Origin of the sequence: Bifidobacterium criceti (assembly GCF_002286935.1) — a bacterium.
In the GTDB taxonomy this organism is placed as follows: domain Bacteria; phylum Actinomycetota; class Actinomycetes; order Actinomycetales; family Bifidobacteriaceae; genus Bifidobacterium; species Bifidobacterium criceti.
In genome coordinates this window covers 1-57,671 of record NZ_MVOH01000005.1, presented here as the reverse complement: position 1 = coordinate 57,671, position 57,671 = coordinate 1, and the positions used below count along the sequence as shown (strand labels likewise).

Here is a 57,671-nt window from a genome sequence, read left to right as displayed (position 1 = left end):
CAGACGTGTGACGCCCCACAGGCGGTAGTTCTCGCGCGCGTCGCCCTGCGTGAACACGAGGAGGCGTTCCGACTGCTGGTCCTCGGTCGTCGTCGTGATCGAGAACACGGCGCGCGGCCATCCGTTGTCGGTCGGGATGACGGTCTGCGTCAGGTCGTCCGGGATCGTCGTCTTCGGGTCGAGGTTGCCGTTCTTCTGCGCGACCTTGAGTTCGCTTGTGCGAATCTCGAGTTCCGGTCCGCTCATCGCCTGCGCAAGGTTCGTGGGATCCTTCGTGTCGTTGCACTCCTTGATCGTCGCGAGCAGGTCCGTTCGGATCTGCCGCTCCTGCGCTTCGGTGAGGTCGGGCGTCGCCGATGCGGCCGATGTCGGCGCTTTGACGGTCGGTACCGTGCCCTCGCATGCGCCGAGCGCGCACGTCATGCCGAGCGCGAGCACGGCCGCGGTCGCTGCGGTCAGTGAACGTCGTTTCATCACTCGTTCTCCTTGGTTGTCGCGTCGTCCGCCGTGTCGACCGTCACCGTGGCCTGCGCCACGTCCGTGTCGGCGTCCGCGGCCGTGTCCTCTGACGTGTCCGTATCTTCCGCACGATCGGTATTCTCGACGACTTCCTCGACGGTGTTCTCGGCAGTGCCGCCGACAGTGTCTGCGTCTTCTGCGGCGCCGTCATCATCGGAGGTTCCCCCGTTGTCCCCGGTGTCCGGCGTCTCGTCCGTATCCGTCCTGACGACGGGGATCGGTCCGGTCTCCTCGACGAGGCGTGCGAAATACGCCTGGAGTTCTTCAGGGGTGATGACCGATGTCGCCTCGTCCGACGACGCATCCGACGACGACGTGCGCGCGGGGCCGTCGTCGGCGTGGCGCGCCTGTTCGGCTACGAGGTTGCGCGACATCGGGTCGACGATCTGCGGACCGTCCTCGCTCTCGGGCGCGGCCGCGCCGGCATGGCGCCCATGTCGGCCGCGCGGCTTGCCATCCGCGGACTTCGGACGTTTGCGCGGTTTGAGACTTGCGAACGTGCCTGCGACAGCGGCCGTGATCGTCGTCGTCTCCTCCTCACGCTCCTTTTTCTCGCGCGGTTTGACGAACTTCGCGAAACGGTTGCGCCGGCTCTCGGGATCCATCGCGAAGACCGACGCGGACAGGACCGCGAGGATCGCGCACAGGCCGCCGCCGAAGTACCACGGCATCGCGAAGTCCGGTACGCTCTGGCGCGTCCAATGCATGCTGATCGTCGCGTCCGACGCGTCGCCGCCGAAATCGATGATCGCGACCTGCGTCGCCTTCGCATCCGAAAGACGCAACGACGCGCTCCCATCCCCGCACGACGTGTCGGCCCACATGTCCGAATCGGCGAACGCGACCTGCTGTGTGGACGCCGACGCGGTGCCCTGTGCCTTCTCCTTGACCGTCGACAGCGTACTCCATGTGTCAAGCCCGGTCACGCGCGTATACGGCTCCCCCGCAAGCCATCCGGACGCGTCCTTCGGGCTCGTGATCGCGATGCACGTCTGCGGCTCCTTCGCCGCGTCCCCCGCGTTCGCATCATCGGTCGCCGTATCGTCCACGGTCGATGCACCGTTCGCTGCGGGCGTGACCGATGCCGCTTCGGCGCGCATGTCGACGAGTGTATCGACAAGGTCGAGGACACCGGGATCGACGATGACATACCGAGTGTCGCCGACGTGCGCGACCGCGGTGATCTCACGGCTCGGTTTCCATATCGTCTGGTTGAGGATGCCGAACACGATGCAGGTCACGGCAAGCAAACCGAAAATCGGCGTCACGATGCCGCGCATGATCTTCGCGTGCCGCGAAGGCACCGGATGTCTGCGCGGCGCACGCGTTTCTTCTTGTTGACCGTCGTTCATCACGTATCCATTCTACAAGCCGTGCCCCTTCACGACTCCTTTACCGTTTCCGCGGATAAATCAGGGAGAGGCGTTACTGTGGTGGCTATGCAACATACTTCTCTAGTAACTACTATCACACGCGCCGCATCGGCCGTCGGCGCGCTCGCTCTATGCGTAAGCATCGCGGCGTGTGGATCGGGGTCGCCGGACGCGTCGTCAAGCGGTTCCGCAACGGCGTCAGCGAACGCGACGGTGCCGAAGCTCGAAGGCGTCAAGGCGAGCGGCACACCTGGCGAGAAGCCGAAGATCGAGTTCAAGAAGGGCCTCAAGATCGAGAACAATAGCGCCGCTGTGCTTCAGGAAGGCAACGGCGAGGCGCTCAAGGGCGGCGACCGCATTTGCGCGCAGCTGACGCAGTACAGCGCGAAATCGGGCGAGGAGGTCGCGACGACGTGGAAGGACAACGTCCCCGACTGCTCGCTCGTCTACAACCCGGACAACGGGGTGACGAACATCGAAAGCGCGACGCTCGAGCAGATCGCGAACACAACGCTCAAAGGCAAGAAACTCAATACGACGATCGGCATCGGCGTCAACGACGGTTCGGGTGACGACAACACATACATGCTCATCATGACGCCCGTCTCGCAGTCGAAGGACTATACGAAGGCCGAAGGCGAGAAGGTCAAGGACGTCCCCGCCGACCTGCCGAAGGTCACGCTTGACGCGAGCGGCAAGCCGTCGATCGACATGAACGGGTACAAGGGGTCGGACAAGCTCGTCGCGCAGACGCTCATCAAGGGCGACGGCCCGAAGATCGACGAGAACACGTACGCGGCCGTCGTCAACTACACCGGTTGGCTGCTCAACGGCAAGCAGTTCGACTCGTCGTGGGACCGCGGCCAGGTCTTCGACGCCGTGCTGGGCAACATGATCAAGGGCTGGCAGGAAGGCCTCGTCGGGCAGACGGTCGGCTCGCAGGTGCTCCTCGTCGTGCCGCCGGACCTCGGATACGGTGACAAGGACAATGGTGAGATCCCGGCGAACTCGACGCTCGTGTTCGTCGTCGACATCCTCGCGAAGTACTGAGTCGACGATCCCCACGAATCACGACGAAAACGGCTGCGGCCACGTCAATCGATGACGTGGCCGCAGCCGTTTTCGTCGTTGGTGACGTCTAGAAGAGACGCAACGCGCCGTCGTCGGCGCCGCGCATGTCGTCGTAGTCGAGGATGAGGCATTCGAACCCACGGTCGGTCGCGAGCGCGCGCGCCTGTGGCGCGATCGTCTGCGCCGCGAATATGCCGCGCACAGGTGCGATGAGCGGATCGCGGTTGAGTAGTTCGCAGTACCGCGTGAGTTGTTCGACGCCGTCGATGCCGCCGTGTCGTTTGATTTCGATCGCGACGTGCGTGCCTTCGGCGTCGACGGCCATGATGTCGACGGGGCCTATCGCCGTCGGGTATTCGCGGCGCACGAGTTTCGCGCCTGCGCCGATGCGTTCGATCTGTTCGGCGAGGCAGCGTTGCAGATGGTCTTCGACGCCGTCCTTCGTCAATCCCGGATCCTCGCCGAGGTCGTACGTGTCGTCGGCGTGGATGTGTTGGAGGGTCACTTCGAGTACATCGTCCGATTTCGTCGAACACGCGCGGATGACTTTCTCAGGTGTCCCCGTCGTCACGTCGTCGTCGGCGTGTTCGGGTGTGATGTCCTTGATCGTGCACGGCGCCGCCATCCAGTTGAGCGGTTTGTATGAGCCGAGTTCGGAGAAGATGAGCAGACTGTTGTCCGCTTTGATGAGCAGGACGCGGCGCGCAAGCGGCAGCGTCGCCTGCAGACGTCCCGTGTACCGCGCGCTGCAGTCGGCAACAATGATTCGCATGGGGCACCACGATACCGCGTGGCGCGCGTTCGCACAACGTGCGCGTGCGCGGCGACGCATATGGCTGCGCCCTCCACGTGTGTGCGTGGAGGGCGCAGCCATATGTCATGTCGACGTGAGCGTCACTGGATGCCGGTTTCGTCGATCGGTTGGTTCGCCATCGTGCGGCCGTGTTCGACGACGACGGTCAGCTTGTTCGAATCGAACGAGATGAATCCGTCGGTCACTTCGAACGAATGCTTCGTGCCGTCGGGTTCGGTGATGACGAGCGGACCTTCCTGGATGACGGAGAGGACGGGCTCATGCCCGGGCAGGATGCCCATGCCGCCCGCATAGGCGGGGACGAGCACGGACTTCGCCGTTCCGCTCCAAACCGGATGGTCAGCGGAGACGATATTCACGTCCATCGTCGCGCCGGCCATGATCACTCACCGTATTCCTTCTGCATCTTGTGCCACTTCTTCTCGAGGTCGTCGATGCCGCCGATGCCCGAGAACGCCTGTTCCGGCACGTTGTCGTAGACGCCGTCGCAGATGCGCGTGAACGCCTCGATCGTCTCCTCCGCGGGCACATAGGAGCCCGGGACGCCGGTGAACTTCTCGGCGACGTAGAAGTTCTGGCCGAGGAACTGCTCGATCTTGCGCGCGCGGTTGACGATCATCTTGTCCTCTTCGCCGAGCTCGTCGATGCCGATGAGGGCGATGATGTCCTGCAGTTCCTTGTTGCGCTGCAGAATCGCCTTGACGCGGTTCGCGCAGTCGTAGTGAGCCTGGCCGACGTAGCGCGGGTCGAGGATGCGGGAGGTCGAGGACAGCGGGTCGACGGCCGGGTAGATGCCCTTCGACGCGATGTCGCGCGAGAGCTCGGTCGTCGCGTCGAGGTGGGCGAACGTCGTCGCCGGCGCCGGGTCGGTGTAGTCGTCGGCGGGGACGTAGATCGCCTGCAGCGACGTGATCGAATGGCCGCGCGTCGACGTGATGCGCTCCTGGAGGGAGCCCATCTCGTCGGCGAGGTTCGGCTGGTAACCGACCGCGGACGGCATGCGGCCGAGCAGCGTCGAGACCTCGGAGCCCGCCTGCGTGAAACGGAAGATGTTGTCGATGAACAGCAGCACGTCCTGATTCTCGACGTCGCGGAAATACTCCGCCATCGTCAGCGCCGTCAGCGGGACGCGCAGACGCGTGCCCGGCTGCTCGTCCATCTGGCCGAAGACGAGCGCGGTCTTCTCGAGCACGCCGGCCTCGTCCATCTCGCCGATGAGGTCGTTGCCCTCACGGGTGCGTTCGCCGACGCCGGCGAACACGGAGACGCCGCCGTGGTTCTGCGCCACGCGCTGGATCATCTCCTGGATGAGGACGGTCTTGCCGACGCCCGCGCCGCCGAACAGGCCGATCTTGCCGCCCTGCACGTACGGGGTGAGCAGATCGATGACCTTGATGCCCGTCTCGAACATCTGCGTCTTCGATTCGAGCTGGTCGAAGGCCGGCGGGTTGCGGTGGATCGGCCAACGCTCCTTGATGACGATCTTCTCGCCCGGCTTCTTGTTGAGGATGTTGCCGGCGACGTCGAAGACATGGCCCTTCGTCACATCGCCGACCGGCACCTCGATCGGGCCGCCGGTGTCACGCACCTCGGCGCCGCGCACGAGGCCGTCGGTCGACTTGAGCGCGACGCAACGGGCCGTCGAATCGCCGAGATGCTGTTCGACCTCAAGGGTGATGACGACGTCGTTGACCTCGCCCTCCTCCTGCTGACCCATCTGCTTGATCTCGACCGTAAGCGCGTTGTAGATGTCCGGCATGTGGCCGACAGGGAACTCAACGTCGATGACCGATCCCTGAATACGCGTCACATGACCGACGATTGGCTCCGCGGCTTGCGCGGCGGCCGCTGTGGTCTGTTTCTCAGCCATTTCGCGTTCCTACTCTTCCTTCTTGTTCAATGCATCGGCGCTGCCGATGATTTCGGTAAGTTCCTGGGTGATCGATGCCTGGCGCGATGCGTTGAGCTTGCGGGTCAGGTCGTTAATCAGTTCGCGTGCGTTCTCCGTCGCCGTGTGCATCGCGTTCTGCCGGCACGCGACCTCGGATGCGGCCGCTTCGAGCAGGCATTCGTGGATGCGCGAACGCACGTACTTCGGCAGCACCGCGTCGAGGACCTCGTCGAGGCTCGGTTCGAACGAGTACAGCGGCATCGCCGTCGTCGCCGTCGGATCGGGGTGCTTCGCGCCCTCGTCCTTGATGATCTCGACCGGCAGCATGCGCAGCACGCGCACCTTCTGCACGACCATGTTGATGAACTCGGTGTAGACGATGTACAGCTCGGAGACGCCACCTTGGTCGGCGGGACGCATATACGCGTCGAGCAGCGCACGGGAGATCGCGTCGGCGACTTCGACGCCAGGCCTCTCGGTATCGCCTTCCCACGTCTGTGCGAGCGGACGGTTGCGGTACTTGTAGTACGAAACACCGCGGCGACCATAGACGAACAGCTCCGGCTCCTTGCCGTCCGCGTCGAGACGCGACAGCAGATCCTCGGTTTCGCGGATGATCGATGAAGTGTACGCTCCGGCCATGCCACGGTCCGCCGTCAGCGAGAGGACGGCGACGCGCGGGTTGTCGTCCTCCTTGCTGACGATCGGATGTGAGATATGGGAGTGGGATACCAGTGTCTGGACGGCATCGAAAATCGCATCAGTGTATGGCTTCGCGTTGAGCGCGACCTCACGGGCCTGCGCGATATGCGAAGCCGCGATCATCTCCTGGGCGTTGAAGATCTTCTCCAACGAACCCGTGGAGGCGATCCTGCCCTTCAATGCGAGTTGCGATCCCATAGGTTACTTCTTTTCCTGCTTCGTGGCGTCCTTGGCCTTGCGGCTCTGTGCCTTGATCTGCTCCTGGTCGACCGGGGTCACGTCCTTCGGCGCCGGCTTGTGATCGACGAGCGGCTTGCCGGCCTTCGTCACATACGTCTCGCGGTAGGCGTCCACGGCCTTGTCAAGCGCCGCTTCGGTCTCCGGCGTGAAATCGCCGGTGTCGCGAATCGTCTTGAGGATGTCGGTGTTGCTGTCGAGGTATTCGAGCATGCCCTTTTCGAACGGCAGCACGTCGACGACCTCAAGGTCGTCGAGCTTGCCGTGCGTGCCCGCCCACACCGAGACGACTTCCTGCTCCATCGAGAACGGCGAGAACTGCGGCTGCTTGAGCAGCTCGGTCAGGCGCGCGCCACGGTTGAGCTGGGACTTCGAGGCGGCGTCCAGATCGGACGCGAACATCGCGAAGGATTCGAGCGAACGGTAGCGTGCGAGCGAGATCTTCAGCGTGCCGGAGACCTTCTTGAGCGCCTTCGTCTGCGCGGCGCCGCCGACGCGGGACACCGAGATGCCGACATCGACCGCCGGGCGCTGGCCTGCGTTGAAGAGGTCGGACTGCAGGAAGATCTGTCCGTCGGTGATCGAAATCACGTTCGTCGGAATGTACGCGGAGACGTCGTTCGCCTTCGTCTCGACGATCGGCAGGCCAGTCATCGAACCGCCGCCCAGATCGTCGGAGACGCGTGCGCAACGTTCGAGCAGACGGGAATGGAGGTAGAAGACGTCGCCAGGGTACGCCTCACGCCCCGGCGGGCGGCGCAGCAGCAGCGAGATCGAACGGTACGCCTCGGCCTGCTTCGACAGGTCGTCGAAGACGATGAGCACGTCCTTGCCGTGGTACATCCAATGCTGGCCGATCGCCGAGCCGGTGTACGGGGCGATGTACTTGAAGCCCGCGGAATCGGACGCCGGGGACGCGACAATCGTCGTGTACTCCATCGCGCCGGCCTCTTCGAGGCTCTGCTTGACGGCCGCAATCGTCGAACCCTTCTGGCCGATGGCCACATAGATGCAGCGCACCTGCTTCTTCGGATCGCCGGACTCCCAGTTCGACTTCTGGTTGATGATCGTGTCGATCGCGATGGCCGTCTTGCCGGTCTGGCGGTCGCCGATGATGAGCTGGCGCTGACCGCGGCCGATCGGCGTCATCGCGTCGATCGCCTTGAGGCCCGTCGACATCGGCTCGTCGACCGGGTGGCGGTGCATGACGTCCGGCGCCTGCGCTTCGAGGATGCGGCGCCCTTCGTTCTTGATCTCGCCGAGGCCGTCGATCGGGTTGCCCAGTGGGTCCACGACGCGGCCGAGGAATCCATCTCCGACCGGGACGGAAAGGACCTCACCGGTGCGGCGGACTTCCTGGCCTTCCTCGATGCCGACGAAATCGCCAAGGATAACCACGCCGATCTCGCGCGCGTCAAGGTTGAACGCGAGACCGAGCGTGCCGTCCTCGAACGTCAGCAGCTCATTGGCCATGCAACCAGGCAGTCCCGTCACATGCGCAATGCCGTCGCCGGCCGTCGCGACGTGGCCCACTTCCTGGGTCGGCGTCTCCGACGGCGTGTACGCCTCGACGAAGTCATCGAGCGCCTTGCGTATCGTGGCGGGATCAATGGTCAGTTCTGCCATGATCACTCCTTATTGTTGTGTATACATTCGTGTGGGTCCGCCGTGCGGACCTGTGGGATGCGGGAATCAGCCCACATCACTCGGCCGTGCCGACCTTCACCTTGCGTTTGAGCGTCTGCAGCTGTGCGACGACTGTGTTGTCGGTCACCTCGTGGCCGACCTGCACGCGCATGCCGCCGATGACGTTCCTGTCCACGACGAGGTGGATGTGGACCGGGCGGCCGACTTTCTTCGTGTAGATCTTCGTGAGGCGTTCGATCTGCGCATCCGTCAACGGGGCCGCAGTCGTCACCGTGACCATCGATTCCCCCATATGGCGGGAGAACTTGTTGATGAGCCACTGGATCGTCTCGAGATAACGGCGGTTGCGCGGGTTGCGCGTGCTGTGTTCGGCGAGGCGCACGGTGATGCGGTCGAAACCGGCGCCGTCGATGAGGGCGTGCAGCAGGTCGTAGCGCGCCTCGATCGGTCCGTCGTCGTCGGAAAGGTCCGCGCGCACGACGGGCAGGTTGAGCAGGGCCGACTGCAGCTTCGCGAGTTCGATCGACACCTGCAGCGTCTTGCCGTCCTTGTCCGCCTGATACATCATCGCATCCACCGCGAAGTCCTCCACGGCGTTGTCGATGTCATGGGCGCGACTCCAGCTGCGGCCGACGAGATCGGTGAGGATCTCCATCGTCATGTCCAGGACCTTGCCGCCGAACAGCTCGTTGAGCAGCCGGACCTTGTCCTCGGTCGGGCGGCCCGGATCGGTCAGCGCGCGCTGCAGACGCGGGTTCTTGTCGAGCACGAACGTGATCGTGAACAGTTCGTTGCCGATCTCCCACGCGTCGTCGCCCGACGCGCTGAGCCGCTTGGCGAACGAGTCACGCGATTCGCGGTCGGCCACTCGTGATGCTTCTCCTTGCACCTGTCACCTCCCTCCTTGCAGATACGTGCTACTTGTTGTCTTCGGACTGTTCCAGATCGGCGATCATCTTGTCGAGCATGTCCGACTGGACCGTCGGATCCTGAAGCTGCGTCTGCAGGATCTTGCCGGCGAGCGACGTGGCAAGCGTGCCGACTTCGCCCTTGAGGCTCACCATCGCCTTCTGCTGCTGCGATTCGAGCGAGCGTTCGGCGTTGGCGGTGATCTGCGCGGCTTCGGTCTCGGCGCGCGAACGCGCGTCGGCGATGATGTGCGACGCCTCGGCGCGGGCGTCGTCGCGGATCTTCGACGCCTCGACGCGCGCGGTGCTCAGCTGCGCCTGATACTTCTTCTTGGCTTCCTCGGCGTCTTTCTGGGCCTGTTCCGCCTTGGCGAGGCCACCCTCGATCTTGGCGGCGCGCTCATCGAATATGGACTGGAACTTCGGCAGGAAGAACTTGTAGAAGAACGCGGCCACGATGACCAGAATGATCAACGACCAGACGATGTCATAGGTCTCCGGCAGGAACAGCCTGATGCCGTCATTTGCTGCCATATCCATGATTCGTTCTCCTCCTTTCATGTCCTCTCGTGATTCGGTGTGCTGTGCAAACCCGGATCACTGGAAGATGAACGCCGCGACGAAGCCGAGGAGCGCGAGGACCTCGACGAACGCCAGACCCAGGAACATCAGCGTCTGCAGACGGCCACCCAGTTCGGGCTGACGTGCGGTGCTCTCGATCGTCTTGCCAATCAGGATGCCCAGACCGATGCCGGGTCCGATGGCGGCAAGACCGTAGCCGACGACGTTCAGGTTGCCCGCAACCTCAGCGAGGGTAACGATATCCATGGTTGTTTCCTTTCTGGTTCATTGCTTGATGCAACAAAATCATGCCGGCGGTCAGTCGATCTCCGGATAGCTCATATTGATGTACGCGGTCGTCAGGATCGCGAAGATGTAGGCCTGCAGGCAGCTCACCAACACCTCGAACAGGTACATGAACATGCCGGCGGCGAAGGTCACGACGCCGAAGGGCATCATCACCTTGTTCACGACGTCGATGAGGAAGTACTGCGTCGCCGAAAGGCACAGCGCGAGGATGAGATGGCCGGAGACCATGTTCGCGAAGAGTCGGATCGTCAGCGAGAACGGACGGATGACGAGCAGCTCGAGCAGCTGGATCGGCGAAAGCAGGATGTAGATCGGCCACGGGACGCCCTTCGGGAACAGCTCGTCGCGCAGGAAGTGGCCGAGGCCCTTCTCGCGGATGCCGGCGATCCAGTACTGGAAGAAGCACCACATCGCGAACACGAGCGGCAACGTGATCGTCGCGCTCGCCGCGATGTTCATGCCCGGCACCTCGCCGCACAGATTGAAGACGAGCAGCGTGAGGAACACGGTCGTGATCATCGGCACATAGCGCTTGCCGCGCGCCTCGCCCATGACCTGGTAGACGATGTCCGTCTTCGTGAAGTTGACGATCCATTCGACGGCGCTCTGCCAACGGCCGGGCACGAGCTTCGCGCGCGCAGCCGTGACGCCCAGCACGACCATGAGGATGATCGTCGCGAGGATGCGCACGAGGATGATGCGGTTGATCGCGAACGGAGTGCCCTGGAACAGGATCTCCGGAGGAAGGAAATCGTCGATGCTCGGCATATGCATCGACGACTCTGCGAGCGTGACGGCGCCTGCGGCGAATGCATCAACCATTCATGCCTCCTGATGTTACGAATTGTCTGATGACAGTGTAATCCGACTGATGTCCACTACGTACCGTGCATGTGACGGCGAGATTACCCCACCGGCGACGTTGCGCCGATGTGCCGACGTCGGGTTCAGCAGCGCGCGAACATGCGCGTCATGCGCTATCGCGCGCGCTCTGCGGCGTTCTCTCTCCTCGTCTTCCTCATGCGCCGGTGCCCATGTGCCGGGGTGGTGACCGCCTCGGCGCCGTGAAGCGTATTCGGACCTTTCTTTCCACTGACGGCGATTATTGGCCTGATAGTGGACATCGACGATTCGCGCGCCGTCACGGCCCCTTCGCGTCGGAACGCCGCCATTTCATAGGGTTTGCGCGGTCGGAGTCCCCCGGCCTCCGGCGCGGCGACACGCGGGGGCCCGATCTGTATCGCACATCACACACAATCCGCATCGCGCATCACGACGGCGCCGCATGCCACGGAATCCGGCTGCGCGCGCCGGGCCGCGACAGCTCAGCCGCGTGGGACGATGAGGCCGTAGCCGTCGTCGAGGAACGGCCGGAAGCCGTCCTCGCGCGGCGGGCATGGGGCGTGGCGCACGACGTGGTCGGTGCCGGGGCGGCGCTGCGCGCGCAGCTGCGGCACCTCGGTCAGGTCGTACGGCGTCATCTGGTAGACCCAGTTGAGCCAGTTGCGCCACAGCAGGTTCGCGTGCGCGCGCCACGAGAACAGCGGCTCGATCGACGGGTCGTCATTCGGGAAATAGTTCGTCGGGAACGGCACGTTGTCGAGGCCGCGGTCCATGTCGCGGCGGTACTCCTCGGCGAGCGTGTATTTGCCGTATTCCCAATGCCCAAGCGCGAAGACCTCGGAGAAATCACGTGTCGCGATGAGCCCCGGCCCGGAACGCGGACCCCACGTGAGCACCTGGAGGTCCGCGTTCGCGGCGACATCCTCCTCGCTCACGCCCGCGACGCGCGAATGCGGCTGCAGCGCGATCTCATCGAACCCGTTCGTCAGGAAGCAGTATTCATCCTGCAGATACTGCGGGAACACACCGAAGACCTTCTCGGGAAGGTCGATCTTGCGCACACCATAGCGGTGGTTGAGCGCGCCCATCGCGCCCCAGCACAGATACATCGTCGAGAACACATGGCTCGCGGCCCAATCGAGGACGCGGCGGAACTCATCCCAATAATCGACCTCTTCGAACGGCAGATGCTCGACGGGGGCACCCGTCACGATGAGACCGTCGTAATAATTGTCCGCGAACGACTCCGGCGGTTCGTAGAACTTGACGAGATGGTCGGCGCTCACATGCGTCGACTCATGCGTGCCCGTCTTCATGAAATCGATGTCGACCTGCAGCGGCGATTTCGAGATGAGACGTAGCAGCTGCGTCTCGGTCTCGATCTTCTTCGGCATCAGATTGAGGATGACCATCTTAAGCGGACGGACGCGCTGACGCTCCGCCTCCGGCTTCTCAAGCGCGAAGATGCGCTCGGAGTCGAGGATGTCACGCGCCGGAAGACCTGCGGGAATTTTGATAGGCATGGTCTCATTATGCGCGCGCGACCTGCCAACGGACGCGTCCGCACGGCGTGCGCGACCGCGATGCGGAATCGGAGATATGCGGACTACAATGCGACACGCCGAAGATTGACATCGCGAATCACACGAGTATATTGGTGAGAGCTGTTGCAAAACAGCCGGCGCGGGGTGGAGCAGCTCGGTAGCTCGCTGGGCTCATAACCCAGAGGTCCATGGTTCAAATCCATGCCCCGCTACTGACAAGACCGGAAATCATTGGATTTCCGGTCTTTTTTGCATTCCTCCCCCTCCCCCTCTATGCGCGCGTGTGCGCTAGCAAAACGAAGCGCTCAGCGAACACTTCCGTCCCGTAGCTGAATCACTGGAGATGCACGGCTCCCGGTGCGTATATTGAAGGCACGATTGGCTATATAACAACAAGGAGGTCATATGGCTGAGGCAACAAACACGGCACCGCTCGCAGGCATCAAGGTCATCGACTGGACGCAGGTGCAGTCCGGTCCGTCGTGCACGCAGATCCTCGCATGGCTCGGCGCGGAAGTCATCAAGCTCGAAAAGGTCCATGGCGGCGATCCGACGCGTAACGAGATGAACGACGTCGACGGCTCGTACTCGCTGTACTTCCTGCAGCTCAACGCGAACAAGAAGTCGATCACGCTCGACATGAAGGATCCGGAAGGCAAGAAAATCCTCACCGACCTGCTCAAGGACGCGGACGTCTTCGTCGAGAACATCGGCCCTGGCGACGTCGAGAAGCTCGGCTTCGGCTGGGACGAGGTCCACAAGATCAACCCGAAGCTCATCATGGCCTCCCTCAAGGGCTTCAACCAGGGCAGCCGCTTCGAGCACGTCAAGGCCTTCGAACCCGTCGCGCAGTGCGCGGGCGGCGCGGCCTCGACGACCGGCTGGTGGGAAGGCGACAAGAACATCCCGACCCAGTCCGGCGCGGCCCTCGGTGATTCGAACACCGGCATGCATCTGACGATCGCGATCCTCACTGCGCTGCTGCAGCGCGAACGCACCGGCGAAGGCGTCTTCGTCTACCAGTCGATGCAGAACGCGGTCCTCAACCTGTGCCGCATCAAGCTGCGTGACCAGCTCATCCTCGATCACCTGCACCAGCTGTCGTACTACGACTGCTATCCGGGCTACAAGTTCGGCAAGGCGATCCCGCGCGCCGCGAACGCCGAGGGCGGCCTCGTGCTGGGCTGGTGCTACCGCGCGAAGGGTTGGGAGACCGACCCGAACGCGTACGTGTACATCGTCATCCAGCAGTCGCAGAAGGGCTTCGAGAACTTCTGCAACGCGATGGGCTTCCAGGATTGGCTCACCGACCCGAAGTTCAGCACGCCGAACGCGCGCGACGAGCACAAGCAGGAAGTGTACAAGCGCGTCGAGGAATACACGATGCAGTACGACAAGTACACGCTGACGAAGGAGCTCGGCGCGAAGGGCGTTCCGGTCGGCCCGGTGCTCGACTGGAACGAACTCGAGAACGACCCCGACCTCAACGAGGACGGCACGCTCATCACGATCGACCAGGGCGACGCCCGTGGCAAGTTCAAGACGATCGGCCTTCCATTCACAATGAGCAACTACGCGCCTGACTACCAGCGCGCGCCGAAGCTCGGTGAGAACAACGAGGAGATCCTGTCCGCACTCGGCTACACCGAGGACCAGATCAAGGAACTCGCGGCGAAGGGCGTCATCGGATCGAACGACGGAGTCAAGGCGGATCTGACGGCAGCGGCACCTGAAGCGGAAGCCTGAACGCGTCTGTCATCGATCGGTATCGGCGTGGTTCGCGCCGATACCGATCGATGACAGACCCTGACGTGGGGCAGTGAAGACATCATCGTCTTCACTGCCCCACGTCGTTGTGTATGCGATCTCCATCTACTTCTCCGCAGCACGGTACGCTCACAGTCGTTCCAGCGTACCGTCGCGCGTATCACACACGCAGCGCGGTACGCTCAGGGGCACGTCAGTGTACCGCACTGCAGACGAAAAAAGGGGGGGAACCCACTTGAGGTGGGTTCCCCCTTTTGTGCATGTGCCGCATTACTTATATGCGCACGTTAGCGCATCAGTGGCGCGGCGTGGTGCATCAGTGGACGCACAGCGGCACAAGCCAGATCCACAGCAGGCACGTGACAGCGAAGACGACGGTCGAGACCGCGGTCGTCGATGCGCCTTCCTTGACGTAGATGTTGTAACGGCTCGAGATGATGATGCCGGAGAACGCCGGCGGAAGCGCGACGGCCATGACGAGCATCGAGAGCTTGTTGACATCGCCGCCCATGCCACACAGCAAGCCGACGCCGAGGAACGCGGCAGGTGTCAGGATAAGGCGGTAGAACGTGTTCCAGATCGTCTCCCAGCCAAGCGAGAACTTGACGGTCGACAGCGCGAGGCCTGCGGCGAGCACGGCGACGCCGGAGTTGGCCTTCGCGATGAGGTCGAAGGTCGGGGCGACCTGTTCAGGCACGCGCACGCCGATGAGCACAAGCACGATCGCGAGGAGCGGGGCCCAGCAGACCGGCTGCTTCAGCGCGTTGACAAGCGCGGCGAGGTTGCTGTTCTTCTTCTTGCCCATGTTCGAGGAGTTCGAAACCATGACCTCGGCGTTCTTGTCCTTCGAGGCGTCCTTCGACGGGTCGACGGCGACGTCGGCCTTCGGGGCCTTGACGGTGACTTCGCCCTTCGCGGTCGTTGTCGCGGCGGCGGACAGCTTCGCGCGGTCCTTCGCCTGGCCGAGGTTGATCAGATACATGCCGATCGGGATCGTCACCGCATTGACGACGATCGAGATGATCGCGATGACGAGGTTCGTACTCACGGTGTCGCCATAGATGGGATCAAGCACGGCGAAGCCGAGGAAACCGATCGTCGGGGAACCGGCGATCAACGCGCACACGGCCGCTTCCTGGATGCTGTGCTTGAACATGAGGCGGCACAGGTAATAGCTGAGCATGAACATGACGATGATGCCTACGAATCCGAGGATCGTGAGCGTCGTGTCCTGAGCGAGCTCCTCACGGGTCGCCTTGACGATGGAGATGAACAATGCGGCTGGCAGCGCGATGTTAAGCACGACCTTGTTGAGGCCCTGCCGCTGGTCATCGTCGAAATAGCTGAGCTTGCCGCAGACATATCCCAACGCCATGATGACGATGATCGGGATGATGTCGTTAACGAGAATCTGTACCATGATAACACTTTCTTCTCTTCAGTGGCGGATGCCGAAGGCAAGGGGCGCTGCGGCCGTGGCATCATTGCGGCCGTCCGCGCCCCATGTGCCCCGTGTCAGGCATCGATCACATATGTGCGCCCTCGATGTATGGGTCTGCGGTCACCTCGGAGGTCGCGAGCGGACCCACGACCGGCTTCGGATTGAGGTTGCTGATGTGGCCGGATTCCTTGCCGGCGTAGTCGGCGAGCTGCACGTGCACGAAGCTCGGCTTGCCGGAGGCGATTGCCTCGCCGACCATCTGCTCGACCTCGTCCGGCGTCGTGGCGTAGTAGCCGGTGCCGCCGAAGGCCTCGATCATCTTCTCGTAATGCGCCTCATAGGTCAGCGTGAGCGGCGACGGATCGCCGTCCTTGCCGAGGTTCTCGAAATCGCCACGGTAGATGCCGCCGTTGTTGAGCACGACGAACGTGATCGGCAGGTTGTAGCGGCATGCCACTTCGACCTCCATGCCATCGAATCCGAAACCGGAGTCGCCGCCGATGTACAGCACCTTCTTGCCGGTCGCGACGGCCGCGCCGATCGAATAGCCGACCGCGCAGCCCATGACACCCCACGTGCCGCAGTCGAGGCGGTGGCGCGGCTCGTAGATGTCGATGATGTTACGGCAATCATCGAGCGTGTTCGCGCCTTCGTTGGTGAGGATCACGTCCTTGTTCTCGTCGTAGACCTTCTTGATCGCGCCGAGCGCGTCGTAATGGCCCATCGGCACCTTGCCCGAGTTGATGCGCGCGGCGAACTTCTCGTCGTTCTTCTTGGAGTCGTCCTGGATGGCGCCGAGCCACTCGGAGGAAGCCTTGAACGGCGTCTTGTCAAGGCCGGCGTTGAGCATCGTCATCGCGGACTTGATGTCGCCGACGATCGGGCACGCGATCGGGCGTGCGTTCTCGATCTCGTTCGGGTCGATCTCGATCTGGATGAACTTGACGTTCGGGTTCCATTCCTTGCCCTCGCCGAAGTTGAGCATCCAGTTGAGGCGCGCGCCGACGAGCAGCACGACGTCGGCGGTGCGCAGCGCCAGGCCACGGGCGCTTGCAGTGCAGTGCGGATCGTCGTCAGGGATGACGCCCTTCGCCATCGACATCGGCTGGAACGGAATGTCGGTCTTCGAGACGAACTCCCGCAGCTCATCCTCGGCCTGTGCGAGCGCCGCGCCCTTGCCCACGACCATGAGCGGGTTCTTGGCTTCGCCGAGGAGCTTGAGGGCCTCGTCGATCGACGCCTGTGCCGGCGGCATCGACGGGACGGGATTGTTCGCGGTCCACAGCGCGGCGTCGGCTGCGCCCTTGTCCATCGTCTGCGCGACGGCGTCGTCGGGGAAATCGATGTACACGGCGCCCGGGCGGCCCGAGCATGCGATGTGCATCGCGCGGGCGACGGCGAGCGGTATGTCCTCAATCTTGTCGATGCGGAACGATTCCTTGCAGAACGCCTTCGCATAGTTCATCTGGTCGAGGCCTTCGTATTCGCCTTCATGCATGTCCACGACGTGGCGCGTCGACGAACCGCCGATCATGATGACCGGATACCCGTTCTCGGTGGCTTCGAGCAGCGCCGCGAGCCCGTTGAGGAACCCAGGGGCGGACACGGTCAGCGCGACCGCGGGGCGTCCCGTCAGGAACCCTTCCGCGGCGGCCGCGTTCACGGCGTCCTCCTCGTGGCGCATGCCGATGTACCTCATGCCCATGCCTTGGGCGATACGTGCGAAGTCGGTGACCGGAATGCCGACGACACCATACATGTTCTTGATGCCGTTCTTCATGAGCGCCTCAGCGAGATAGTGAGGCGAATCGGTCAGGTTCTGCGCCGGCGTGGCCGCAGCCGGAGTTGTTGAATCCGTCATAACTTCCTCCATTTCGAAATACTGTCACAACCGATTCTAAGGGAGCTCGTCTCATATATTGAGAAGGAATGCGCTCAGCGTATTTCCTTCCGATCAGCCGCCGCTGCCGCTATCAGCAGATCCGCGATGCGTGTCGTGCCGTTCGCCGCGCCGCTGTCCGACGATGTGCCTCCACTGTTCGCTTTCGCGGTGTGCGGCCTGATGCGCCGTCGACGCGACCTGTTCGATCGCCGAGCCGGCGGCGACGGCGAAGTCGATGAACCCGGCGTTCCCCTCGCTCTCGTCGAGCAGCGCGCTTTCATGCATGCCGTGGAAGAACTGTTTCCATCCGGAACGCGCGAGGATGTCGATGCCCGCGCCGTAGATGCCCACCGGGTACCCGAACATGAAGGCGACGCAGACACCGATCGCGAGGAACGGGGCGGCCGCCCATCCGAATATCTCGCATCCGAGGAGGAACGCCGACAACGGGCAGCGGTTGAACGCCGCGAGGAAACACACCGAACCGACCGCAGCGCCGAACAGCGCGTCTCCCCCCGTCATCGCGAACGACGCCGAACCGATCATGCCGCCTATGCACAGCGAGGGCATGATCTCGCCGCCTTTGAACCAGAACCCGAGGCATATGACCGTCAGCAGCATCTTGACGGCGAACGCGAACGACACATCGGGCGTCGTGAGCACGTCGTTGAGGAGCGCGCCACCCGAACCGGTGTACCTCACCCATCCGCACGCCGTGACGAGCACGGCGACGAGCAGGCCACCGACGACGACCCACAGATAGTAGTTGCGCCGTATACGTGCCGTGACGCCCTGCACGAGGCGGATCGCGACGGCGAAGAGGCTGCCGAAGAGCGCGGCGGCGACGCCGATGACGACGCACATGCCGATGTTGTGCCATGTCACTTGCGGTATCGCAACCTTCGTGATGACGTCGCCTATGCCGAAATGGTTCGCGACGACGAATCCGGCGAAACATGCGACGAGCATCGAACACACATAGCGCAATCCGGCGAATCGCATGAGTTCGAGGACGAGCATGCATGCGCCGAGCGGCGCGAAGAACAGCGCGGAGAACGTCGCGGCCATGCCCGTCGCGGCGACGTACAGGTGCATGTCCTGCGTGTCGTCGTGGTGCGGACGGCGCACGACGTTGTGGAGCCGGAACGGCCGGGCGATCGTCGTGCCAAGGCTCGCGCCCATCTGCATCGCGCCCGCCTCCTTGCCGACCGACCCACCGGCGAATATCGTCATCGCGTTCGCGATGAGGATGCCCGGCGCAAGCAGTCCGCTGATGAGGTGGCCGTTGCGCATCCGTTCGATGACAGCGTCGGTCGTCAGGTTGAGCGGCAGTTTCCACCACTTGTACAGCAGCAGTTGCACGACGCCGACAACCGGCAGGAGCCAGATGAGCCATGTCGCCTGTTCGAAGACATGTCGCGCGCCATCGACGACGAGGCACAGCAGGATCGACCCGAAACCGCACAACACACCGCATACGGCCGCGTAGACGAGATGCATCGCCGCCTGTCGGACATTGAACCTCAGGACGAGCCTCGGTGGGACCGGAGGCTGCGCGTTCCCGGTCGGCTGTGGCTGTGTGCGTCCAGTGCTGCTCACGCTGCTCCCTCGGTTGCCCATTCGGTCCGCGTATGCCGATCGGCGCGGATACCGGCATATGGGGATACGGATATCGATATACCGGTATCCTAACGCCGCCGGCCGCGCCGATGGCGCCATTCCATCCGACAGCGTGCGCCGCTTGCGCAATGGGTGGCACGATGCTAGTGTGCCGCCCATTGCGCCGCACAGCACGTCACACCGCCGTGGCACCGTTGTCGTACATGTCCTCCGGGTGCATCGCGGCACGCCGCAGACGGATGGCGATGATCGCGGCCGCCGCGCAGATGATGCACGACAATGTGAACGGCAGCGCGGCGCTGATTCCCGTCTTCGCGAGCGGGGCTGGCACCGCGCCCGTCGGCTCGGGCGCGCGTGGCGTCTCGGTCCGCTTCGTGTCCGTCTGCTGCGGCGGCACGTCGGGCTCCTCCGTCACATGCACGCGTTCGAGCGCATCCTCGTACGAGCTCGCGGCAGCCGCGACGCGGTCGTCACCGTCGAAACTCCAGACGAACACATACCATCCCGGTTCGTCGGCGGTGATCTGGACCGCGTCACCATGCGCATCCTGCGCCCCGCCGCCGACAGTGAACTCACCGTTCACGGCCGGGTAGTCCCATGTGCCGATGATGCGGTGATGCGCGCCCTCGTACGGTTGCGCGTCGCCTTCAGGACGATACGCCGCGTCATCGCCGCGCGCATCGCCGCCCGCCCACCACACTGTCACTTGGGCGTGCCGTTTGTCGGCGCCGACGCCGTCAAGTTCGTCGCCTGTCCATGTGCCGTGGTCGTCGGGGAAACCGGACACACGGATCGTGTCGGCGATCGTCGCGCCGACGTGCACGGTGTGCTTGTGCACACGTGAGGACACGTCGACGACGCCGCGCGTCACATTGGTTTCCTGTCCGTCGATGACATCGGTCACGATGTCCCGTTCGAGGTAGTCTCCCATCGCCCCACGCTGCCGTCCGCGCCGCGCCGCCCATAGCCATGTGCCGAACCCGCCCGATGATGGCGTCGTGTATTCGCCACCGTCCGCCGTGCGCGCGACGGCCGTCTGCTCGACACCTGGGGTATCGAACGTGAGGGTCGCCGTCGCGGCCGGCTCACGCCCGAATTCCTCTGCGACGCGTTCGACGACAGTGTCCGCCGTATCGTCGTCACGCCGTTCGATGCGCAGCCCGAGCATGTCCGTGGTGAGGCCGTCGAAATACCAGCCGTCGACGGTGAGCGCCTCGCCTTGAGGCCATACGTTGTCGTCTCCGGCGACGTCGACGGTGACCGCGTCGGTCACAGGTGAGCCGGCGTCGAGGATGCGCGGCGTCGTGACGGTGCGGATCGTCGGCGCGAACGTCTGTTTCGTTTCGAATCTGAGTGTGTCGAACGCGGCGGCCTGGCCACCGCCGACGCGCACGAGGCGCTGTGTGGATGTGATGACGTCCACCGAGGGGACGGTCGCCGCACCTTCGACGCGCACATCACCGTCCCCTGTCGCCATCCACGGGATGACGGCCGCGTCATCGCCCGAGACGCCGTGGTAGGTCTTCGCACCGTCCGCGAACGCCGCGGGGCCGGTGAATGCAAGGCTGTAGGGGATGCCGGCGACCGGCGTGCCGTGGATGTTGACGATCGAGACGCTCACGGTGCCGTTTCGCGCTCCTTTGTCGTATGCGAGCGACGTCGTCAGTTTCGCCGGTGTGAGTGCATCGGCTTCGGCGAGCAGTTCCTCGACGCGGTCGAAGACCTCCGGATGTTGTTTTTTGAGTTTTTTGCGGCATTCCTGCCATCCTCCGACCCCTTCGCTCGTGTCGAAGAAGTCATGGATGATGACGGCAAGCGCGGCCTGGGTCGGATCCCCTTCCACGAGATGGTTCTGGTATGTGCTGATGAGGACCGACGCCCGACGCGCGTTGATCGAATCGGCCATCGGATTCGCGGCGCCGGCTTGGTGATTCGAGCCCTTGTCCTGTTCGATGCAATAGTAGCCTCGGCTTTCGCCGTCGAATCCGATGACGCCGGCTTGGTAGTAGGCGTAATCGTGCACATAGTTGAAGTTGTATGCGTCCGCCGGTGTGAGCTGTTCGCCTTCGATGGCGTGGGCGATGCCGACGCCGCCGATGAGGATCGCGGCAGCCGCGACCACGGCGACGATGGAGGCAGGGATATGTGTGGATCGCGTCATTGCGGTTCCTTTCTCCGTGTCCGTTTACGATGCGCGCCGCGCGTGCGGCGGTTGGCATGAGCATCGCATCGGGAAGGCATCGCAGGCAACGCGAACGGGGCGGTGTGACCGGAAGAGGGGCTCAGCGGCCATATGTGGACGACACGATGCGGTATCCACATGGCACGTTGTCCACATCGTGTCCACATCGATGCATATATGCGCCCGAATATCCACATATCCACATCATGCAAGGCGACAAGGCGAAGCGGTTTCGCGCACGCATACCACGCGGCATACGAGCCTGTATTACGTCCATATGTCATTCGCGCGCAGGCAAGTTCACAGCGTGACCATACAATGATGCGTATGGGAGAAGCACAAACACCTCAGGAAACAACAACCAGCACCGTCAAGCGCGCACGCAAGCCGCGCGCCGTCAAGAAGCAGCCGCAATTCGCGGGGGATGCGCCTGCACTGCCGTTGACCACGAAGGAGCCGGGACAGTTCGGCCGCGTCGCGATCACCGATGTCACCCCTGCGAACACGGACGCTGGCTTCGCCGCGCGCGTCGAGCTCGGCGAACCATTCAGGGTCGGCGCGCGTGTCTTCATGGAAGGCACGCGCCATGTCGGCGCGACGGGCGTGCTCAAAAGCCAGCGTGGCCGTATCATGGCGCGCAAGCTGATGACGCCGGCCAACGACGCCCTCGAATCCCACACCGTCATGCTCCAAGCGGGCGAGCACAGCGATGCCGCGCCATGGGACGCCGATTTCGAGACCGTCGCGAAGCAGCTCGGCAATTGGAAGTTCGCCATCGAAGGATGGGCCGACACCTTCGCCGATTGGCTTGACGCCGCCGAGCAGGCGCCGTCCTCCGATGATGTGGCGCGCGAAGGCTCTGAGATCCTGGCGCGTTGGGCCGGCACACGCGACGCCGCACTCGACGCGCAGCAGCGCAAGATGCTGCGTGACACGGCGAAGGAAATGCTCGACGAGACGGTCGATGCCGCGGACCGCATCGCGATTGCGCACGCCGCCGAAATCCTCGCGCTCCATGAGACGAATCCGCTGCGCGATGGCCTGACGTCAAGCGCCGACCATGCGCTGCGCGTCGAACGCCCGAAGTCGAGCTTCGGATCGTGGTACCAGTTCTTCCCGCGTTCCGAAGGCGCGACGAAGAACGAGGCCGGCGACATCGTCCCCGGCACGCTGCGCACCGCGATGAGCGGCCTCGAACGCGCGAAGGCCGAAGGCTTCACGATCGTCTATCTGCCGTCGTTGCTGCCCGTCGACGCCTCCGGCGCCGTGACCGACCACACGTCGGTCGACCCGGCACTCGGCACATTCGATGATTTCAAGACCTTCGTCGAGTGCGCGCACAAGCTCGGCATCGAGGTCGCGCTTGACTTCGTGCTGCAGTTTGCCGCCGACACGATGTGGCGTGAGACGTACCCGCAATGGTTCCGCAACGATGGCACAATCGACTACGACAACGACTTCGCCGGCATCACGAAGGCGGTCGAGGCCGCGCTCGACGTATGGATCGAAGCCGGCGTCACGGCGTTCCACGTCTCCTCCCCCGAGGACGCCCCCGTGCGCCTGTGGCAGGATGTCATCGCGAACGTCACAAAGACGAACCCCCATGTCATGTTCCTCGCCGAGGACAGCGACCGGCCCTCGATGACGCGCGCGCTCGCCTATGCGGGCTTCACGCAGACCTATGGCACGTTCGCATGGCGCAACACGAGGCAGGAGGTCGACGAGTTCCTCGTCGAGACGAACTCGGACGCCGCGTTTTGGCAGCACAACGCGTTCTGGCCGACGACGCCGGAATCGCTCAGCAACTACCTGCGCGACAACGCGATCGCCGGCTACGCCGTGCGTGCCGTCCTCGCCGCGATGGGATCGCCGACGTGGGGGGTGACGAGCGGCTACGAACTCGTCGAGAACACACAGCGTGACGGCAGCGAAAAGCCGGCGGTCGACGAATACGGCACACCGCGTGTACGCGACTGGGACCAGGCTGGCAACTACGGCATCGCCGAACTCGTCACAACACTCAACGCCGTACGCGCCGCACACCCGGCCACAATGAGCTACCACAACCTCACGCTGCTGCCGAGCGCGAACCCGGCGATCCTCGCGTTCGCGCGCCAGACGCCGGCCGCATGCACCGGCACAGGCAAACCGGACACGCTCATCGTCGTCGTCAACCTCGACGGCCACCACGAGCAGCAGTCGACGATCCACGTCGACCTCAACGCGCTCGGACTGCCGACCAACGGCACGTACCGCGTCAAGGACGAACTCACCGGCCGTGAGTTCGATTGGAGCTGGGACAACTATGTCGCGCTTGCGCCGTGGGCGGATGTCGCGCACATCCTCAGCGTCGAATACTGACGGAACACGGACAACGTCCGGACGGGCGGATATGCGTCGGGGACGGCCTTGGGGCCGTCCCCGACGCATATCCGCATCCGCCGTACACCACGCGGCGTACGGCGGTGTATGGTGGTAGCGGGTTCATACTCACACGATCAATCAAGGAGAACACCATGGCAGATACGTTCAACGTCGTCGTCGAGATCCCGCGTGGATCGAAGAACAAGTACGAAGTGGACCAGGCCTCCGGCCGCGTCTTCCTCGACCGTACGCTCTTCACGGCGATGGGGTATCCGGACGATTACGGCTACATCGACGGCACGCTCGGCGAGGACGGCGACCCGCTCGACGCGCTCGTCATGATCCCGGATTCGGTCTTCCCGGGCTGCATCATCGAATGCCGCGCCGTGGGCCTGTACCACATGGTCGACGAAGAGGGCGGCGACGACAAGGTGCTGTGCGTGCCGGCAGACGTCCGCTACGACAGCATCAAGGACATCTCCGACGTCTCCGAGTTCCACAAGGCCGAGATCAAGCACTTCTTCGAGCAGTACAAGGCGCTCGAGCCGGGCAAGGAGGTCATGCCGGGCGATTACTGGGCGGACGCCGCAACCGCCGAGAAGGAGATCAAGGCCGCGCGCGAGCGCCTCGCCGCGAGTGAGAAGGCCGAGCACGACGCCGACAACGACGACTGATCCCATCCGTCCCCGCCCACAATGCGGGGAGGGACGATAGACGGCTGATGCGCGTTGAGCCCCGCCATCCGGCGGGGCTCAACCTTAACCTATTCTAGAGAAGAGCGACGGTGCCCTTTCCACCATCACACGAGCAACATTACCAAGACCGCGATACCAACGGCGCCGCCGGTGAGCATGACCGGCAGGAGCCCCATGCCGATCCATGGCGACCGCGCGTCGTCGAGCGGACGCGCGTCACGCAACCACATGCATGACATCATGCCGAGGAGCACGGCGACGGTCGTGACCGCGGCGACCGCGATGACGCGCACAGCCGTACCGACACCGTGCGCGTGGAACAGCATCGGCAGGAAGCACCATCCGGATGCCGCGATGCACGCGACGCCGTCCATGACCATATGCGACATCTGCACGATCATGTCCGGGCGTGGGTTGCGCGCCATCTGACGCGCAAACGACACAACGACAAGGGCGACAAGGAGCGCCGCGACGCCGGCGAGCCATGCGGCGACCGACAGGTAATCCGAGGCTTCGAGCACCGTCGGGCGCACATTGAAGACGAGTTCGCCGAGAAACGGCGTCGCCGCGCAGATCATCGACAGGAACCCGACGACGCACGCCGTGATGCGTCCCGGCACCCCATCGCGCAATGGCGCGAACAACGCGAGGAGCATGATGAAAAGGCCGACCGCGAACAGGATGAGCGAATAGACACCGCCGGCGACGCGTTCGCTTCCGGGGATGCAGGCGACCGCGACGAGGACGATGTATGCGACCGCCTGCACGAGCAGTGGCCCACGGACGGGAACGTCGGGGCTTGTCCGCAGTGCGTCACCCTGTTGCGCTTCGATGTGCCTTATACCCATTGCCATCCACCTTCGGTCCATGCGCGCGCCGTCCCTTGCGCGCCATCCGGCGCATGGCGGCCGCGCTTCCGTCGCATCCCCTCCAATCTAGCCGCCGCCGCGCACATTCGCGCGACGCTCTTATGCTGGAACGCTTCAGACGCTCGTACCGTGCCTATCGGTACAATGTGTTACGCAAAGCGCGCCCGCGGCGCGCATGACGACGCAGACATCCGAAAAGGGGCGCATTGTGACGGATCTGACCTTGATGACCTTCTCCCATGACCCCGCTTCCGTGTTGCCTTCGCTCGCGCTCCTCTCCCACCGTGTGCGTGTGCTGCCGATGGATGCCGCAAGCCTTGTGAAAATGCCGGAGAACACGATCCTGTTCCTCGATGGCCGCGATGACCTTGCGACTGCGAAGACATTGTGCCGTCTGATCCACGCTTCGGGACTGTCGACGCCGATCGTCCTCATCCTCACCGAGGGTGGCTTCACCGTCGTCACCGCCGAATGGGGTGTGAGCGACGTCGTCGTCTCGACCGCCTCCCCCGCCGAGGTCGAAGGGCGGCTGCGTCTCGTCTCCGAACGCGGCGCGACGACCCATATGGCCGCATCGGGCGCCGCACCGGCCGACGACGAGCAGGAGGACGGGCTCATCCGTTCCGGTGACCTCGTCGTCGACATGAACGGATACACGGCGAACCTGCGCGGCATCCCGATCGACCTCGCGTACAAGGAATTCGAACTGCTCAAATACCTGGTCCAGCATCCAGGACGTGTGTTCACACGCGCGCAGCTGCTCCAGGAGGTGTGGGGGTACGACTACTACGGCGGCACGCGCACCGTCGACGTGCATATCCGGCGCCTGCGCGCGAAGCTCGGCGGCGAATACGAGCATGTCATCGGCACCGTCCGCAACGTCGGTTACCGCTTTGACCCGCCCGAGGACGACGAGGAACGCACCCAGGCGAAAGCCGCCGCCGGGCATTCCCTTACCGAGCAATGAGCAATCGGCGATTGCCGGACGGTGTCGGGCGCGTGTAGGCTCGGATGGCATCCGATAGGACCGGGAGGCATCAGATGGCTGCGCAGGAATCGAAACGCGCGCGCGTCACGCGCATGCACGACGAGTACGACCGCCTGTGCGCATTCATCCCCGTCACGAAATGCCAGCTCGACTACACGACGCCGTTCGAGCTCATCGTCGCGACGGTGCTCAGTGCGCAGACGACCGACAAACGCGTCAACAGCGTCACACCGGCGTTGTTCGCCCAGTACCCGGACGCCGACGCGCTCGCGCAGGCGAACATCGCCGACGTCGAGTCAATCATCCGTGTCCTCGGCTTCTACCGGATGAAAAGCAAACACATCATCGAACTCGCGCAGGCGCTCGTCGCACGCTTTGGCGGCGAGGTGCCACATACGATGGATGAGCTCACCTCGCTCCCCGGCGTCGGGCGCAAGACCGCGAACGTCGTGCTCGGCAACGCGTTCGGCGTGCCCGGCTTCCCCGTCGACACGCATGTCATCCGCGTGACGGGGCGCCTCGGATGGCGTGACACGGCGGGCAAACCATCCCCCGAGGCCATCGAACGCGACATCACCGCATGCTTCCCACGTGAGGAATGGACCGACCTGTCCCACCGCCTCATCATCTTCGGACGCAGCGTCTGCACGGCGCGCGCGCCGCAATGCGCATGGTGCCCGCTCAACGACTCATGTCCAAGCGCCGGCGACTTCCTCGGTGCGGCTCCGGCCACGAACCGCGCGCACACATCAGCGAAACGTGCGCGCGCATCAGCGAAGCGCACAGCGACGCGCACGCGGTAGCCAAGTGCCGGTATACTGCACAGTCATGGAAGAGAAGGACACACACAGCGACGGACGCCGCGTCGCGCCATGGATCGTGTTCATGGCGACCATCGCCGTCATCGCGATCGTCGCGGCGTTCTTCATCGTACGCGCAAAACGCGGCGGCACATTGCCCGGAAGCGGCGCCGTGCAATCGCAGCAGTCGTATACGGTCGCACTCACCGACCAACCGACATCGCTCGACATCCGTACGAACGACGAACGCGGCGTCGAACAGGCACTCGTCGACAATGTCTATGAAACACTGCTGACGACAGGCGACGACGTCTCCATCGCCGCGAACCTCGTCGCACGTTGGAGTGAGACGACCGACGGCCTGCGGTACTCCTTCATCCTGCGCGACGGCCTGCGCTTCGCCGATGGAAGCGCGCTCGACGCGAGCGCCGTCGTCACATCGTTGCAGGCCATCATCACCGACCACTATGTCGGATACGAGGACCTTGGCGATGTCGCGCAAATCAGCAACCCAAGCGCGTCACAATTCACGATCACATTGCACAAGCCGAACCCACGGTTGCTGTACGCGCTCACCGGGCGCGCCGGCATCGTCTACAACATCAAGGGCGCGCACGCCGACGGCGACGGATACGCGACGCACACGTACGGTTCGGGACCGTTCACGGTCGACCGCGTCGACGGACGGTCGATCACACTCAGCCGCAACGCCGACTATTGGGGACGCCAAGCAAGCGCCGCACATGTCACACTCGCCTATTACAACTCCGACGACGCACTCGCCGACGCACTCGAACATGGTGACGCGGACGTCGCCCTTCCGCGCTCCGCGGGCGCCGCCGCACGTCTCGCGAAGAACGAATCACTCCACGTCTCCGACGGCCTCGGCATGCGCCAGACGCTCCTCGCACTCAACAGCGCACAGGAAAGCCCGTTCTCCGACGTACAGGTGCGGCAGTCCACACGGTACGCAATCGATGCGGCCGAAATCGCGAAGACACAACCCGACGCGGCGGCGCAGCTGAGCGGACCGATCGGACGGCTGCAGCCCGGGTACACCGATCTGAATGACCTGTTCCCCCACGACCCTGAAAAAGCCGCGTCGATGCGCACCTATTTCTCGTATGGGTATTTCAGACCGTTCACCGTCCTCACCGACGAACAACACCGCGCACTCGGCGAACAGATCACCGCAACCCTCACCGACGTCGTGTCGATGCCGGCTACACTCGAAGTCGTCGACACGGCGACGCTCACGAAGCGCGTCGCCGACGGCGACTACGCGTGCGCGCTCACGACGCTCGAAGGTGCCGACGGCTATATGCGGTTCGTCGACGGATCCACGATGTTCCACTACCAGAACGGCGAAGCACAACGCGCATACAACGATGCGCTCGCGAAGGCGAACTACAACGAGTACCGGGAAACGATGCGCACATTCGACACGGTCGTCAGTCAGGACGCGGCGAGCGCATGGCTCTACGAGAACAAGGATTTCGTCGCCACGAAAGCGTCCGTCGGCGGCATCCCCGCCGAGAATTCGTCATGGCGGCTGCAGCTCGCCGGGCTCACGAACGGTGTGCGCGGCAACTGAACCCAGCGAACCACAACGCGCATGAAACCGCCCGTCCGCACCGGCGTTCCGCACACCGCGAAACGCCGGCCATAGGCCGTGCGCGGAGCCGCCATGATGTCATAGACGCTTTTTAGACTGACGGTTATGACTGATAGCGAAGACATCTCCATCAGCGCCAATCTCACCCCCCTCCCCGACCGCGTAGGCGTGGACGGCCTTGAGGACAAATGGCGCAGCGTCTGGGACGAAGACGGCACCTACACATTCCACAACCCCGGCGAACGCAGCGCCGTCTACTCGATCGACACACCGCCGCCGACCGTGTCCGGCCATCTGCACGTCGGCCACGTGTTCTCGTATACGCATACCGACATCATCGCGCGCTACAAGCGCATGAACGGCTTCGAGGTCCTCTATCCGATGGGCTGGGACGACAACGGCCTGCCGACCGAGCGCCGCGTGCAGAACTACTACGGTGTGCGCGTCGATACGTCGCTGCCGTACGACCCTGATTTCCAGCCGCCGTTCGAAGGCACGGAAGGCAAGAAGATCCAGGCGAAGGATCAGGTGCCGTGTTCGCGCCGCAATTTCATCGAACTATGCGAACGCCTCACGGCGCAGGATGAGAAGCTCTTCGAGAACCTGTGGCGTCGCCTTGGCCTGTCGATCGACTGGACGCAGACGTACCACACGATCGGCGAGCATCCGCGCCGCGTCGCGCAGAAGGCGTTCCTGCGCAACCTCAAGCGTGGCGAAGCCTACCAGAAGGACGCGCCGGGCCTGTGGGACGTCACGTTCCAGACGGCCGTCGCGCAGGCTGAGCTCGAATCGCGCGAATACCCGGGCTTCTACCACCGTATCGCGTTCCGTTTCGAGGATGGCACGCCGATCTACATCGAGACGACGCGCCCCGAACTGCTTTCGGCATGCGTCGCGCTCATCGCGCATCCGGACGATGAACGCTACAAGCCGTTCTTCGGCAAGACGGTCACGTCCCCGCTCTACCACGTCGAGGTCCCCGTGCTCGCCCATCCGGCGGCCGAGAAGGACAAGGGCGCCGGCATCGCGATGTGCTGCACGTTCGGTGACATGACCGACGTCGAATGGTGGCGTGACCTGCATCTGCCGACACGTCCGATCATCCAGCGCAACGGCCGCATCATCATGGAGACGCCCGACTGGATCCAGAACGCCGAAGGCCGCGAACGCTTCGCGGCGATCGAAGGCAAGACGACGTTCTCGGCGCGCAAGGAAGTCGTCGAACAGCTTCAGGCCGCCGGTGACATGGACGGCGAACCGAAGCCGACGATGCGTATGACGAACTTCTATGAGAAGGGCGACAAGCCGCTCGAAATCGTCACCTCGCGCCAGTGGTACCTGGAGAACGGCGGCACGGACAAGCGCCTCAACGCCGAACTCATCGAACGAGGCAAGGAACTCAACTTCTACCCCGACTTCATGCGCGTGCGCTACGAGAACTGGGTACACGGCCTCAACGGCGACTGGCTCATCTCGCGCCAGCGCTTCTTCGGCGTCCCGTTCCCACTGTGGTATGCGCTCGACGAGCACGGCGAACCCGACTATGCGAACCCGCTCACGCCGGACGAGGACCGTCTGCCGATCGACCCGTCGATCGACGTGCCGGAAGGCTACACCGAGGAGCAGCGCAACCAACCGGGCGGATTCATGGCCGAACCGGACATCATGGACACGTGGGCGACGTCGTCGCTCACACCGCAGATCGTCACGAAGTGGGCGGAACCGGGCGACGAGAACGAACGGTTCTTCAAGTCGACGTTCCCGATGGACCTGCGCCCCCAAGGACAGGACATCATCCGCACGTGGCTCTTCAGCACAATCGACCGCGCCGACCTTGAAAACCACTGCCTGCCGTGGGCGAACGCGACACTCTCGGGGTGGATCCTCGATCCCGACCACAAGAAGATGTCGAAATCGAAGGGCAACGTCGTCGTCCCGAACGAACCGATCGAGAAATTCGGCGCCGACGCCGTGCGCTACTGGGCGGCATCCGCGCGCCTCGGCCTCGACGCGACGTATGACGAAGGCCAGATGAAGATCGGCCGCAGGCTCGCGATCAAACTCCTCAACGCGACGAAGTTCGCGCTCGCGATCGGACGTGAGGACGAGCAGCACCACGTCGGCGAAGCGGCGACGGCCACATGGAACCCGAAGGACGTCACCGAACCGCTCGACCGCGCCGCGATGGCGAAGATGGCGAAGGTCGTCTACGACGCGACCGAATCACTCGAGAACTATGAGCATTCGAAGGCGCTCGAAACGATTGAGGACTTCTTCTGGCAGTTCTGCGACGACTACATCGAACTCGTCAAGAACCGCGCGTACGGCACCGCGGAATCGACCGGCAACACGCCGAGCCCGCAGGCCGTGCGCTCGGCGCGCACGACGCTCGGCCTCGGCCTCGACGCGTTCGCACGCCTGCTCGCGCCGTTCCTGCCGTATACGACGGAAGAGGTGTGGAGCTGGATGCACGCGGGTGAAGGCTCCGTGCACCGTGCGCCGTGGCCGAAGCCGCTCACCTACGCGGCGGCCGCGTTCAAGGCGTCGCCCGACCTGCTCGCACAGGCCGGACAGGCGCTCACGGCGCTGCGTGGCATCAAGTCGAAGGCGAAGGTCTCGATGAAGACGCCGATCCTGTCCGTCATGCTCAACGTCAACAACGAACTGCGCGACGCGCTCGCGCCCGCGCTTGGCGACATCGCCGAAGCGGCGCGCGTGACCGGCAAGATCACGTTGCGCAAGGCGAGCGACCTCATGGAGAAGTACGCGCGTCCGAAGGACGGTGCGGACGACGGCGAGACGATGGGCGCCGATGGCAATGCGGCGCCTCAGGAAGCGGTCGAGGAGACGATCATCGTCGCCGACAGCGAACTGGGCGAACCTCCGGCGAAGAAACAGAAGCAGTGAACACGGTCCGTCACCGACGGACATGATGCGATGCATATGGTGTGGGCCCCGCGGAATTCTTCCGCGGGGCCCACACCATATTATTCATATTCATCGTGCCGTCCATCGATCAATCACTCATGTCGCCTTGTGCACGATGAGGAATCGTGTGTCGAGCACATCGGCGATGCCTGCGCGCATCGGCCCGTGCGAGAGCGCACCCGCAAGCGCGCCGCCCTGCGCCGCCGCGTCCGCCGTCGCATCGAGCGCCGGCCGCGCCGACGCGATGCGGACCGTCTCGTCGATGAGCGGCTGCGTATTCGCGGCAATGAATGTGCGCTCCCATGGATTCGCGTCGACAAGTGACATCCATTCGTCCTCGGAGATCGCCGTCGGCGACCGTCCCCTACGCGCATGCGAGGACGTGCCGTCGCCCGATGTCCCGGATGTCGTCGTACCGCCGCCGTCACCGGAACCACTGGAACCGCCGCCTATCGATGTTGTGACCGATCCCGCGTATTTCGAGATGTCGGCGGATGCGTCGTTGTCCGAAGGCGTCACGAGCGTCGACATATCCTTCACGCCATGTGCGGCCTGTGTGCGGCGCTGCGCGTCGGCGATGCGCTGCGCGCGGCGCACACGTGGTGCGCCGCCGAGCGGTTCGGCGAGCCAATGCTCGTATGCCGTGCGCATAAGCGCCGCATCGCGCATGACCGGCTGCAGCTGCGCTGAGACGGCCGCGTCGGACGTCGTGTCCGTACCGACGGACGCGATCTCATCCGGGAAGCGTTGCAGGATCTGTTCCGCTGCGTTCGCGGCGCCCGTATGCTCGCGCGCGGACGCGAGCGCCGCCATCGCCGCGTCGACGCCTTCCTTGTCCGCACCGAGCGTGCCTTCGCCGCCCTGCGCGTTCGTCGCTTCGATTGCCTGCGTGGACATTGCGTTTGCGCGGCCGACGTCGCCGCCGGTGAGGTCGTTGAGGTTCGATGTATAGACGTCGGTATACGCCATCGAATACGGGATCATCGCGCGCGACAGCTGCCCTTGGCCGTCCGCGTACATCCGCGCGCCGATGCGCGCCTGTTCGCCCGCCGTCCGTTTGAGTTCGTCGGCGAGTCCTTCCGTGCCCTGCTGCCGTATGCGGGTGATGATGCGGTCGACTTCGTCGGCGGCTCCAGTGTGCTGATGCGCGTCCGATACGTTGTTGACGGCCGTCGCGAGTCCTGTCACGGCGTGCGCGAGCGGCGTGTCGCCTTTGAGTTCGCCCGCGGTGCCCATGAGCGCCGTCATTTGCGTCTTCGTGCCGACCGATCCTGACAGATGGTTCGTGTATGAGCCGACATAGGCGGCCATGTAGTCGTGGAACGCCCGTTGGTGCTCGTCGCCGCGTTTCGCGATTTCCTGTTTCGCGAGTGTGCGTTCCTGGTCGCGCAATGCCGTCAGTGTCTTGCTGAGTGCGGCGTTCGCACCGTCGTCCGTGTGCGCGGACGCCGTGACGGAGCCGGTGAGCGCCGCCGATTGTGTCCCGAGTGCGCGCAATGCGGCGCCGTATTCGTCCGTCGATGCCGCGGACAATGCGGCGACGGTGACATCGCCCATCGAGAATTTCGTCGCGTCGATGAAGACGCGCATGTCGAGCGTTGCGCCGGGCGCGGCGGTCGACGACACGACGATCGTGTTGCCGTCATGGATGACGGCAACGTCGTCATCGGCGCTCACGTCGTTCGCGCATTGCGCGGGCACCGTGAACATCGCGAACGTACGCAGTTCCTGCGCATACCGTCGCATGTCGAGGTCGGCGAGGTCGTCGGGCGCGACGCGCACATGCACCTGGACGGTGCCGGTCGCGCCGTCGAGCGCGGCCGCATCGACGTTCGGACCGTTGAGCGCATAGTCGACGTGCACCGTCCACGGCATCCTCGCGCGCGTCGTGATCCGTGCCACGCCACCGCCCGACGTCGGTTCGACATAGTAGCGGCGCGCACCGTTCCCCGTCGGGGGGACGACGGCGAACACGTCGTGCCGTGCGAACCGCTCAGCGGCGGCGTCGGAGGAGATGGCGCGCCATGCGCCGCCGTGCGCGCCGGACGCGGCGGCGACGCATGGCGCGGCCGTGAGCGCGACGGTGAGCGCCGCCGCGCATGCATGGATCCATCGTATGCGCATGTCCCGTCTCCTTCCGCCATCCATCCTTGCCGTCCCCAGCCTACCCATGTCGTCGGGAAGTCCTCCGTCGGCGAAGCGGCGTCCCCACGGTCACGCGAAGATGTCGAGGACACCCGCGTCGCCACCCGCGTCGGCGATGCGGCGGTGCCGGTTCTTCGTCTCCGTGACGACGAATTCCCGGTACTGTTCGGCGATATGCGTATCAAGGCCCGCGCCTTGCGCGACAAGACGCAGCCGTTCCATCTGCTGTTCCTCGCGCGCGTAGTCAGCGGGTGCGAATCCGGCGCGCGCCTTGAGCGCGCCGACTTGTGCGGTCGCTTTGAACCGTTCGGCGAGAAGCGCGACGATCGCCATATCGATGTTGTCTATCGACGCGCGCAATGTGTCGATGCGCGCGACGATGCGCTTCGTCTGTGGATCATCGGATTGCGCGAGCGCATCGATGTCGGTTCCTTCTTCGCGCGCGGCGGCGCGCCAGTCATCCTCCGTGGTGGTCATGCTCCCACATTACCGTGCGGTGTGGTTAGTGCGCCGCGTGCGATATCACTGTCCGAAATAGTGATGCAGCACCATCCTCGTCACGGTGCGCGCGGGAATAGCACGTTGGATGGTGTTGAGCAGGTCCTCGAGCGCGTGGACGGATGGGACGCGCACGACAATCATGTAGTTCGTCGCACCGGACACGGCGTCACATGAGACGACTCCCCCAATGCGCCTGAGTATCGTGGGGACGGCATCGATGTCGCCCCCGTAGCGGTCGGTCGGTGTCACGTCGATGTACGCGCTTACCGGTTTGCCGGTGAGTTCGTAGTTGATGTCGGCGCGGTATCCTTCGATGACGCCACGTTTCTCAAGTTTCTGCACACGCGACTGTGTCGCGGAGATGGAGAGCGAGGCCGCTTCGGCGAGCTGTGCGAGCGTCATGCGCCCGTCTTGCTCAAGCAGTCCGAGGATGATGTCGTCCTTCTCGTCGAGCGCGGCTCCTCCACCAGCATCATTGTTCGATGTCATGACCACGCGCCTTTCCTCCTGACAGCTCTTGTTTCCACGATAGCTGTCAGGATGCGGTGCCATCAGTGTGCATACGCCGATAGCGTCGCCGGAGGACACAAATTGCAAACGTGTGCAATAACGGCCGTGCGGTGCCGATGGGTTGTCATCGGCACCGCACTCCGTCACCAACCGGGCGTGTCGGAACGCCGTCAGCTGTTCGCGTTGCCGAGCGAATTGCCGCCCTGCTGCACGATTGCCGAGAAGAAATCGCGGTTCGTCATCGTCTTCTTGAGGCGCGGCACAAGCGTCTGGTACGCCTGTTCCGGTTCGAGTCCGCCAAGCAGGCGGCGCAGGCGGTAGATGATCGGCAGTATCTGCGGATCGGTGATGAGCTCCTCGCGGCGTGTGCCGGACGCGTTGATGTCGACGGCGGGGAACATGCGCTTGTCGGCGAGTTCACGGCTCAGGCGCAGCTCCATGTTGCCGGTGCCCTTGAATTCCTCGAAGATGACCTCGTCCATCTTCGAACCGGTCTCGACGAGCGCCGACGAGATGATCGTGAGCGAGCCGCCGTTCTCGATGTTGCGCGCGGCGCCGAAGAACTTCTTCGGCGGATAGAGCGCCTGCGCGTCGACACCACCCGAGAGGATGCGTCCCGACGCGGGTGCCGCGATGTTGTAGGCGCGCGCGAGGCGCGTCATCGAATCAAGCAGCACAACGACATCCTGACCGAGTTCGACGAGGCGCTTCGCGCGTTCGATCGCGAGTTCGGCGACGGTCGTATGGTCGGCGGCCGGACGGTCGAACGTCGACGAGATGACTTCGCCCTGCACGGTGCGCTCCATATCGGTGACCTCTTCGGGACGTTCGTCGACGAGCACGACCATGAGGTACACCTCGGGGTTGTTCGTTGCGATCGCGTTCGCGATGTTCTGCAGCGTGATCGTCTTGCCGGCCTTCGGCGGCGAGACAATGAGACCGCGCTGGCCCTTGCCGATCGGCGAGACGATGTCGATGAGGCGTCCCGTCAGGCGGTTCGCCGTCGTCTCCATCTTGAGTCGTTCGTTCGGATAGAGCGGCGTGAGCTTGCTGAACTGCGGACGGCGTGCGGCTTCCTCGACGCTCATCCCGTTGATCGAATCGATTGACTGCAGCGGCACGAACTTCTGGCGCTGGTTGCGGCGGTCGCCTTCATGCGGCGCGCGGATCGAGCCTTTCACCGCGTCGCCCTTGCGCAGGCCATACTTCTTGATCTGACCCATGCTCACATAGACGTCGTTCGGCCCCGGAAGGTATCCGGACGTGCGAATGAACGCATACGAATCGAGCACATCGACGATGCCGGCGACCGGGACGAGGTCGTCACGATGTCCGTTCACGTCGTCGTGCCGGTTCTCGTTGTCGCGTCCGCGTCCGCGGCGGTTGCCGCGGTCGTTGCGGTTGCTGCGGTCATTGCCCCGTTCCGCGCGTCCGCGGCGGTTCTCAGGCTGCTGCGGCTCGTCATGTCCATGCGATGGCACACCCGGGAGCGAGTCGAGGATCTCGTCGAGGTCGACGTTCTCGGTCTGATGCGCTGGCATGCGGCGGCGGCGCGGCGCGGCGTCGTCATGGCCGTGGCGTGCAGCGCGCTGCTCGGCGCCTTCGCCGCGGTGTGCGCGGCGCTTCGGCTGTTCGTCGAGGTTGAGCGAATCAAGGAGCGACGATTGCTGCGCGTCCGTGTCCTCGTCACCACGGCGCTTGCGCACACGGCGGGCCGTGACATGCATTTCCATGTTGCTTTCCGGCTTCGGCGCATCGACGGCGATTTTCTTCGATTTCGCCGACGCGTCCTGCGCGCGCACGGCACTCGCCGGGGGCGCCGGCTGTTCGACGGCTGCATCGGTCTGCTCGGCGGCCGGGTTCTTCACCGATTCGGCGGATGTGTCGGATTTGCCGGGCTTCGGTGCGCGCACGGTGACCCCCGCCGGCGCGGTTTCGCCGTTGCGCGCGGCCTGCAGCGTTGCAAGCAATGCGCCCTTGCGCATCGTCGAGACTCCGCGCAGACCCATCTGCTTGGCGAGTTCCTTGAGCTCAGGAAGCTTCATGTCTTCTAGTTTCGAGGTTGTAGCCACTTGGTTGTGCCTTTCTTCGGCCATGCTTGCAATACGTCGCCATGGCTTAACACAGGGGTTGCGAATATATGAACGGTGCGAAGCGCTGATGTCGGCGTCATATGTTCGCGAAAAGGAAACGCCCGAATCCGTATCGGACGCTATACACAATAACCGCAACGCACGACGAGCAGCGCGTCACGGCATGCCTGCCGTCGGCATCGGCGTATGGAAACGCGATGGGCGGCCCCGCGTGTGCGGGGCCGCCCATCGCGGCGGCGTCATTTGGCTTCGTGGTAGGACTTGTCGGTGTTGACCGACCAGATGTTCTCCTTCGAGGCTTTGCCGGTCTTGATGTTGCCGACCGCCTCGATCGCCGTCGCCATCGAATGGTCCATGTTGTTGTAGCGGTGCTGCCCGTTGCGTCCAACGCAGTACAGGTTGCCGAAGGAATCGAGGTAGTCGATCACGGACGGCATCTCGTCATACGTGTCGAAATACGCGGGATACGCCTTCTTGACACGTTCACGGTGCGAGTCGAGCACTTCGTGCGTCCCGTTGATGACGCCCATGCGCGTGAGCTCGCTTATCGCGAAGCGCGTCGCCTCGTCATCGGTCATGTTCCAGAAGTCGTCGCCTTCCTCGCAGAAATATTCGAGACCGATCCAGACGGTGTCGTCGACGTCCTTGACGAGGTACGGGCTCCAGTTGTTGAAGATCTGCAGGCGGCCGACCTTGTATCCCGGGTCCTGCACATAGATCCAGCAATCCGGCACGATCGGCGGGTTGCCGAGCGTCGGGATATCGGTCGTGTTCTTGAGCTTGAGGTGCTTGACGAGGAGGCCGACCGTCACGAAGTCGCGGTACGGCAGGCCTTCGGCGACGCGGACGATGTCCTTCGGCGCAGGCTTCGCGCCGTTGTCGATCGCTTCAACGAGGTCCTTGATCGGCATCGACGAGATGAAATCGTCCGCTTCGAGCGTCGTGCGCACGCCGTGCTCGTCCTCATACACGAGCGATGCGATCGCGCCGTCGCGTTCGTTGAGTTCGACGACCTTCGCGCCTTTGATGATCGTCACGCCCGCGTCCTCGGCGTTCTTCGCGACCGTCTCCCACAGCTGCCCCGGTCCGAGCTTCGGATACCAGAACTCCTCGATGAGCGACGTCTCGACCTCTTCGGCGTTGCGCTTCTTCGGCAGCACCTTCTGGAACGCGTTCTTGAGCACGCCCATGATGCTCAGACCCTTGACTCGCTGCGAGCCCCAATCGGCCGAGATGACCGACGGATGGCGGCCCCACAGCTTCTCGGTATAGCCTTCGAAGAACATCGAATAGAGCTTGCGGCCGAAACGGTTGATGTAGAAGTTCTCGAGATTGTCCTCCGGGAGCTTGTGGAAGACCGATTTGAGGTATGAGCATCCTGCGACGACGGTGAGCTTCGGGCCCATCGCCTTGAGCGTGTTCATCGAAAGCGAAATCGGATAGTCGAAGAAGTGCTTGTTCCAGAAGATGCGCGAAACACGGTGGCGCTTGAGCATGACCTTGTCCGTCTTCTCCGGATCGGGGCCGCCGGGCTCGAGGTCATGCGTGCGGCCGAGCTTTTTGTCGTCGTATGACGGCGCGCCCTGCAGCGGAAGCGTATCCTCCCACCAGCGCATGATGCGCTCGTCCTTCGAGAAAAAGCGGTGGCCGCCGATGTCCATACGGTTGCCGTCATGCTTGACGGTGCGCGCGATGCCGCCGAATTCCTGCGATTCCTCGAGGACCGTTACATCGTATTTGTCCGCGCCGCCGTCCTTGATGAGTTCCCAGGCGGCTGTGAGACCGGCGGGGCCGCCGCCGATGATCACTACGGTTTCCTTGTCAGACACGTTCGCGTTCTCCTTCAACACTGGTTGATGATGAAAGTCATCTCTGAATCATTCGTATGACGTATCCTGTCACAGGACAGCGCACAAGCCATGATGATGGCATCTCCAGCCAGTCTAACGGCCCCCATGTCCATCCTCGGTGTTCCGGGCTTCCCTTACCATCTCCCTGTGTCTCGGACACATGAGCGCGCGGCACAACCAGGCATCGGACAAATGTGCCGTCAGATGCCGTCGGGGATGTCGATGTCGCTCTTCTGCACCTCTTCGACGTTGACATCCTTGAACGTCACGATGCGCACGTTCTTGACGAAACGGTTCGAACGGTACACGTCCCACACCCATGCGTCGGAGAGCTGCACGTCGAAGTAGACGTCCTGCCCCGCCGAACGGACGTTGAAGTCCACTTTGTTCGCGAGATAGAACCTGCGTTCCGTCTCGACGACGTAGGTGAACAGTTTGATGACGTCGCGGTATTCCTTGTACAACGCCAGTTCGGCGTCGGTTTCATAGTTGTCGAGGTCTTCGGCGCTCATGGTCGTTCGGTCCGTCTCCTTGTCGTTCGTCCGGTCATTTGTCGTCATCCGCGGTCGTGCCACGGCGGTTGCGGTCACGTCCGAGCGTGCGCCACCACGCCTTCTTCGACGTGTTGCGCTCCGAACTGTTGTACGGCCACGCGTTCTCGGCATCGAGCGTCTCACCGGCGAGCCGTTCGGCGTCGGCGCGCATCGTCTCACCGACCGACGGTGCTCGCTCCGTGCGCGCATGCTGCTGTACGGCGGCCTCGGCCGTGCGCTTGCGCTCGTCGTCGATGTCCTTCATGAGCCCGGCTTCGCGCAGCTGCTGCTTCTTGATCGCCATCGAATGCTCGTGCAGCGAGAGCGCCTTCTCCATGCCCGGGTTCGTCGTGATGACGTGCATGCCGAACGCGTCCATCGCACGCACCGGATCGAATTCATCGACGAGCGTGTCGAGCACGTTGAGGTCCTGATATTTGCCGAGGCGGTTGTCCCACAGCGCGTCGCGCGACGTGCCGGACGGCACGAAGCCGAGCGACTGGTACACGGAGAACGTGCGTGTGTTCTTCTCGGGTACAGCGACCCATATCCGGTGGAGCCCGAGTCCCTCCGGCTGTTCGGCGAAACCATACGTCATGACGCGAGGCATCGCGTCACGCGAATAGCCGCGGCCGCGGAAATCCTTGCCGAGCACGACCTGGATGCGCGCCGAACGCGCCCAGCCGTCTATATCGATGAGGAAGATCATGCCGAGGAACTCGGTCGCGTTGTGCGCGTTGACCGGCTCGTCGTCATGGTCGTCCGGCGTCGTCATCAACGCCCATGCGATCGTGCGTCGGCGCTCCGGGTCGTCGATGCCACTGCCGACATCGGTGCCGTCTGCCCATGCCTCCGACCGGCGCACCCATGCGTGCACGGCAGCGCGTTCCGCGACACGGTCCTTGCCGGTTATGCCAGACGCGTTCACATATGCGTCAAGGCGATCCATAAGCGGCAGGTCCTCCGATGTGGCCGGCCGCAGATACACCATCTCCCCCAGGATGTCGGGTATCGTGATGCGCGTGGGCAATACGCGTGGCCGCTCCCTCTCCTCTTCGCTGCGTTCGTCACTGTGCGTCATATCATTCCTTTGATTGGCTCCCGGAGCAATCCCTCATCTCCGGTCTTGCCATTGTAGTGTACGCCCATGTCCTTCGCGCCCCGATGTCCAGATGCACACGTGGCACAGGCCACTGCCGGCCCGGACATGGGTGCCGGAATACACGCGGGGCGGGGTGCGGTTCAAATGCCGCGCCCCGCCCCGGGATGCCGTTGGGAAGACGTGGACGTGGATCAGCCCTTGATTTTCTCAAGGACGATCTTCGTGACGGCCTTCGCGTCGGCCTGACCCTTCGTCGCACGCATGACGGCGCCGATGATCGCGCCCATAGGCTTCATGTTGCCGCCCTTGAGCTTCTCGACGACGTCCGGGTTCGCGTCAAGCGCCTCTTGGACGGCCGCCTGCAACGCGCCGTCATCGGAGACGACCTTGAAGCCGTGGGCCTCCACGATCTGCTCCGGCGTACCCTCGCCGGCGAGCACGAGGCTCACCGTCTGCTTCGCGAGCTTGTCGTTGAGCTTGCCGTCTGCGATGAGGCGTTCGACGTCGGCGACCGCCTGTGCGTCGATCGGCAGTTCCTCGAGACTCATGCCCTTCGCGTTCGCCTCACGGGAGAGCTCGCCGAGCCACCACTTCTTCGCGCCCGCCGGCGTCGCGCCGAGTTTGACGGTCTCCTCGATGAGGTCGAGCGCGTCGGCGTTGATGACGTCGCGCATCTCGGTGTCGGAGAACTTCCATTCGCCCTTGAGGCGGTTGCGGCGCTCGCGCGGCATCTCCGGCATGACCTTGCGGATCTCCTCGACATGCTCGGGCGTGATGTGGAGCATGACGAGGTCCGGATCGGGGAAGTAGCGGTAATCGTCGGCGTCCGACTTCACACGGCCGCCCGCGGTCGACTGCGATGCCTCATCCCAATGGCGCGTCTCCTGCAGGATCTCGCCGCCCTTGTCGAGGATCGCCGCCTGACGGCGGATCTCGTACTGGATCGTACGTTCGATGCCGCGGAACGAGTTGACGTTCTTCGTCTCGGAACGCGTGCCGAAGGGGTCGGCGGGGTCGCGACGCAGCGAGACGTTGACGTCGGCGCGCATGTTGCCCTGCTCCATGCGGGCATGCGAGATGTTGAGCGCGCGCACGATGTCGCGGATCGCACGCATGTAGGCGCCCGCGATCTCCGGTGCACGGTCGCCTGCGCCTTCGATCGGCTTCGTGACGATCTCGATGAGCGGCACGCCCGCGCGGTTGTAGTCGACGAGCGAATGGTCGGCGCCCTCGATGCGTCCGTCGGCGCCGCCGACGTGCGTGTTCTTGCCGGCGTCATCCTCGATGTGCGCGCGTTCGATCGGCACACGGAACACGGTGCCGTCCTCGAGTTCGACGTCGAGGTAGCCTTCGCCGTTCGTCGGCTTGTCGTACTGCGAGATCTGGTAGTCGCGCGGCATATCCGGATAGAAGTAGTTCTTGCGCGCGAACTGGCTCCACTCGTTGATCTGGCAATGCAGCGCGAGGCCGAGCTTGATCGCGTAATCAACCGCGGCCGCGTTGATGACAGGGAGCGAGCCAGGCAGGCCGAGACTCACCGGCGTGAGCTCGGTGTTCGGCTCGGCGCCGAACGAGATCGGGGCCGGGCAGAACAGTTTCGTGTTCGTGCTGAGTTCGACGTGCGTCTCGAGGCCGATGACCGGATCGAACTTCTTGACGGCCTCGGAATACTTCATGAGTTGTTCAGCCATAATTACTTTCCTGCCACCTTCACTTGTTCAGTCCATCGAGCCACGGCGTCTTGAGCGAACTCCAGATCGGGGCGCCCCAGCTTTCCTCGAGCGCCGCTTCGAGCGCCGCGGCCGGCTTGTACATCACTTCGTCGCGCTGCTGTGGCGCGATGAACTGGAAGCCGACCGGCAGGCCGTCGTCGGACAGGCCCGCCGGGATGCTCATCGCCGGCACGCCGGCGAGGTTCGCTGGAATCGTCGCGATGTCGTTCATGTACATCGCGAGCGGGTCGTCCATCTTCTCACCGAAGCGGAACGCCGTCGACGGGCTCGTCGGGGAGACGAGGACATCGGCCTGTTCGAAGGCCTTGCGGAAATCGTCGATGATGAGCGTGCGCACCTTCTGTGCCGAACCGTACCACGCGTCGTAGTAGCCGGCGGACAGTGCATACGTGCCGAGGATGATGCGGCGCTTGACCTCGTCGCCGAACCCCGCCTCACGCGTGTAGGACATCATGTTCGCGGCCGTCTGCGGCACATCCTCCGGCGGCATGACGCGCAGGCCGTAACGCATGCCGTCGTAGCGGGCGAGGTTCGAGCTCACTTCGGACGGCATGATGATGTAGTACGCGCCGAGCGCGTATTTGAAGTGCGGGCACGAGACCTCGACGACTTCGGCGCCCATGTCCTCGAGGCGCTTGACGGCCTCATTGAAGCGCGCCTCGACGCCCGGCTGGAAACCGTCGCCGTTGAGCTCCTTGACGAGGCCGACCTTCATGCCCTTGAGGTCGCGGTTGTCGAGGCCGTCACGCGCGGCGGCGACCATCGGGCGCGGCCCTTCGGGAATCGACGTCGAGTCGCGCTTGTCATGGCCACCGATAATCTCCTGCAGCAACGCGGAGTCGAGGACGGTGCGCGAGACGGGGCCAATCTGGTCAAGCGACGACGCCATCGCGATCGCGCCGAAACGGGAGACGCCGCCGTACGTCGGCTTGACGCCGATGGTGCCGGTGAGCGCGCCCGGCTGGCGGATCGAGCCACCGGTGTCGGTGCCGAGCGCGATCGGGGCCTCGAACGCGCTCACGGCCGCGGCCGAGCCGCCGCCCGAGCCGCCGGGGACACGTTCGACATCCCACGGGTTCGACGTGCGCTGGAACGCCGAATGCTCGGTCGACGAGCCCTGCGCGAATTCGTCGAGGTTCGTCTTGCCGAGGATCGGCATATGGGCCGCCTTGAGCTTCTCGATGACGGTCGCATCGTACGGCGGCACCCAGCCTTCGAGGATGCGCGATGCGGCGGTCGTCTCGATGCCCTTCGTCACGATCATGTCCTTGATCGCGATCGGGACACCGGCGAGCTCGGGCAGCTCGGCCTTCTCCTCGTCGGACAGGTTGTCGTAGGCGTCGGCCTGCTCGAGCGCGCTTTCACCGGCGACCTTGAGGAACGCCTTGATCGTCGGCTCGGCGGCGTCGATGACGTCGAGCTCGGCGGCGACGAGGTCACGGCTCGTGACCTCCTTGTCGCGCAGCTTGCGCGCCATGTCGTATGCGGACAGCTTGACGAGTTCGTTGGTGTCGGTCATGTCACTCCTCCCCCAGAATCTGCGGCGCGACGAACATGCCGTCCTCGGTCGCGGGTGCCGCCGCGAGCACTTCGGCCTGGTCGAGCGGTTTGACCGGGACGTCGGGACGCAGATAGGCCTCGAGCGGGACCGGGTTGGCCGTCGGGACGACGTCGTCGGTCGCGACCTCCTGGACGGAGTTGATCGATTCCGCGATGACGTTGAGCTCGCTCTGCATACGGGTTATTTCCTCGTCGGTGAGCGCGATTCGGGCGAGGTCGCCCAAATGGATAATTTCTTCACGTGTGAATGTTGGCATGGTTTCCACTATACGAACCAAATGTGACGAGGCGTCCACGCAAATGGACACGGGCGTCACTTCACGTCGCGACGGGACATGAGCAGTACGCCGACCGCGTAGATGACGGCAGCCCACAGCGCGAAGATCGCGCCGGCGACGCCCCATGACGGCTGGAAGGGCTTCGCGCCACCGATGAGGAGCGTCGAGGCGACGTCGTTCGAGAACGTGCTCGCGCCGGCGCCGACGAACGCCGTGAGCGCATTCGCCGGAAGGCAGTTGTTGACCGATGTGATCCACACGTATCGGCGCCCGAGCAACTGCGCCATCTGCAGGACCGACGGCACGATCGTGAACAGGACGATGACGCACAACACGCCGCCGACCGTCGAACGGCATATCGCGCCCATACCCATCGCGAGCACGGCGCCGACGGCCATCGCGAGCGGCAGGCCGAGCAATGTGACGGCCGGCATTGCGGCGGGCATCGCATCCGCGCCGGTCGTCACATGTGGGCCGACGATGAGCGCGGCGCATCCCCATGCGACGCACACACCGGCGAACGCCGCAAGGAACGCGACCGCGCCGACGACGAGCGCCTTCGCGTGCATGAACATCGCTCGGCGCGGATTCACCGTGAACGACGAGACGATCGACGACGAGCTGAATTCGCTCGTGAGCGCCATGACACCGAGGATGCCGATGATGACAAGCACATTCGATGCGCCCGAGCTCGCCGACGTCCAGATGTCCTCGTCGCCGACAGGCATGTCGCCCTCGGCCATCATCGATACCATCCACCCCATCATGAGGCTGTTGACGGCGAGGAACGCGATCGTGAGCACGGCGAGCACATATGTGGACGTCGCACTCCACATCTTGCGCCATTCGGCGCGCACGGCACCCCCGAACGTCAGTCTCATGGCCGTCCCACGCGCCGTCGTGCGCCCATCGCCCATCATCGTCGAACTCATCGAGCACCTCCATCCATCCGCGCCGCCTGCTGTCGCATATCCGCTTGCATGCCGGACGCCGGCGGCCCGACGGGCGCCGAGACATACCGCGCATGCGCATGCGTGAGCTCCATGTACGCCTGCTCGAGCGAGACCCGCTCACGCGCGAAACGGTACATCACGATTCCGTTCGCGGCACATCCGCGTGCGACGGCCGCGAGGTCGGCACCCTCGACGACGAACGCGCGAGCATCGTCCGGATACCCGTCCGCGAGCGCCGTCTCGGTGACACGCACGCCCGGCGAGTGTGAGAACATCGCGTGCAGTTTCGTCGCATCCGGCGTCACGACCGAAATCGTCGGCCGTGAATGCTCGGCGACGAAATCGGCGACCGTCGTCTGCCGGAGGATGCGGCCGTCGCCGATGATGACAAGCGCGTCCGCCGTGAGCGCGACCTCGTTCATCAGATGCGAGCTGAGCAGCACGGCGCGTCCCTGCGCGGCGCTGTTGCGGCACAGGTCGCGCACCCATTTGACGCCTTCCGCATCAAGGCCGTTGACCGGTTCGTCGAGCACGAGGTTCTTCGGTTCGCCGAGCATCGCCGCGGCGATCGCGAGACGCTGGCTCATGCCGAGTGAGAAACGCCCGGCCTTCGTCGCGCGCACGCTCGCCAGGCCGGTGAGGTTGAGGACTTCGTCGACACGGCGCTTCGGGATGTTGTTCGTGTAGGCGAGCGTTGTGAGATACGTGTACGCCGTGCGGTTCCTCGGCGCGCGCCGCGCGTCGAGCACGGCACCGACGCTCGCCATCGGCGCCGGGTGCTTCGCATAGGGGACGCCGTCTACGAGCGCGGTGCCCGACGTCGGCGCGACAAGGCCGAGCAGGATGCGCATCGTCGTCGATTTGCCCGCGCCGTTGGGGCCTACGAAGCCGGTCACACACCCGTCATGCGCCGTGAAGCTGATGTCGTCGAGCACGGTCCTTGCACCGAAGGACTTGCTGACGTCATGGAATTCCATCATGCGTCACACGGTAGCAGGCGCTTTCGGCGCGGGCGGCGCGGCGTCCACGACATGGCCTGCCGTATCCCCGTACCGTCCGCGGATCACATCGGCCGCACGGCCGCGTGTTGCGCGATCCACGCATGCATCGCGACGGCCGCGGCGGCACCCGCGTTGATCGAACGCACCGAGCCGAATTGGCTGATGTAGACGACGTCGTCGGCGAGGTCGAGCGCCGTCTGCGACAATCCCGGACCTTCCGCGCCGAACAGCAGTAGGCAGCGTTCGGGGAACCGGTAGGTCTCGATCGGCACGGCGCCGTCGATGATGTCCATCGCGATGACTTTCGCATCCTCGGCGACGCGCATGTCGCGCCGCGCGTACAGCAGCGCACGCTGCGCATCGTCCGCGTCGATGCGCCCACTGCGCGCGTCGTCCGTGATCGCCGCGATCCGCCGTTCGGCGTCGCGGCGTTCGCGCGCGATGCCGTCGCGCCAGCCACCGATGCACATCCGGATCGATGGTTCATGGACGACGTGCTGGTACAGCTCGGTCATCAACGCGCCTTTGCGGTTCCATTTGTGTGGTCCGACGATATGGACGCGGTTCGCTGTGAACGCGTTCGCCGTGCGCACGATCGAACCGATGTTGAAATCATGGGTCCAGTTTTCGATTGCGACTTCGAACGGATGACGTCCGCGCGCGTCGAGGTCGTCCCTGATCGCATCGACACTCCAGTAGCGGTAGCGGTCGAGGACATTGCGGCGGTCGCCTTCGTCGAGGAGCGCCGTGTCGAAACGCGCGTCGAAGGCCTGGTGCTCCGGGTCGTCTGGACGTGGGGTCCCCGGATGGGTTTCGTTCCAAGGTCCGACGCCCACTTCACGGAACTCCGGTTCGCCGGATGCCTTCGCGGCGACGTCTATCGGGTTCGGTTCATGCATCGGTACGTCTCCCCTGATCGTACGCCGCTCAATGCAGTTCGGATTCGTGGAAGGTCTCGATGAACGGCACGTCGGTCGCCGTGTCGTCGACGGGGTCGATGACACGCACCGTCGGTTCCTCGATGTCGACGCCGCCGATGAGCGACGCGATCGCGACGACTGTCGCACCCTGTGCGTCGACGATGCCGAAATCAAGGCTCAGTTCGTTGCCGTTGCGCAACGTGACGAGCGACGACGTCTGCACATACGATTTCTCGGAAAGCCAAGCGTCGACGAGGATGACGCGTTTGCCGCGTATCGAGGGCCCTTTCGTCGCCGGATACACGAAATCCATGACGAAGCCGTCGAGTGCCTCGCCACGCGACGCCGCGGCGTGCATGAGCGAGCAGACGATCGGCACGGCGGCCGCCGTGAGCGCGCCGACGGCGTCGAAATCATCGATCGAATACCCCTGCTCCTCAAGCGTATCGAGCATGATGTGCCCGATGAGCGACGCGCCACGGTGGTCGAACGTGACCGGTGACAGTTCGGAGAACGGACGGTCCGCCATATGCGCGCGCAACAGCGTCTTGAGCTGGTCGCGCGGCTCCATGAGCGCGAACGCGGCCTCATCGGGCGTGGCGCCCTGATCGGCGGCGCGCGGTGTGGGGACGGTCTTGCGGAACTCGGGGGCTTCTTCACTCATGTGTGCAAGCGTAGCCGTGCGCCCCGTCAAATCGGCGGCGTAGCCGGGGCGCACGGCCGCCCATTCGCCTATCGCGGACGGCGCGATGACGCCGCCGCCACCCCCTCGCGTACAGTGGTGGTGTCGAAACGGGTGGGCGCCGCCGGACGGTCGGCGGCGCGAGGAAAGCTCATAGGGAGCGACTGTATGGGACTCAATCTGTTCATCGCCGTGATATGCGTCGTCATGGCGCTCCTGATCACATTCATCACGATCCGGTTCTTCTTCGGCGCCGAGGCGAAAGTCGAATTCACGCGCCGCACCGCGTTCCGCGACCAAGGCGAACATGAGCCCGTCCACGCGGGCGACACGTTGCGCACGCGCCGTTCCGACAACGCGGCGAGCGTGCGGCTCCTCACCGTGCAGGTCCTTGTCGCCGCCATACTCACGCTTGCCGTCGTCGTCCCCCAACTGCTGCATACGATGCACCCGTCGCTCATCCCGGACTGGCTCACCGCGCCGTGGCTCCAGGCGATCATCATCACACCCGTCATGTTCTACAGCGGCTATCCGATTCACATCGACGGCTGGTCGGCGATCCGCCGCCGTGTGCCGAACATGAACTCGCTCGCCTCCGTAGGTTCGATCGCCGCGTATGTCTACAGCCTCCTCGTCTGCTTCGCGCAAGACGTGCTCCCCGCCGCGCTGCACGACGTCTATTTCCAGGTCACGGGCGTCATCATCACGCTCGTGCTGCTCGCGCGCCTCATGAGCGACCGTTGGCTGCCGCGGCGCGCCGCGTTCCCGCTGCAGACGAAGGTCGATACGATATCGCGCGTCTTCGTGCCGGTCGTCTTCCTCATCGCCGTATGGACCTTCGTCGCGTGGCTCATCTTCGGCGCGCAGCCGGCATTTGCGCGCGCACTGCTCATGGCGATCGGCGTGCTCATCATCGCATGCCCCGTCGCGCTCGGCTGGGCGGCGCCGCTCGCGGCGTCGTTCGCGATCGAATGCGCGCGCCGCAACCGGATGCGCATCCTCACGACGAGCGCGCTCCAGCAGGCGAAGGACACGCACGTCGTCGTGTTCTCAGACGCGGCGTCCGACCGCGCGCATGGCACGATCGGCACGTTGCTCGACCGTGGGCTGAGCGTCAGCACAATCGACACGTCCGATCCCGCGAAGGCGGTGCAGGACATCGACGAACGCCGCGCACACCATGGCGTCGACGGCCACTCGTCCGTCCTTGTGTTCGTCGGCGACGGCACCGAGGACGTCACCGTGCGCAACGCCGCCGACATCGCCGTCGTCGTGACGAAGGACCTCGAGGATGCGCGTGCGGTCGAACATGCGGACGTCATGACCGATCTCGACGGCGGCGCATGCGTCGCGCGCCTCATGCGCCTGTCGAAATCGATGGTGCGCAACATCCAGGAGAACCTCATCTGGGCGTTCGTGTTCAACATCATCGGCATCCCGATCGCGGCCGGCGTCCTTTACCCCTTCACGAAGTGGACGCTCGATCCGAGCCTCGCCGGCATCGCGATGTTCCTTTCGTCGCTGTGCGTGCTCATCAACGCGTGGCGCCTTGAGGCCGCGCATATCGACCGCTGAGCGTCCGCGGCAACCGGCTCCCACAATACGATGAGGCCGGCGCCGGCACCCTTGAGCATATCGGGTGCCGGCGCCGGCCTCATCGTAGGTGGCCCGGTGCGTCACCGGGCCGGATCAACGGTCACTTCGACGTGTCCATCAACGTCGAGGTGTCCTTCACTTCGACGTGTCGCCGGAGCCGACCGTGACCTCCGTGTCGAGCGGATTGTCGTCGCCGTCCATCGGATTGGTGTGATGCACGGAAAGCTCAAGGTGGTCGCCGCCGGTGTGGTCGACGAGCACCGTCTCGCCATCGTGCACCTTGCCCGCGAGCAGCATGCGCGCAAGCTGGTCGCCGACCTCGGTCTGCACAAGGCGGCGCAACGGACGCGCACCATACGCCGGGTCGTAACCGGTGTCCGCGAGCCATTCGCGCGCCGCCTCGGTCACGTCGAGCGTGATGCGGCGGTCGGTCAGGCGCGACGCGACCTGCTTGACCTGCAGGTCGACGATCTTGCCGAGTTCCTGACGGCTCAGCGGATGGAAGATCACGAGGTCGTCGAGACGGTTGATGAACTCGGGGCGGAACTGCGTGTGGACGGCGTTCATGACGGCGTCCTTCTTCTCCTGTTCGCTCAGGTCGGGGTTGACGAGGAACTGGGAGCCGAGGTTGGACGTCATGATGAGGATCGTGTTCTTGAAGTCCACGGTGCGTCCCTGGCCGTCGGTCAGGCGTCCGTCGTCGAGCACCTGCAGCAGGATGTCGAAGACCTCACGGTTCGCCTTCTCGACCTCGTCGAACAGGACAACCGAATACGGGCGACGGCGCACGGCCTCGGTGAGCTGGCCGCCCTCCTCGTATCCGACATAGCCCGGGGCGGCGCCGATGAGGCGCGACACGGACGACTTCTCCATGTATTCGCTCATGTCGATGCGGACCATCGCCTTCTCGTCGTCGAACAGGAATTCGGCGAGTGCCTTCGCGAGCTCGGTCTTGCCGACGCCCGTCGGGCCCATGAACAGGAACGATCCGGTCGGGCGGTTCGGGTCCGAGATGCCGGCGCGCGAGCGGCGCACCGCGTCGGAGACCGCTTCGACGGCTTCGGGCTGGCCGATGACGCGTTCGTTGAGGTACTCCTCCATATGGAGCAGCTTCTCGTTCTCGCCTTGCATGAGGCGGCCGACCGGGATGCCGGTCCATTCGGAGATGATGCCGGCGATCGAATCGGCGTCCACATGGTCCGGGACCATCGGGTCTTCCTTGTGCGCGTATTCCGAGGCCTGCTCGTCAGCCGTCTCGGCGGTCGCGAGCTCCTTCTGGATCTGCGGGATCTCGCCGTAGAGGATGCGGCTCGCCTGCGCGAGGTCGCCCGCACGCGTCGCCTTGTCGGCTTCGACGCGCTTCTCGTCGAGCTTCGCACGCAGGTCGCCGACCTTGTTGCGGTCCGCCTTCTCGGCATCCCAACGGGCCTTGAGGCCATGCAACTTCTCGCGGCTGTCGGCGAGTTCGGACTGCAGCTTCATGAGCCGTTCCTTCGACGCCGGGTCCTCGGCCTTCTTGAGCTGCATCTCCTCCATTTCGAGGCGCGTGACCTTGCGCTGCAGCTCGTCGATCTCCTCAGGCTGCGAATCGAGTTCCATGCGCAGATGCGCGGCCGCTTCGTCGACGAGGTCGATCGCCTTGTCCGGCAGCTGGCGTCCGGTGATGTAGCGGTTCGAGAGCGTCGCTGCGGCGACGAGCGCGTCATCGCCGATCGTGACCTTGTGGTGCGCCTCGTAACGCTGTTTGAGGCCGCGCAGGATCGCGATCGTGTCCTCGACGGAAGGTTCGCCGACGAACACCTGCTGGAAGCGGCGTTCGAGCGCCGGGTCCTTCTCGATGTTCTCGCGGTATTCGTCGAGCGTCGTCGCGCCGATGAGACGCAGTTCGCCACGCGCGAGCATCGGCTTGAGCATGTTGCCCGCGTCCATCGAGCCTTCTGCCGAGCCTGCGCCGACGACGGTGTGGATCTCGTCGATGAACGTGATGATCTGCCCGTCCGACTGCTTGATCTCGTCGAGCACGCTCTTGAGGCGTTCCTCGAATTCGCCGCGGTACTTCGAACCGGCGACCATCGACCCCAGATCGAGGCTGATCAGGCGCTTGTTCTGCAACGTGCTCGGCACGTCGCCCGCGACGATGCGCTCCGCGAGGCCTTCGACGACGGCCGTCTTGCCGACGCCCGGCTCGCCGATGAGCACCGGGTTGTTCTTCGTGCGGCGGCTCAGGATCTGGATGACGCGGCGGATCTCCTGATCGCGGCCGATGACCGGATCGAGCTTGCCTTCCTTCGCGCGCGCCGTCAGATCGGTCGAGTATTTCTCGAGCGCCTTGTACGAGGCTTCGGCGTCCGGGCTCGTCACCTTCGCGCCGCCGCGGATGCCGGGGATCTGCTCGCGGATCTTGTCCGCGGACACGCCGTTCGCGTCCAGGATCTTCGCGGCGTCGTTCGGCGTCGCCTCGGCGATGCCGAGGAGCAGATGCTCGGTCGAGACGTACTCGTCGCCCATCTCCTTCATCGCGCTTTCTGCCTTCGCGATCGCGGCCGTCAGCTGGCGGCTCGCCTGCGCCTGCGTCGTCGACGAACCGGACGCGCTCGGCAATGCGACGAGCGCGTTGCGCACGGCCGCTCCGATCGTCTGGACGTTGCCACCGCACGCCTCGACGAGGCCACGCACGACGCCGTGTTCCTGACGCAGCAGCGCGTCAAGCAGGTGCAGCGGCTCGACCTGCGGATTGCCGGCCGCGGAAGCGCTCTGGATCGCGTCACCGAGCGCCTCTTGGGCCATTGTCGTAAACTTTTGTTCCATATCATCCTCCATTGCTGCACGTGGGCGCGTCCGTGCGGTCGGGCACGGTCCGTGTGAGTCCACGGCTTCATTTGTCTGATATTGTCAACCGACGCTGCCCATCACATATTCCCAAAACTTGAGTTATCTTCACTCAAGTTTTGATTATCGATGACGTCCACGCTGTCGACGAACCATTCACTGCCATTCTCACGCCGAAACGGGCGAAGGCTGCCCGCTTTCAGCGGACAGCCTTCGTTTTGTCTTTTTCCAGCGCGATGCGCTAGGCGATGCCGTCACCGACGCACAACAGTGCATCATCCACGTACGACGACATTGCGCAGGTCACCGATGCCATCGACATGCACGACCGCCTCGTCGCCCGGCTTGAGACTCCCGGACGCGTCCGGTGTACCGGTGAGGATGACGTCGCCCGGCAGCAGCGTCGAGAAACTCGAGATGAACGCGATCTGCTCAGGAATCGAATGGATCAGGTTCGCCGTCGTGCCGCTCGCGCGTTCGACGGGTTCGCCGTTGAGCGTGAACGAGATCGCCGCGTCGCGCCAATGGAAGTCGTCGCGCGTCACGATCCACGGACCGAGCGGACACGACGTGTCGAAGCCCTTCGCGCGCGTCCACATCGGATCGGACTGCTGCAGGTCGCGCAATGTCACATCATTGACGCACGTGAACCCGAGGACGTAGTCCATCGCCTCGTCGACGCCGACATGTTTCGCGATGCGTCCGATGACGACCGCGACCTCCGGTTCGAAGTTCATATCGTCCGAGCACGCCGGATACACGATCGGATCGTCCGGACCGATGACCGACGTCGACGGTTTCATGAAGATGACCATATCCTCGGGTGCGTGACGCACCGTCGACTGTCCCTGCTCATACATGTAGTTCGCGTGCGCTTCGTAGTTCTTCGCCAACCCGTACACCTTCGACGGGATGACGGGCGACAGCAGCCGCACACCGTCCGCGTCGAGCGGGATGCGTTCCCCTGTCGGCCTCACGTTGCCGCCGAACGGGTACCCCTCAAGTACGACGAGATAATCCTTGTCATCCGCCTCGTCAGTCTGCACAAAAGCGTACTGGGGCGTGTCATCCTTCGAAAACCGTGCAAGTCTCATACCGCACAGTGTACAACGCGCGGTGTGACGCGCGCCGCGCTCACTTGAAGTCGCGTTCGCCGAAGATCGCCGTACCGATGCGCACGATCGTCGCACCTTCGGCGATCGCGTATTCCATATCCCCGCTCATGCCCATCGACAGGTCGTCGCAGCGCGCGGTGCCTTCGGCGTGCGAGTCGCGCACCCGGTCGCGCAGTGCGCGCAGATGTGCGAAACCGCGGCGTATGGCGGCTTCGTCGTCGACGTGCGCGCCGACCGTCATGAATCCCTGCAATGCGATGCCGTCGATCTGCGCGATCTCGAGCGCGAGGTCATATGCGGCGTCCGGATCGCATCCCGATTTCGACGCCTCCCCCGATTCGTTGACTTCGAGGAGCACGCCGACGTCCGCACCGCGCGCGGCCGCGCGCCGTCCGATTTTGTGTGCGAGCTCAAGTGAATCGACCGATTCGATCGTATTGACGTCCGGCAGCACCTTGTTGATTTTGTTGCTCTGCAATTGGCCGATGAGATGCACCGGCAGCCGGTCGATCGCTTCCGGGTCGTCGGTCAGGTCGGGGCTTTCGACGGTCTCGACGTCGCTCGCGCCGAGGACGATGCCACGTTCGCCACACGCATACCGCAGTCCGTCAATCTTCACGGTGATCTCCTGGGGCCTGTTCTCGCCGATCATATGCACGCCGGCGTCGATCGCGGCCATGATCTCGCCGACATCACGCGTCTTCGTCGCCGCGAGCAACGTGACCGACCCCTCGTCGCGTCCGGCCTCATACTCCGCGCGCGCGATGCGGTCAAGCACACGGTGCACGCCATCGGCGATCCGCTGTGCGCGCGCATCGTCGATCGTCTCGTTCGCAAGGTCCTTGTAATCCATATACGCTGTCATGACGTTCCCATCACTCGTTTCCCATCGCGGCAGCCATGGAACCCTTTCCTCATCGTCCCACGGGCGCGCCGTACCCATTACTGTACCGCAATCGTGCGCGAATCCCCCACGATGCCCGTGGATGTCCGCGCACGTTCCCACACCATCTTCACGTCCCCACCGCGCGCGCCGCGGCTGACCGTATACTCACATCGCGAGCAGCTCGCGCACGACGTCGTCGGGCACGCGCACATCGCGGCCGCGGCGTGCGCGCACACGCCGCCAATCGAAGACCGCGAGCGCGTCGCGCACACCCATCGGTTCCGGTGTGTCGATGAGCCCAAGTGCCCAAGCACAATAGCCGATGACGGCGTCGGCGCGCACACCTTGCGCGCGCAACGCGCCGAGGTCGAGCGAACGCTCACGTTTCGCAAGACGCACACCCGTGGCGTTGTCGAGGAGTGGCAGATGCGCATAATCAGGCGTGTCCGCGGGCGCCCACCGCACCGCGCGCGCACCGCCGACGCCGTGTGCGAGCAGTCGTCCGCGCAGCCAGATCTGGAGCGCCGTCGAACGCAGCAGGTCGCGTCCGCGTACGATGTCGTCGATGTCCATGAGCAGATCGTCGAGCGTGACGACGAATTGGTACGCGTAGAGTCCGTCGGAACGACGGATGACGATGTCGCCTATGTCTCCACCGAGGTCGTACCGTTGCGCGCCGTAGACGCGGTCGTCGAACAGGACGATTCCGTCGCGCGCGTGCGCGGCGGGCACGGCGAGGCGCCACGAGTGGCGCTCGCCTGCACGCACGCGTGCGGCCGCCTCCTCGGGATCGTCATCGTGCAGACGTCTGCATGTGCCGGGATAGACGATGAACCGGTCCCCCTCCTGCGGCGCCGACGCGGCGCGTATCTCGGCGCGCGAGCAGAAGCACGGGTAGACGAGCCCCGCGTCGCGCAACACGGCGAAGACGTCGTCGTATACCGTGGTGCGCTGCGATTGGCGCACGACGTCGCCCGACCATGACAGGCCGAGCCATGCGAGGTCCTCACGGATCCATGCGTCGGCGCCGCGCATGATGCGCGGCACATCGATGTCCTCGATGCGCAGTCGCACATCCTCGCCGCGTTGGTGCGCGGAAAGCCACGCCGCGAGCATCGCGTACGCGTTGCCGAGATGCATGCGCCCCGACGGTGTCGGCGCGAACCGTCCACTCATCGCCGCCCTCCTTCGACCGTTCCTCGGATATGCACGGCGTCCGCCGCCATCACCGTGCCATCATACGGGCGCACCGTAGAACGTCGTCCACAGTTCGCTGTCGAGCGGCCACGGGTTGATCGTGCACCCGTTGAGGAACATCGATTGTTCCTGCATGAGCGGCGCCGGCCGCCCTTCGCCGCCGCACGCCTGTTCGTTGTCGATGTGCCCGAGCGCGTGCCCGACCTCGTGGTTGATGACCATCGTCCGGTACGTCGCGAGCGTGCCGCCGTGTTCGAACCAATGGTCGACGGCGCCGTCCCACCGTTTCCTGTTGATGATGACGTCGCTGCCGACACGGCAGCTGTATTCGGTCGAACAATACGTCGAATAGGTCGGCAGTTTCTCGGGCGCCGCGAGTGTGACCGTCACATCGCAGCCACTTTCGGCTTGTGCGAACGTGACGCCCGCGCGTGGCCATCCCTTCGGATTGTTGAGGACACGGTCGACCGTGTCCGCGAACGCCGACGTGTCGCCGACGTCGCCGTTCGTCGCGATGCAGTACGTCATTTTCGTCGGCTGTTGCCCGCTGCCTTCGGCCGTTTTCTTTGCTTCGTCGTAGATGCGCGCGCGTTCGGCGTCGTCGATCGGCGCACCGAGCGCGTCGAGTTCCCGTTGGGCGGCGTCTTTCGTATCGTTTCCGTCATCGTTCGGTTCGGATGGTGCCGTCTCCTCGGCGCCGCTGTTCGCGAGCGCCATATGCAACGCCTTCGTGAAATCGATGTTGGCTGTCGCCTCCGCACTGTCCTGTGGCGCGGTGATGTGGCCGATCGAGGCGGCCGTACTCACGGCGACGCCGACGACGAGCAGTACGGCCGCGCCCGCCGCGATGATGCGGCGGATGATGAAACGACGTTGCGTCGCCTTCCGTCGGCGCCGACGAGAGGTCCTGTTCATGTCCGCACTACCCATGACCGATCCGTTCGTTCGTACAACAACTGCGCGAGACCGTCCCCGCTGCACCACTCGAGCGGTGCGCGCGGCGCGAATCTGCCACCACTATAGCAACGATGTACCGGATGTGCCCGCAACCATCGGCAAGCGGCCCGTGGAAGGACCACGGGCCGCTTGTTTGAGCCATGTTCCGCGCGTGCGCGGAGGGGTTCAGATCGCGAACAGCACGTTGAAGAGCCAGCAACCGAGCATGCCGCCGAGGATCGGCGCGACGACGGGGATCCACGCCTCGTTCCAGCGCGACGAGCCCTTGTGCGGGATCGGCAGGATCTGGTGGAGCAGTCGCGGCATGAGGTCACGCGCAGGGTTGAGGCCAGGGCCGGTCGGACCGCCGAGCGAGCAGACAAGGCCCCAGACGATGAAGCCGACGACGATCGACGCGGCCGCATAGTTCGTCCTGCCCCACTGCAGTTCGAGGCAGCACAATGCGCCGAGGACGAGGAGCATCGTGCCGACGAATTCGTTGATGAAGTAGTTGCGCCGTGTCGCGTAGGCGTCGGTCGTGCAGAAGGTACCGAGGATCGCCTCCGCGCTCTCCGTCTCCTTGTAATGCGGGTAGTAGCAGATGTAGACGATGAGCTGGCCGGCGGCCGCGCCGAGAACCTGCGCGCAGATGTACGGCAGCACCTGGTTCCATGGGAACATGCCGTTGACGGCCTGTGCGAGCGTCATCGCCGGGTTGATGTGCGCGCCGGATACGCCGCCGAACATGAGGACCGGGAACATGACGCCGAAGCCGTAGCCCATCGCGATGTTGATCCAGCCTGCGTTGTGGCCTTTCGTGTTCTTCAGTTCGACGTTGGCGACCGCGCCGTTGCCGAAGATCATGAGTACGGCGGTTCCTACGAATTCGGCCGCCAACTTGGTGAACAATGAGTATTCCACGAGGGATGTCCTTATTTCTTATGCTCTATACTCTCTCAGGTCCCCGCGGCCTCACATGGACGCGGCGAACCCATCCAGCGTACGCCAAGGCGTGCCCCACATTGATGCATCATCTTTGCAAACCTTTGCATCCCTGATTGGGGCATATAGGAACTAAAGTTATTGATTTAGAGTCTGGTTTGCCTTTTCGCCAGTAGGCGTGTCGCCCCGTTGCAGATGCGCACGGGTATCTGCTTGTGTGGTTTCGTGTGCAATGTGTGTCATGAGGACACGTTCGAAGCAAGCGAAGAAATGCCCGGTCTGCCAGTCGCCGATGCGCAAGAACGGGCACGACCGCATGGGCCGGCAGCGTTGGCAGTGCGATGGGTGCAGGCTGACCGCCGGCACCAGGAACAACACCAAACGGCGCCGCACCCAGCTGGCGCAGTTCCTGGACTGGCTGCTCGAGGCCGCGCCCCAACGCAAACGCACGGAGAGCGCGCGCAACTTCCGCAAACGCGTGGACTGGTGCTGGCGGCTCAAGCCGCGCATCGAACCCGACGGTGTGGTGCATCGCACGGTCATGGCCGACGGCACCTACATGAACGGCTGGTGCCTGCTGGCGGCGGTCGACGGCGAGGACGGCGAGGTGCTCGCCTGGCAGTGGTGCGCCCGGGAGAGCACGGCCGCCTACAAGGCGCTGTTCGCACAGCTCGCCCCGCCCGACGTGCTCGTATGCGACGGCATGAAAGGCATCCTCAAAGCCTGCGCGCAAATCTGG

General features: G+C 64.2%; 47 protein-coding genes and 1 tRNA gene (1 of these 48 running past the window's edge). 11 read left to right on the top strand and 37 right to left on the bottom strand.

Features of this window, described 5'->3' with window-relative positions; translation table 11 throughout:
- Together B1526_RS01650 and B1526_RS01645 are read right to left on the bottom strand one after the other, a co-directional pair.
- A protein-coding gene (locus tag B1526_RS01650; RefSeq protein WP_095614395.1) for a hypothetical protein crosses the window boundary here: on the bottom strand, nucleotides 1-474 show its start. 534 nt of this gene lie to the left of the window's left edge; only the first 474 of its 1,008 coding nucleotides appear in the window; its start codon is at nucleotides 472-474; its stop codon lies beyond the left edge, outside the window.
- Complete coding sequence (locus B1526_RS01645) at nucleotides 474-1,871, bottom strand: GTPase (RefSeq protein ID WP_235606981.1); 1,398 nt, start codon at nucleotides 1,869-1,871, stop codon at nucleotides 474-476. Before B1526_RS01645 ends, B1526_RS01650 begins: the two co-directional genes overlap by 1 nt.
- 87 nt (nucleotides 1,872-1,958) lie before the next feature.
- Here B1526_RS01645 and B1526_RS01640 point away from each other — a divergent pair, with 87 nt between their 5' ends.
- Nucleotides 1,959-2,942: an FKBP-type peptidyl-prolyl cis-trans isomerase gene (locus B1526_RS01640; protein ID WP_095614394.1), complete on the top strand. Its 984-nt coding sequence runs from the start codon at nucleotides 1,959-1,961 to the stop codon at nucleotides 2,940-2,942.
- An 88-nt stretch (nucleotides 2,943-3,030) separates the two neighbouring features.
- Here B1526_RS01640 and nucS read toward each other — a convergent pair whose 3' ends face one another.
- The 10 genes from nucS to B1526_RS01590 form a co-directional block, all read right to left on the bottom strand.
- Nucleotides 3,031-3,735 (bottom strand): endonuclease NucS, encoded by a 705-nt coding sequence (nucS, locus tag B1526_RS01635; protein ID WP_095614393.1) that lies wholly within the window; start codon nucleotides 3,733-3,735, stop codon nucleotides 3,031-3,033.
- Nucleotides 3,736-3,857: 122 nt separating this feature from the next.
- The gene (locus tag B1526_RS01630) at nucleotides 3,858-4,157 is read right to left on the bottom strand and encodes a F0F1 ATP synthase subunit epsilon (RefSeq protein ID WP_095614392.1); all 300 of its coding nucleotides are present in this window, start codon (nucleotides 4,155-4,157) and stop codon (nucleotides 3,858-3,860) included.
- A 2-nt stretch (nucleotides 4,158-4,159) separates the two neighbouring features.
- The gene (gene atpD, locus B1526_RS01625; protein WP_095614391.1) at nucleotides 4,160-5,647 is read right to left on the bottom strand and encodes a F0F1 ATP synthase subunit beta; all 1,488 of its coding nucleotides are present in this window, start codon (nucleotides 5,645-5,647) and stop codon (nucleotides 4,160-4,162) included.
- 9 nt (nucleotides 5,648-5,656) lie between these two features.
- Nucleotides 5,657-6,568 carry a F0F1 ATP synthase subunit gamma gene (locus B1526_RS01620; RefSeq protein WP_095614390.1) on the bottom strand — a complete coding sequence of 304 codons (912 nt, stop codon included), beginning with the start codon at nucleotides 6,566-6,568 and terminating at the stop codon, nucleotides 5,657-5,659.
- A 3-nt stretch (nucleotides 6,569-6,571) separates the two neighbouring features.
- Nucleotides 6,572-8,233, bottom strand: coding sequence for a F0F1 ATP synthase subunit alpha (atpA, locus tag B1526_RS01615; protein WP_095614389.1), 1,662 nt, complete (start codon nucleotides 8,231-8,233; stop codon nucleotides 6,572-6,574).
- A 76-nt stretch (nucleotides 8,234-8,309) separates the two neighbouring features.
- Nucleotides 8,310-9,143 (bottom strand): F0F1 ATP synthase subunit delta, encoded by an 834-nt coding sequence (locus B1526_RS01610; RefSeq protein ID WP_095614388.1) that lies wholly within the window; start codon nucleotides 9,141-9,143, stop codon nucleotides 8,310-8,312.
- Nucleotides 9,144-9,171: 28 nt separating this feature from the next.
- Complete coding sequence (locus B1526_RS01605; RefSeq protein ID WP_095614387.1) at nucleotides 9,172-9,702, bottom strand: F0F1 ATP synthase subunit B; 531 nt, start codon at nucleotides 9,700-9,702, stop codon at nucleotides 9,172-9,174.
- Between the two features lie 57 nt (nucleotides 9,703-9,759).
- Nucleotides 9,760-9,990, bottom strand: coding sequence for an ATP synthase F0 subunit C (gene atpE / locus B1526_RS01600; RefSeq protein WP_004219171.1), 231 nt, complete (start codon nucleotides 9,988-9,990; stop codon nucleotides 9,760-9,762).
- Between the two features lie 51 nt (nucleotides 9,991-10,041).
- Complete coding sequence (gene atpB / locus B1526_RS01595) at nucleotides 10,042-10,854, bottom strand: F0F1 ATP synthase subunit A (protein ID WP_095614386.1); 813 nt, start codon at nucleotides 10,852-10,854, stop codon at nucleotides 10,042-10,044.
- 503 nt (nucleotides 10,855-11,357) lie between these two features.
- Nucleotides 11,358-12,398: a homoserine O-succinyltransferase gene (locus B1526_RS01590; RefSeq protein WP_095614385.1), complete on the bottom strand. Its 1,041-nt coding sequence runs from the start codon at nucleotides 12,396-12,398 to the stop codon at nucleotides 11,358-11,360.
- Between the two features lie 159 nt (nucleotides 12,399-12,557).
- On the opposite strand from B1526_RS01590, the gene B1526_RS01585 reads away from it, so the two are divergent.
- Together B1526_RS01585 and frc are read left to right on the top strand one after the other, a co-directional pair.
- A tRNA-Met gene (locus B1526_RS01585) sits at nucleotides 12,558-12,631 on the top strand.
- A gap of 193 nt (nucleotides 12,632-12,824) precedes the next feature.
- Complete coding sequence (frc, locus tag B1526_RS01580) at nucleotides 12,825-14,165, top strand: formyl-CoA transferase (RefSeq protein WP_095614384.1); 1,341 nt, start codon at nucleotides 12,825-12,827, stop codon at nucleotides 14,163-14,165.
- A 337-nt stretch (nucleotides 14,166-14,502) separates the two neighbouring features.
- On the opposite strand, the gene B1526_RS01575 is transcribed toward frc, so the two are convergent.
- The 4 genes from B1526_RS01575 to B1526_RS01560 all read right to left on the bottom strand — a co-directional run bounded on the left by B1526_RS01575 (nucleotide 14,503) and on the right by B1526_RS01560 (nucleotide 21,290).
- The gene (locus B1526_RS01575) at nucleotides 14,503-15,606 is read right to left on the bottom strand and encodes an AEC family transporter (RefSeq protein ID WP_095614383.1); all 1,104 of its coding nucleotides are present in this window, start codon (nucleotides 15,604-15,606) and stop codon (nucleotides 14,503-14,505) included.
- Between the two features lie 106 nt (nucleotides 15,607-15,712).
- A complete protein-coding gene (gene oxc / locus B1526_RS01570; RefSeq protein WP_095614382.1) occupies nucleotides 15,713-17,488 on the bottom strand; it encodes an oxalyl-CoA decarboxylase in 1,776 nt (591 codons plus the stop codon).
- Between the two features lie 93 nt (nucleotides 17,489-17,581).
- Nucleotides 17,582-19,108, bottom strand: coding sequence for a chloride channel protein (locus B1526_RS01565; RefSeq protein ID WP_235606980.1), 1,527 nt, complete (start codon nucleotides 19,106-19,108; stop codon nucleotides 17,582-17,584).
- 196 nt (nucleotides 19,109-19,304) lie between these two features.
- Nucleotides 19,305-21,290, bottom strand: a complete 1,986-nt coding sequence (locus B1526_RS01560; protein ID WP_095614380.1) for a hypothetical protein — start codon at nucleotides 21,288-21,290, stop codon at nucleotides 19,305-19,307.
- A gap of 339 nt (nucleotides 21,291-21,629) precedes the next feature.
- Between B1526_RS01560 and B1526_RS01555 the strand changes: the two genes are divergently transcribed.
- Both B1526_RS01555 and B1526_RS01550 read left to right on the top strand, forming a co-directional pair.
- Nucleotides 21,630-23,672, top strand: a complete 2,043-nt coding sequence (locus B1526_RS01555) for a maltotransferase domain-containing protein (RefSeq protein ID WP_095614412.1) — start codon at nucleotides 21,630-21,632, stop codon at nucleotides 23,670-23,672.
- Nucleotides 23,673-23,827: 155 nt separating this feature from the next.
- Nucleotides 23,828-24,349 (top strand): inorganic diphosphatase, encoded by a 522-nt coding sequence (locus B1526_RS01550; RefSeq protein ID WP_095614379.1) that lies wholly within the window; start codon nucleotides 23,828-23,830, stop codon nucleotides 24,347-24,349.
- A 125-nt stretch (nucleotides 24,350-24,474) separates the two neighbouring features.
- Here the strand turns inward: B1526_RS01550 and B1526_RS01545 are convergent, their stop codons facing one another.
- Nucleotides 24,475-25,218, bottom strand: coding sequence for a transporter (locus B1526_RS01545; RefSeq protein WP_095614378.1), 744 nt, complete (start codon nucleotides 25,216-25,218; stop codon nucleotides 24,475-24,477).
- A 229-nt stretch (nucleotides 25,219-25,447) separates the two neighbouring features.
- On the opposite strand from B1526_RS01545, the gene B1526_RS01540 reads away from it, so the two are divergent.
- The 4 genes from B1526_RS01540 to valS all read left to right on the top strand — a co-directional run bounded on the left by B1526_RS01540 (nucleotide 25,448) and on the right by valS (nucleotide 31,549).
- Nucleotides 25,448-26,206 carry a winged helix-turn-helix transcriptional regulator gene (locus B1526_RS01540; RefSeq protein ID WP_157908667.1) on the top strand — a complete coding sequence of 253 codons (759 nt, stop codon included), beginning with the start codon at nucleotides 25,448-25,450 and terminating at the stop codon, nucleotides 26,204-26,206.
- A gap of 74 nt (nucleotides 26,207-26,280) precedes the next feature.
- On the top strand, nucleotides 26,281-27,030 hold the full coding sequence (gene nth, locus B1526_RS01535) for an endonuclease III (protein WP_095614376.1): 750 nt from the start codon (nucleotides 26,281-26,283) through the stop codon (nucleotides 27,028-27,030).
- A 25-nt stretch (nucleotides 27,031-27,055) separates the two neighbouring features.
- The gene (locus B1526_RS01530) at nucleotides 27,056-28,621 is read left to right on the top strand and encodes an ABC transporter substrate-binding protein (protein WP_095614375.1); all 1,566 of its coding nucleotides are present in this window, start codon (nucleotides 27,056-27,058) and stop codon (nucleotides 28,619-28,621) included.
- Between the two features lie 126 nt (nucleotides 28,622-28,747).
- Nucleotides 28,748-31,549, top strand: coding sequence for a valine--tRNA ligase (gene valS / locus B1526_RS01525; RefSeq protein WP_095614374.1), 2,802 nt, complete (start codon nucleotides 28,748-28,750; stop codon nucleotides 31,547-31,549).
- Between the two features lie 117 nt (nucleotides 31,550-31,666).
- On the opposite strand, the gene B1526_RS01520 is transcribed toward valS, so the two are convergent.
- The 14 genes from B1526_RS01520 to B1526_RS01455 all read right to left on the bottom strand — a co-directional run bounded on the left by B1526_RS01520 (nucleotide 31,667) and on the right by B1526_RS01455 (nucleotide 47,413).
- Complete coding sequence (locus tag B1526_RS01520) at nucleotides 31,667-33,694, bottom strand: tubuliform spidroin (RefSeq protein ID WP_095614373.1); 2,028 nt, start codon at nucleotides 33,692-33,694, stop codon at nucleotides 31,667-31,669.
- Between the two features lie 90 nt (nucleotides 33,695-33,784).
- A complete protein-coding gene (locus B1526_RS01515) occupies nucleotides 33,785-34,192 on the bottom strand; it encodes a chorismate mutase (protein WP_095614372.1) in 408 nt (135 codons plus the stop codon).
- A 45-nt stretch (nucleotides 34,193-34,237) separates the two neighbouring features.
- Entirely contained in the window at nucleotides 34,238-34,705 is a 468-nt protein-coding gene (locus B1526_RS01510; RefSeq protein ID WP_095614411.1) for an Lrp/AsnC family transcriptional regulator, read from the bottom strand.
- A gap of 191 nt (nucleotides 34,706-34,896) precedes the next feature.
- The gene (rho, locus tag B1526_RS01505) at nucleotides 34,897-36,798 is read right to left on the bottom strand and encodes a transcription termination factor Rho (protein ID WP_095614371.1); all 1,902 of its coding nucleotides are present in this window, start codon (nucleotides 36,796-36,798) and stop codon (nucleotides 34,897-34,899) included.
- A 260-nt stretch (nucleotides 36,799-37,058) separates the two neighbouring features.
- The gene (locus B1526_RS01500) at nucleotides 37,059-38,648 is read right to left on the bottom strand and encodes an NAD(P)/FAD-dependent oxidoreductase (protein ID WP_095614410.1); all 1,590 of its coding nucleotides are present in this window, start codon (nucleotides 38,646-38,648) and stop codon (nucleotides 37,059-37,061) included.
- A 221-nt stretch (nucleotides 38,649-38,869) separates the two neighbouring features.
- Entirely contained in the window at nucleotides 38,870-39,181 is a 312-nt protein-coding gene (locus B1526_RS01495; protein ID WP_026645432.1) for a DUF2469 domain-containing protein, read from the bottom strand.
- Nucleotides 39,182-39,215: 34 nt separating this feature from the next.
- Entirely contained in the window at nucleotides 39,216-40,283 is a 1,068-nt protein-coding gene (locus tag B1526_RS01490) for a GNAT family N-acetyltransferase (RefSeq protein WP_095614370.1), read from the bottom strand.
- Between the two features lie 212 nt (nucleotides 40,284-40,495).
- Nucleotides 40,496-41,995 carry an Asp-tRNA(Asn)/Glu-tRNA(Gln) amidotransferase subunit GatB gene (gatB, locus tag B1526_RS01485; protein WP_095614369.1) on the bottom strand — a complete coding sequence of 500 codons (1,500 nt, stop codon included), beginning with the start codon at nucleotides 41,993-41,995 and terminating at the stop codon, nucleotides 40,496-40,498.
- Between the two features lie 19 nt (nucleotides 41,996-42,014).
- A complete protein-coding gene (gatA, locus tag B1526_RS01480) occupies nucleotides 42,015-43,556 on the bottom strand; it encodes an Asp-tRNA(Asn)/Glu-tRNA(Gln) amidotransferase subunit GatA (protein ID WP_095614368.1) in 1,542 nt (513 codons plus the stop codon).
- Nucleotide 43,557: 1 nt separating this feature from the next.
- The gene (gatC, locus tag B1526_RS01475; protein ID WP_095614367.1) at nucleotides 43,558-43,854 is read right to left on the bottom strand and encodes an Asp-tRNA(Asn)/Glu-tRNA(Gln) amidotransferase subunit GatC; all 297 of its coding nucleotides are present in this window, start codon (nucleotides 43,852-43,854) and stop codon (nucleotides 43,558-43,560) included.
- 56 nt (nucleotides 43,855-43,910) lie between these two features.
- The gene (locus tag B1526_RS01470) at nucleotides 43,911-44,807 is read right to left on the bottom strand and encodes an ABC transporter permease (protein ID WP_235606978.1); all 897 of its coding nucleotides are present in this window, start codon (nucleotides 44,805-44,807) and stop codon (nucleotides 43,911-43,913) included.
- Entirely contained in the window at nucleotides 44,804-45,808 is a 1,005-nt protein-coding gene (locus B1526_RS01465) for an ABC transporter ATP-binding protein (RefSeq protein WP_095614366.1), read from the bottom strand. Before B1526_RS01465 ends, B1526_RS01470 begins: the two co-directional genes overlap by 4 nt.
- An 83-nt stretch (nucleotides 45,809-45,891) precedes the next feature.
- Nucleotides 45,892-46,728: a TrmH family RNA methyltransferase gene (locus B1526_RS01460; RefSeq protein ID WP_095614365.1), complete on the bottom strand. Its 837-nt coding sequence runs from the start codon at nucleotides 46,726-46,728 to the stop codon at nucleotides 45,892-45,894.
- 28 nt (nucleotides 46,729-46,756) lie between these two features.
- Nucleotides 46,757-47,413 carry a type I phosphoribosyltransferase gene (locus B1526_RS01455; protein WP_095614408.1) on the bottom strand — a complete coding sequence of 219 codons (657 nt, stop codon included), beginning with the start codon at nucleotides 47,411-47,413 and terminating at the stop codon, nucleotides 46,757-46,759.
- A gap of 186 nt (nucleotides 47,414-47,599) precedes the next feature.
- Between B1526_RS01455 and B1526_RS09385 the strand changes: the two genes are divergently transcribed.
- Nucleotides 47,600-49,006 carry a P-type ATPase gene (locus B1526_RS09385; protein WP_095614364.1) on the top strand — a complete coding sequence of 469 codons (1,407 nt, stop codon included), beginning with the start codon at nucleotides 47,600-47,602 and terminating at the stop codon, nucleotides 49,004-49,006.
- 156 nt (nucleotides 49,007-49,162) lie between these two features.
- Here the strand turns inward: B1526_RS09385 and clpB are convergent, their stop codons facing one another.
- The 6 genes from clpB to B1526_RS01420 form a co-directional block, all read right to left on the bottom strand.
- Entirely contained in the window at nucleotides 49,163-51,835 is a 2,673-nt protein-coding gene (gene clpB, locus B1526_RS01445; RefSeq protein ID WP_095614363.1) for an ATP-dependent chaperone ClpB, read from the bottom strand.
- A 296-nt stretch (nucleotides 51,836-52,131) separates the two neighbouring features.
- On the bottom strand, nucleotides 52,132-52,950 hold the full coding sequence (locus tag B1526_RS01440; RefSeq protein WP_095614362.1) for a fumarylacetoacetate hydrolase family protein: 819 nt from the start codon (nucleotides 52,948-52,950) through the stop codon (nucleotides 52,132-52,134).
- Nucleotides 52,951-52,990: 40 nt separating this feature from the next.
- Entirely contained in the window at nucleotides 52,991-53,836 is an 846-nt protein-coding gene (locus B1526_RS01435; protein WP_095614361.1) for a YggS family pyridoxal phosphate-dependent enzyme, read from the bottom strand.
- Nucleotides 53,837-54,022: 186 nt separating this feature from the next.
- A complete protein-coding gene (gene gluQRS, locus B1526_RS01430; RefSeq protein ID WP_095614360.1) occupies nucleotides 54,023-55,033 on the bottom strand; it encodes a tRNA glutamyl-Q(34) synthetase GluQRS in 1,011 nt (336 codons plus the stop codon).
- Nucleotides 55,034-55,093: 60 nt separating this feature from the next.
- Nucleotides 55,094-55,984, bottom strand: a complete 891-nt coding sequence (locus B1526_RS01425) for a DUF3152 domain-containing protein (protein WP_095614359.1) — start codon at nucleotides 55,982-55,984, stop codon at nucleotides 55,094-55,096.
- Nucleotides 55,985-56,176: 192 nt separating this feature from the next.
- Nucleotides 56,177-56,911 (bottom strand): MIP/aquaporin family protein, encoded by a 735-nt coding sequence (locus tag B1526_RS01420; protein WP_095614358.1) that lies wholly within the window; start codon nucleotides 56,909-56,911, stop codon nucleotides 56,177-56,179.
- A gap of 262 nt (nucleotides 56,912-57,173) precedes the next feature.
- Between B1526_RS01420 and B1526_RS01415 the strand changes: the two genes are divergently transcribed.
- Nucleotides 57,174-57,671: IS1 family transposase (locus tag B1526_RS01415; RefSeq protein ID WP_133088399.1), on the top strand; the 498-nt coding region annotated here is incomplete at its 3' end.

Excerpts from the sequence above, each read along its gene's own strand:
- gatA (WP_095614368.1), bottom strand. The coding sequence starts at position 43,556 with ATGACCGACACCAACGAACTCGTCAAGCTGTCCGCATACGACATGGCG.
- nucS (WP_095614393.1), bottom strand. The coding sequence starts at position 3,735 with ATGCGAATCATTGTTGCCGACTGCAGCGCGCGGTACACGGGACGTCTG.
- B1526_RS01470 (WP_235606978.1), bottom strand. The coding sequence starts at position 44,807 with ATGAGTTCGACGATGATGGGCGATGGGCGCACGACGGCGCGTGGGACG.
- B1526_RS01465 (WP_095614366.1), bottom strand. The coding sequence starts at position 45,808 with ATGATGGAATTCCATGACGTCAGCAAGTCCTTCGGTGCAAGGACCGTG.
- atpB (WP_095614386.1), bottom strand. The coding sequence starts at position 10,854 with ATGGTTGATGCATTCGCCGCAGGCGCCGTCACGCTCGCAGAGTCGTCG.
- B1526_RS01510 (WP_095614411.1), bottom strand. The coding sequence starts at position 34,705 with ATGACATCGAACAATGATGCTGGTGGAGGAGCCGCGCTCGACGAGAAG.
- atpA (WP_095614389.1), bottom strand. The coding sequence starts at position 8,233 with ATGGCAGAACTGACCATTGATCCCGCCACGATACGCAAGGCGCTCGAT.
- atpE (WP_004219171.1), bottom strand. The coding sequence starts at position 9,990 with ATGGATATCGTTACCCTCGCTGAGGTTGCGGGCAACCTGAACGTCGTC.
- frc (WP_095614384.1), top strand. The coding sequence starts at position 12,825 with ATGGCTGAGGCAACAAACACGGCACCGCTCGCAGGCATCAAGGTCATC.
- B1526_RS01460 (WP_095614365.1), bottom strand. The coding sequence starts at position 46,728 with ATGCATGAACCGAACCCGATAGACGTCGCCGCGAAGGCATCCGGCGAA.
- B1526_RS01575 (WP_095614383.1), bottom strand. The coding sequence starts at position 15,606 with ATGGTACAGATTCTCGTTAACGACATCATCCCGATCATCGTCATCATG.
- gluQRS (WP_095614360.1), bottom strand. The coding sequence starts at position 55,033 with ATGAGTGGACGGTTCGCGCCGACACCGTCGGGGCGCATGCATCTCGGC.
- B1526_RS01555 (WP_095614412.1), top strand. The coding sequence starts at position 21,630 with ATGATGCGTATGGGAGAAGCACAAACACCTCAGGAAACAACAACCAGC.
- B1526_RS01455 (WP_095614408.1), bottom strand. The coding sequence starts at position 47,413 with ATGAGTGAAGAAGCCCCCGAGTTCCGCAAGACCGTCCCCACACCGCGC.
- B1526_RS01630 (WP_095614392.1), bottom strand. The coding sequence starts at position 4,157 with ATGGCCGGCGCGACGATGGACGTGAATATCGTCTCCGCTGACCATCCG.
- B1526_RS01545 (WP_095614378.1), bottom strand. The coding sequence starts at position 25,218 with ATGGGTATAAGGCACATCGAAGCGCAACAGGGTGACGCACTGCGGACA.
- valS (WP_095614374.1), top strand. The coding sequence starts at position 28,748 with ATGACTGATAGCGAAGACATCTCCATCAGCGCCAATCTCACCCCCCTC.
- B1526_RS01620 (WP_095614390.1), bottom strand. The coding sequence starts at position 6,568 with ATGGGATCGCAACTCGCATTGAAGGGCAGGATCGCCTCCACGGGTTCG.
- B1526_RS01605 (WP_095614387.1), bottom strand. The coding sequence starts at position 9,702 with ATGGATATGGCAGCAAATGACGGCATCAGGCTGTTCCTGCCGGAGACC.
- B1526_RS01440 (WP_095614362.1), bottom strand. The coding sequence starts at position 52,950 with ATGAGACTTGCACGGTTTTCGAAGGATGACACGCCCCAGTACGCTTTT.
- B1526_RS01590 (WP_095614385.1), bottom strand. The coding sequence starts at position 12,398 with ATGCCTATCAAAATTCCCGCAGGTCTTCCGGCGCGTGACATCCTCGAC.
- gatC (WP_095614367.1), bottom strand. The coding sequence starts at position 43,854 with ATGCCAACATTCACACGTGAAGAAATTATCCATTTGGGCGACCTCGCC.
- B1526_RS01550 (WP_095614379.1), top strand. The coding sequence starts at position 23,828 with ATGGCAGATACGTTCAACGTCGTCGTCGAGATCCCGCGTGGATCGAAG.
- B1526_RS01515 (WP_095614372.1), bottom strand. The coding sequence starts at position 34,192 with ATGACCACCACGGAGGATGACTGGCGCGCCGCCGCGCGCGAAGAAGGA.
- gatB (WP_095614369.1), bottom strand. The coding sequence starts at position 41,995 with ATGGCTGAACAACTCATGAAGTATTCCGAGGCCGTCAAGAAGTTCGAT.
- B1526_RS01645 (WP_235606981.1), bottom strand. The coding sequence starts at position 1,871 with ATGAACGACGGTCAACAAGAAGAAACGCGTGCGCCGCGCAGACATCCG.
- B1526_RS01640 (WP_095614394.1), top strand. The coding sequence starts at position 1,959 with ATGCAACATACTTCTCTAGTAACTACTATCACACGCGCCGCATCGGCC.
- B1526_RS01560 (WP_095614380.1), bottom strand. The coding sequence starts at position 21,290 with ATGACGCGATCCACACATATCCCTGCCTCCATCGTCGCCGTGGTCGCG.
- oxc (WP_095614382.1), bottom strand. The coding sequence starts at position 17,488 with ATGACGGATTCAACAACTCCGGCTGCGGCCACGCCGGCGCAGAACCTG.
- B1526_RS01495 (WP_026645432.1), bottom strand. The coding sequence starts at position 39,181 with ATGAGCGCCGAAGACCTCGACAACTATGAAACCGACGCCGAACTGGCG.
- B1526_RS01530 (WP_095614375.1), top strand. The coding sequence starts at position 27,056 with ATGGAAGAGAAGGACACACACAGCGACGGACGCCGCGTCGCGCCATGG.
- atpD (WP_095614391.1), bottom strand. The coding sequence starts at position 5,647 with ATGGCTGAGAAACAGACCACAGCGGCCGCCGCGCAAGCCGCGGAGCCA.
- B1526_RS09385 (WP_095614364.1), top strand. The coding sequence starts at position 47,600 with ATGGGACTCAATCTGTTCATCGCCGTGATATGCGTCGTCATGGCGCTC.
- B1526_RS01490 (WP_095614370.1), bottom strand. The coding sequence starts at position 40,283 with ATGACGCACAGTGACGAACGCAGCGAAGAGGAGAGGGAGCGGCCACGC.
- clpB (WP_095614363.1), bottom strand. The coding sequence starts at position 51,835 with ATGGAACAAAAGTTTACGACAATGGCCCAAGAGGCGCTCGGTGACGCG.
- nth (WP_095614376.1), top strand. The coding sequence starts at position 26,281 with ATGGCTGCGCAGGAATCGAAACGCGCGCGCGTCACGCGCATGCACGAC.
- B1526_RS01435 (WP_095614361.1), bottom strand. The coding sequence starts at position 53,836 with ATGACAGCGTATATGGATTACAAGGACCTTGCGAACGAGACGATCGAC.
- B1526_RS01520 (WP_095614373.1), bottom strand. The coding sequence starts at position 33,694 with ATGCGCATACGATGGATCCATGCATGCGCGGCGGCGCTCACCGTCGCG.
- B1526_RS01425 (WP_095614359.1), bottom strand. The coding sequence starts at position 55,984 with ATGGGTAGTGCGGACATGAACAGGACCTCTCGTCGGCGCCGACGGAAG.